This is a genomic window from Amycolatopsis sp. NPDC031561 (genome assembly GCF_055580625.1).
The window spans coordinates 57,138-114,808 of the sequence record NZ_JBVILA010000012.1; the positions used below are offsets into that span (position 1 = coordinate 57,138).

Consider the following 57,671-nt stretch of genomic DNA (forward strand, 5'->3'; position numbering starts at 1 on the left):
CGGCGGCAACTTCGGGACCGTGGTGCGCTTCGGTCTCCGGCTCCACGAGGTGGACCCGACCGTCCTGGCCGGGATGCTCATCCATCCGCTGGACGACGCGCCGGCGGTGCTCGCCCGCTACCGCGACCTGATCGCAGAGGCCCCGGACGCGCTCGGGACGATCCTCAACCTCCGGCTCTGCCCGGCCGTCTCGGCCATTCCCGAGCGGCTGCACGGGACCCCGGTCGTGGCCATCATCGTGTGCTGGTCCGGCGACATCGACCAGGGACAGGCGTTCCTGCGCCCGCTGCGCGAGTTCGGGCGCCCGGTGCTGGACACGGTCGCCCCCATGCCATATGTGGTCCTGCAGCGCATGCTCGACGACACGTCACGCGCCGGCGACCGCTACTACTGGCGTTCGGTGGACTTCGGGCCGCTCACCGACGAGATCATCTCGATCATCGTCGAGCACGTTTCCCTGATCACCTCGCCGCTGTCGGCGGTGCCGGTCTACCACCTTGGCGGAGCGGTCGGCCGGGTGCCGTCCGAGGACACCGCCTTCGGCCCGCGCCACGCCTTTCACGACATCAACATGTTCGGCCACTGGTCGCCCGACCGGGACGATCGGGACCGCCACGTCGCCTGGGTCCGCGACTTCAGCGAGGCAATGGCGCCGCACGCCGTCGGGCAGTACGTCAACTTCCTCAACGACGAGGGAACCGACGGCGTGCGGGCCGCGTACGGCCGGCGCTGGCAGCGCCTGGTCGCGCTCAAACGGCGCCTCGATCCGGAGAACCTTTTCCGATACAACTTCAACATCGATCCGAGCTGGCCGGATGAGCAGGACGCATGAGATTCGGCATCCAGATCGTCCCGGAGGACCGCTGGCAGACGGCGCGCGTGAAGTGGCGCCGGGCCGAGGAGCTGGGATTCGACCATGCCTGGACCTACGACCACCTGAACTGGCGGGCGTTCCGCGCGAAGGACTGGGCCACTGCGATCCCGACTCTGACCGCCGCCGCGGTGGAGACCACCCGCATCGGCATCGGCGTCCTGGTCGCCTCGCCCAACCTGCGCCACCCGGCCTACCTGGCCAAGGAAGTCACCACCATCGACGACATCGCCGACGGCCGCCTCATCCTCGGCCTCGGCTCCGGCGCCGTGGGCTTCGACTCCACGATGACCCGCCGAACGCCGTGGAGCCGTCGCGAGCGCACCGAGCGGTTCGCCGAGTACGTGCGGCTCTCCGATCTCCTTCTGCGGCAGCCGGTCACCACCTTCGACGGCCGCTACTACGTGGCCGACGAGGTTCATTCGCACCCGCTGTGCCGTCAGCGGCCCCGCGTCCCGTTCGCCGTCGCCGCCGCCGGGGCCCGCGGCATGCGCTTGGCGGCCGAGTACGGCTCCTACTGGGTGACCACCGGCGAGCCCAACCGGGTCGAGAGCGCGCCGTACGAACAGGCGCTGCCCATCGTCCGCCGTCAGGTGGAGGCGTTCGAGAAAGCCTGTGTGGAGGCCGGACGCGACCCGGCCGACGTGGCCCGATTGCTGATCTGCGGCCCGAGCGTGGGCGGCGTCCTCGACTCGCCTGCGGCGTTCTTCGACGCGGCGGGCCGGTTCGCCGAAGTCGGCATCACCGATTTCGTCGTGCAATGGCCGCGGCCGTGCGAGCCGTTTTCCGGAAAGACCGAGGTGCTGGAGAAAGTGGCCGAGGACCTGAATCGTCCCCGAAACACATGACGCGGCGACGGAATGACAGTCGCCTAGCATCTCAGAGGGAGTTTACAATTCGACTGAAGAGAATGGCGTGATCCGATGCGAACCCATTATGTAGCGGACACCCCACTTGATGACGCGCTGCTCGCCAAAGACCTCGAGCGGAGCGAGACGCTTCCGTGGTCCGAGGCGCACAGCGACTACGTTTCCGACGGCGCCTACAAAAGCTGCATGATCTGGACCCGGGGCGGGCACGCCGGCGACGGAGTGGTCACCAACTACGATCACCGCCGTCCCTCCGCCTTCACCGAGCACGGCAACCAGCTTCCCTATCTGCGCGAGCTGATCAGCTCGGTGGTCGACCTGGACCGGCTGAACTTCGTGCGGCTGGCGAAGGTGCAGAACAGCGTGATCATTCCGCACCGGGACCTGCTGGAGCTCAGCGAAATCCCGGACGACGCGCGCAGCGTCCACCGGGTGCACATCCCCCTCATCACCAATGAGAACTGTTTCTTCAACGAGGGCAACACCGTGTTCCAGATGCGCCGGGGCGAGATCTGGTTCCTCGACGCCTCTCAGATCCACTCGGCGGCGGCGCTCTCCACCGAGGCGCGGGTCCACCTGATGCTCGACTTCGTGGGCACGCCGTCCACGAAACCATTGGTCAAGATCGAGGGCCGGAGTGCCGACGCCGGCATCCCGGAGAACCGGACGGTCAAACGCCCACCGCTCACAGACGCCGACCGTGACGGCCTGCTGCACCTGGCAGGCGTCATCACGATGGAAACGGTCGACGAAGTATTCAGCATCGTCATAAAGAAACACTACCGGTACGACGGCGGCGACGATTTCGTGTGGACCACGATGACCGAGATCGCGCGCGCTTCCGAGGACCCTGCGGTAGTCCGGCACATCGAGGAGCTGCGCCGTTACTTCATCTTGGAACGGTCCGCCGAATAACGACGCGAGTCGTTTCCCGGCGGCGGCTCAGTCAGGAGAGAATCTTGGCCCCAACCACATCTGACGTGGTCTGCCCGGCGCCACTGGTCGGGGCGATCGACCACGTGGGCATCCAGACGATGGACCTGGAGAACGCCGTCAGCTGGTACCAGGAGTTTCTGGGCGGCACGGTCTCCTGGGAGATGACCGACGGCTTCTCCGAGCTGAGCCTGCGGCGGCTGCCCGGGCTGGCCCGCGTAGTCGAGGTGGCCGTTGGCGACATCCGCCTGCACCTGTTCACCCGCGACACCGGGATCCACGCGCCGCCGACCGGCGAGGCGAACCAGTTCCAGCACCTGTGCCTCCGGGTCGGCACGCCGGAACAGCTGCGGCTGTGGCGGCGCCGATGGCTGGAGCTGTTCGAGTCGGGCCGCTACACCTTCGTCCGCGCCGAGCCTGCCTCCGAGATCGACATCGACGCTCAGGGCATGCAGAGCTTCTACGTGTACGACGTCAACGGTCTGGAGGTCGAGTTCACCTACCAGCCGGACACCGCCGAGGGACGGGACATCGCCGATGGATCCGCTTGAGACACCGGCCGTCGTCACGGCCGTCCCGCTCGGGGCGGAGTGGGAGTTCGGCGGTCACCCTTACGGGCTCGAGCCGCTGGCCCTGCCCACTCGGTGGGTACCGCGAACCGCGGCCGCCGACCCGGTGCGCATCGAGGAGTTGCGGCGCCTGCTGGCGCAGGTGTCCCCCGCCTCGGTCCGCCACCTGCGCCCGGACAGTGCCGAAGAGATCGACCGGCTGTTCTGGTTCCGGTGGATCACCGCCCACCAGACCACGTTCCTGCTCTGGCAGCTGCTCGCGGCCGTCCTGGAGGAGAGCGAGACCGCGCCGGGTGAACACCGGGAGCTCGCCGCGCAGGCGCGGCTGCTGGTGTGCGGCTACTCGCTGATGCTGATCTACGCGAGCTCCGCTCCCCGCGAGATCTACGGGCGGGTCATCCGGATGCCGATGGCACGCCAGCACGTCAATCTCAGCGGCGCGTGGGCGCGCGACTACGCACCGGTGCGGTCGCTGATCGGGGGCAAGGCGGCGTTCGCTCCCGGCGTCGCGGCGGACGCCCTGCGCCGCGAGTGCGAACTCAACGAGCAGGTCCACGAAGGAATCCCGGACAAGGTCCTGCCGACGGGCGTGTCTTCGCTGCTCCGGAGCCCCAAGCCGAAGGGCGGCAGGCAGATGCACCGCGACACGTTGCGGTGGCTGTACGACGGCATCTTCCTGACCAGCCGATCGGCGGTGTCTCACCACCAGCTCGCCCACCAGCTGGTTCGCCGGCTGCACGCCATTTTTCTCGACGTCACCGCGAACGGCCTGTACCCCTCCTTCGCGTCGAGCGCGCAGGACGAACCGCCCTGCCTGCGAACGCCGGAGCTGATGCAGCGCAAGGCGGCGCTGGCCGACTACGTCCTGGAGATCCTGTGCTTCGCGGACGCGCCGGCAAGCCAGGCCCACCCACCGACGACCGTCCGGACTAGCTCCTGATGCGAGAGTTGAGGTTTACATGACCGCCGCGCCGAACCAGTCGCTCAACGAATCGCGATACTGTGCGGACACGTTCAACGGTGCCGTGGCCGCAGCCGCCCTCAGCGCGGCCTGGGACATCGGCTTGCTGGACGAGCTCGCCGACCAGGACGCCGTCGAGGTATCCGAGTTCACCGCCCGCACCGGCGCCCACCTGGAGGCGGTCCGCAAGATCCTGGCCGCGTTGTCCAGCCGCAGGATCGTGGTCTTCGACGCCGGACCGGACCTGGCCCGGCGCGGACCGGGATTCGAAGAGGCGTTCCGGACAAGGGGATTCTTCTACTGGCTAACCCGGGGCTGCGGCGAGCTCTTCACCGACCTCACCACCCTGGTCCGCGCCGAGGAGCGCGCCGACCGCCAGATGCGCCGGGACGCGCGGGCGATCAGCGTTGCCTGCCGGAGCATCGCCCGCAACTTCTTCGACCCGCCGCTGCGGGAAGTCCTCGACGGCATCGACTTCACCACCGTCGCCGACCTCGGCTGCGGCAGCGGCGACCGGATCATCATGCTAGCCGAGCAGCGGCCCGACATCCGGGCGATCGGCGTCGACATCGCCCGGGGGGCGTTGGCGGTCGCCGGCGAGGCCGTCCGGGAGACGAAGCTGGAAGACCGGATCACGCTGACTCAGGACGATGTGCTGGACATGTTGCCGCGGCCGGAATACGCCGACGTCGACCTGGTCACCTGCTTCCTCATGGGGCACGACTTCTGGCCGCGGGACAGCTGCGTGAAGACCCTGCAGCGGCTCCGCGAGAACTTCCCCAACCTGCGCCACCTCATCCTCGGCGACACGTGCCGGTCCGTCGGGGTCGAAGGCCCGGACCTGCCCATGTTCACGATCGGGTTCGAGACGGTGCACGCGATCATGGACCAGTACCTGCCCACGCTCGACGAGTGGTACTCGGTCATCGAAGAGAGCGGCTGGCGCCTCGCCGATCAGCGGCTCATCGACCTTCCCGCGTTCAGCTTCATCTTCCACCTGACCCAGGCCTGATCCGGCCATACCTGGAGGAACGCCCATGGACACCAGTTCCGCAAGCGCCGGCGTCGCCGCACCGGCCGCCCGGACCGATCTCCCGCTGTTCCGCGAGATTGCCGGGCATCACGCGCCGACGCCGTTCTACCTGACCGACGACATGTTCGGCGGGCTGTCGTTCGAGCTGGCAGGCGGCGAGCTCAGCGACAAGGTGGACAAGCCGGTGGCCGCTCCGCACACCCACGAAGTTCCCGAGATCTACCTGCTGCTGTCGCCGAACCCGGGCGGCGGCGTGATCGAGGTGGTCGCCGACGGACGCCATCACCTGCTGAGCTCGCCGGCTACCTTCTTCATCCCGGCCGGGACGGTGCACCACTTCGTCACCCGCAAGGCCGAACCCGGCACATACTGCCTCGGCCTGCTGCTGACCGGGTCGGCCCAGCGATGACAGCGGCCGGGAAGGCGAGCCGATGACCGTCATGCGCCCCCAACTGACCGGGACCTTCGGCGCCGTAGCCGCGACGCACTGGCTCGCCTCCGCCGTCAGCATGGACATCCTCGACCGCGGCGGTAACGCCTTCGACGCGGCGGCCGCGGCAGGCTTCGCCCTCCAGGTGGTCGAGCCGCACTCGAACGGACCCGGCGGCGACGTTGTGATCTCCGCCTACGCGCGCTCGACCGGCAAGGTACACGTCATCTGCGGCCAGGGCCCCATGCCGCAAGCGGCGACCATCGACCGGTTCGCCAGCCTCGGCGTCAAGCAAATGCCGGCGGCCGGCCTGCTCCCCGCGACCGTGCCGGGTGCGTTCGGGGCATGGACGCGCCTGCTCGCCGAGTTCGGCACGATGCCGCTGGCCACCGTCCTCGAACCGGCGATCGGCTACGCCGCCCACGGCTACCCGCTGCTGCCCGCCGCCGCGTCGACGATCGCGGCGATGGCTCCGCTTTTCCGCACGGAGTGGACCGCGTCGGGCCGCACCTACCTTCCCGGCGGCGAGGCTCCGGTGGCCGGCTCCCGGATGCGCAACACGACGCTGGCCGACACCTACGAGCGGCTGGTTCGCGAGGCACAGGCCGCGTCGACCGACCGGGTGGCCCAGCTCGAAGCGGCCCACCGCACCTTCTACGAGGGCTTCGTCGCCGACGCGATCGACCGTTTCTCGCGGAACACCGAGGTGGTCGACTCGACCGGCAGCCGGCACCGCGGCCTGCTGACCGGCGACGACCTGGCGGCCTGGCAGCCTGGCGTCGAGGAACCGTGCGAGCTGGCGTACGGCGATTTCACCGTCCACAAGCCGGGGCCGTGGTCGCAGGGCCCGGTCTTCCTTCAGCAGCTGGCCATCCTATCCGGCTGCGACCTGCGCGGCATGGGGCTGGGCAGCGTCGAATACGTCCACACCCTCGCGGAGGCGGCCAAGCTCGCGTTCGCCGATCGCGAGGCCTGGTACGGGGACCCGGCGCATACACCGGTGCCGTTGGCCGAACTCCTGGCGCCCGCGTACACCGCGCGGCGGCGCGCGCTGATCGGCGACCGCGCGAACCTCGATCCCGAGCCCGGCCGGGTCGGCGACGGCGAGCCATGGATCCCGCAGGCCGAACCGGAGGAGCCGGGCCCCGACGAGCCGGACTGGCTGACCCAGCTGCGCAGCGGCCTGCCAACCGTGACCGCGGCCGTGCCTCGCGCCGGCGCCGGGAACACCTGCACGGTCGCGGTCGTGGACCGGTGGGGCAACCTGGCGGTCGCCGTGCCGAGCGGCGGCTGGCTCAAGAGTTCGCCGGTGATCCCGGACCTTGGTTTCGCGCTGGGCACCCGCGGCCAGACGGCCTGGCTCGCCGAGGGGCACCCGAACTCTCTGGCGCCCGGACGGCGTCCCCGCACCACGCTGAGCCCCACGCTCGTGCTGCGCGGCGGCGAGCCGTTCCTGGCCTTCGGCACGCCGGGTGGCGACCAGCAGGACCAGTGGACCCTCCACGCGTTCCTCGCGATCGCGGAGTTCGGACTCGAACCGCAGGAAGCGACCGAGCGCCCGGCCTTCAACATCGACCACTTCGCGCAGTCGTTCGCGCCGCGCCTCTCGCGGCCGGGCTCGGTGGTCGTGGAGCGCTCGTTCGGTCCCGAGGTGCTCGCCGGGCTGGCTCAGCGGGGCCATCGGGTCGACGAGGTGCCGGCGGGCACCCTCAGCAAGGTCTGTGCCGCCGGGGTCGATCCCGGCACCGGCTTCGTCCGGGCCGCGGCCGGCCCGCGTGGTCGTCAGGCGTACGCAGTGTGTCGCTAGTGAGGCGGTAAGCCATGTTCGTGCCCAGCCACTACCGGATCGAAGACGAGGCATGGCACCGCTGGATCATCGACGGACACCCCCTGGCGACGCTCGCCACCAACGGCGCGGACGCGCCCTTCGCCACCCGCCTGCCCGCCCTTGTCGCACCGGGCGAGCCCGAGTCCGGCCCGCTGGCAGGCACCGAACTCGTCGGCCATCTCAACCGCGCCAACCCGCATTGGAAGGCGCTGGCGGACGGCACGTACGCCCGGCTGATGTTCGACGGACCGGGGGGCTTCGTCACGCCCGCGGCCTACCCCGGCGACCCGGCCGCCCCGACGTGGAACTTCGCGGCCGTGCACGTCTGCGGCCGCCTCAGGCTGATCCGCAGGCTGGAGGAGACGCTGGAGGTCGTCCGGTGGACGGCCGCCCGCCTGGAAGGCCGCTTCGGGGCGGGCTGGGACCAGACCGCGTCGGTCGACTACTTCCGCCGGATCGCGCCCGCCGTCGGCGCGTTCCGGCTGTCGATCGAATCGGTGGAGGCGCTGTTCAAGCTCAGCCAGGAGCAGCCCGCGGACGTCCGGGAGTCGGTGATCTGCCGCTACGAGGCCGACGCCAGCGGTGCGGGCCGTCCGATCGCCCGGCTGATGCGCGAGACCGGGATGGGCCGGACCGAACAGTCCCCGGCCTGCCCCTTCTGAGCCTGCCCGGCCAAGCGCTGGAGGCAGCGCCCGGCCGGGCGCTGCCTAGATTTCCTCGTAGCCCATCCGCCGGGCGATCGCGGCGCTGATCGCCGCGGCCAGCTGGTCGGCGTGCTCCTGGTCGAAGAGGCTCAGGTGGTTTCCCTTGATCTCGGTGGTCGTCACCTCGGCGGCGACGGCGGACCAGCCGCGGTCGCCGTCCATGTAGCCGTCCGGGAACGGCGGCGCGTCGGCAGGCAGCGGGTCGCTCGCGCACAGCAGATCCACCTCGGCCGGGTAGCGCTCCGGCCGGTAGTCGAGGAACGCCGCGCGGTTGCGCTCGACCGTCGTGGTCAGCTGGTCCAGCGTCGCGGCGGCGGCATCGGCCCCTTCCAGGCGCAGCACGTCGAGCTGCAGGACCGAACTCCGGACCTGGGCGGCGTCCTGGGCCGTGGACATGAACGAGGGCGGCGCCCAGGCGTCCAGCAACAGGGTCGCGGCGACCCGCTCGTCGCGATGCAGCCAGAGGCGGGCCATCTCCAGCGCCACGCCGCCGCCCATCGACCAGCCGGCGACCACGACCGGAGCGACGCCGCGCACCGCGTCGACCTCATCCACGTAGCGGGCCGCTATCTCCTCGATCGACGCCGGCGAAACGTCCGGCGGCGACTGGAGCGCGTACACCGCGAACTCCCGCCCGAGCCGCTTGGCCACCTGGTAGAACGGCAGCACCGAACCGCTCGCGGCGTGCACGAAGACCACCAGCGGCGCGCCCGGGTGCTCGACCAGGCTCACCAGCGGGTCCACACCCGCCGCAGGCCGCATCGCGCCCAGCGTCGCCGCGAGCGCGCGGACTGTCGGGCCGGTGAACACGTCTTGGACGCCCGGCTCCAGCCCGAACTCGCTTGCGCATTCCTCGATCAGTTTGAAGACCAGCAGCGAGTGGCCGCCCATGTCGAAGAAGCTCTCGGTGACCGCGACCGAGTCCCGGCGCAGGAGCCGGCAGAAAATCTCGGCCAGCCGCGCCTCCATCTCGGTCTCGGGCGCGTCGGTGTGGTCGGCCCCTGCGGCGTCCCTGTCGCGGTCCCGGAGGTCGAGCAGTGCGGCCATGTCGATCTCGCCGCCGCCCCTCCGGGGGATCTCGTCCACCACCGTGACGGTTGCTGGCATCAGGTACTCCGGCAGCCGCACAGCGGCGCCGTCGACGAGTTTTCTCCCGGACAGCTCACGTTCCCCGTCCGGCACCACGAAGGCGGCGAGGCCGCCGTCCGGCACCGCTGTCACGAGGGCGCGCCACACGCCGTCCTGGTCAGCGAAGGCCGATTCGATCTCGGCCGGCTGGACGCGCAGGCCGTGGATCCGAACCTGCCCGGCGATCGGGCCGAGGTGCTCCAGCACGCGGTCCTCCCGGCGACGGCAGAGCTCGCCGGTGCGGAACATACGGGAGCCGGGGGCGGCGAACGGGTCGGCTACGAAGCGGTCCGCGGTCAGTGCCGGCCGCCGATGGTATCCGCGGGCAAGGCCGGTCTCGCCGCCGACGTACAGCTCGCCGGCCACGCCGATCGGCACCGGCGCCAGCGCCTCGTCCAGTACGTAGAGGGCGCGGTGGCCGAACGGCCTGCCCTGCTCGGTGACCCGTCCGGTCTCGGCAGGCCCGTAGCCGGCGACGAGGTCGCCCGGGAACCCCGCGACGTCCGGCGCCATCGACGGCACAACCGACAGCGTCGTGACGCCGTACTCCTCCACGTAGTCCGGCAGCCGTCGCGGATCCCGGAGCACCGCCGTCGGTGCCGGCGCGACCGTCGCGCCCTGTGACAGCGGCCAGAAGCAGTCCTCGGGCTTCGCCAGGAGCGCCACGTCGCCGGCACCGAGGGGATGGTCGTGCCGCAGCTGCACCAGCTCGGTGAGCGCCCCCTCTACCGGGTAGGCGATCGCGGGCGGCCGGTCGGTGGTGTCCGCCGCCGCGTAGCGCAGGCACAGCAGGTCGTACCCGGTTGTCTCGGCTGGCAGGTCGTCGGCGGACGCGCCGTCCCACTGGCCGGATTCCGCGAACGAGCGCACCTGCCACGGTCCGGACGGCACGCGGCCCGCCGTCGCCCCGTCGACGAACACCACGGCCGGAGCGACATCGTCCAGCATCGCTGCGAGCCGCGTCTCCTCCGGATCGAGCATCAGGTACGGGGCACCGGCCTTGGCCGCCGCGACCAGCGCAACCGTCTGGTCGACCCCGGGAGTGAGGCACAGCGCCACGACGTTTCCCGGACCGGCCCCGGTGTCGCGCAGGAACCACGCCAGCCGGTTGGCCCGGGCGTTCAACTCCGCATAGCTGAGCCGGCCCTCGGCGCCGTGCACCGCGATCGCGTGCGGGGCGCGCCGGACCTGCTCCTCGAACGGCTGCGCCAGCGTGCGGTACGGGACGTCCGGCCGGACGTCCCGGTCGAGCCCGTGCGGAACGTGCTCCCGCTCCGCCTGCGCCAGCAACGGCAGCTCGAACGCTCGCGCGTCCGGCCGCTCGGCGGCCTCGGCCAGCAGACGCTCGAGGACACCCGCGAACCGGAGCGCGGTCTCCCGGTCGAACAGGTCGGCCGAGTACACCAGGAGGCCGCCGAGCGCGTCGCCGTCCGGGTACAGGCTCAGTGCCAGGTCCCACATCACGGAGTTCGTGTTCAGCCCCACGCTCCTCTCGGCCGCCCGGCCCGAGCCGCCGACTGGGTGCTGCAGGGTGATCATGGTCTGGAACACCTGGTGCACCCCGGACAGCCGGGGCAGCCCCAATTCCGCCACCACCCGGTCGTACGGCACCGCCTGATGGTCGTGGGCCTCCAGGAGCGCCTCGTGCACCCGGCGGACGACCTCGCGGAACGTCGGGTCGCCGGTCAGGTCGGTGCGCAGCGGCACCGACCTCACGAAGCAGCCCACGATCGACTCGGCGACCTCCTGGTCCCTGCCTGCCAGCGGGACTCCGACGTGGATGTCCCGCTGCCCCGCCATCCGGGCAAGGAACAGCTTGTACGCGGCCAGGACGACAACGAACAGGGTGACCCCGTCGTCCGCAGCCAGCCGCTGCAGCCGCGTCAGCAGCGAACCGGGAATCGTGACCGGCACGGTGTATCCGGTCCGGGTGGCCCTGGCCGGCCGGGGACGGTCCCTCGGCAGGTCCAGCACCGGCAGGTCGCCGGCCAGCTTGCCGGCCCAGTAGGCCAGGTCGCGCTGGACCCTCGCCTCGTCGGTGTTCTCGCGTTCCCAGGCCGCGTAGTCGAGGAAGCCGACCGCCGGGGGCGGGTCGAGTGTCCGGCCGGCCAGCAACGCGTCCAGCTCCCGGACGACGTGCTGCCGGGACAGCCCGTCGGCGACCAGGTGGTGGAAGTTGGCCGCCAGCATGGTGCGCTCGCCGGGCAGCGCGAATCCGATGATCGTGAAGAAACACGGCTCGTCGAGCGGGATCGGGCGCTGGACGGCCCGGTTGCTGGTCTCGGCGGCCAGTGCCACCGCCTCGTCCGACGGCAGGTGCCGCAGGTCGTGCCACATCACCGGCGGTTCGATCGGGCCGCAGTCCTGCTGCATCGGCACCCCGTCGCGCTCGAACATCCGCACCCGCAGGATGTCGTGCCGGGCCATCAGCTCCGCCGTGGCGGCGCGCAGTGTCGCGAAGTCCAGCGCCCGCTCCAGTATCCGCATGTCCGGGATGCTGTACTCGCTGCTGTCCGGGTACTGCCGGCAGGAGAACCAGATCCGCGCCTGCGACGGGTTGAGCGGAACCGCGGTGCCCCGCGGCACCGGAGCGATGCGCGGGACTTCGACGGCGTTGCCTCGCTCGCGCAGCATCTTCAAGAGCAGTCGCTGCTTGTTCGTGTCCAAAGTGGTCATCAGGCCGCTCCGTCCGGGTCGCCGAGCTGGTCGGCGACGTCGTCGTCCGACAGCGTGGCCACCTCGGCGGCCAGCGCCGTCTCCAGGCAGGCGGCCACGCCGGCAATCGTCGGTGCGTCGAAGAACTGCCGGACGGTGATCGCCACCCCGAACCGGGTCTTAAGCCGTTGCAGCAGCTGCAAGGCCGACAGCGAGGTGCCGCCAACCGAGAAGAAACTCTGGTTGCGGCCGAGCTGACTGACCTGCAGCAGGTCGCACAACACCTCGGCGACGTCCGCCTCAATCAGCGAGGTGACCTCCGACGCGCTGGTGCGGGCCTCCCGGTCCCGGATCGTCGGCACGGGCAGTGCCCGCCGGTCCGCTTTGCCGGACGGGGTCAGCGGCAGGGCATCCACCTTCACGTACACCGCCGGCATCAAGTACTGGGACAGGTACCCGGCCAGGTACTCCGCCACGTCGGGGACGAACGTGTCCGGGCCGACCAGGTAGGCCACGATCTCCTTGACGCCGGGCTCGTCCTCCCGGATCGCCACGACCGCCCGCTCGACTCCCGGGTGGCGCTCCAGCACCGCCTCGATCTCGCCGGGCTCCACCCGCACTCCCCTGACCTTGGCCTGGCCGTCCGCCCGGCCGGCGTAGTGCAGCAGGCCGTCGCCGTCCTGGCTGGCGAGGTCGCCGGTACGGTACAGCCGCTCTCCCGGCTCCACCGGCCAAGGATGCGGCAGGAACCGCTGCGCCGTCAGCTCCGGCTGGCCAAGGTAGCCGCGAGCCAGGCCGTTCACACCGGCGACGTACAGCTCGCCGACCACACCCGGCGGCACCGGCGCCAGCGCCTCGTCCAGCACGTACAGCCGGTAGCCGTTGACTGCGTGGCCCAATGGGACGCCGCCGCCGCCCGGCCAGGCGCGCCCGGTCCAGAGAGCGACCTCCGAGGTCTCCGTCTGGCCGTACGCGTTGTGCAGGTCGACGTCGAAGTGGGCGGCGAACCGCTCCAGAAGCGCCGCCGGCACCGCTTCGCCGGAAGTCTGCACGCAGCCGAGGTCCGGGTACTTGGTGGCCGGAACGGCGGCCAAGTACATTTCCAGCATCGACGGCACGAAGTGGGCCAGCACCGTGTCCGGCTCGGCGAGCAGCTCGGCCAAGTACGGCACGTCCGTCTCCGAGCCCGCCTCGGCCAGCTTGACGGTGGCGCCGGCGGCGAACGTGGCGAAAAGCTCCCAGATCGCGACGTCGAAGATCAACGGCGTCTTGTACACCACCTGCAGGCCTGGCTCGAGTTCGTACCGCCGGGCGATCCACGTCACCCGGGACGCCGCGCAGCCGTGGTCGATGACGACACCCTTGGGCCGGCCGGTGGACCCCGACGTGTAGTAGACGAAGGCCGTGTTCCGCGGGTGGATCCGGACGGCGCGGCGGCCTTCCCCGGCGTTCGGCACGGCCGGGTCGACGATCGGCAGGCCTTCCAGCCCGGCCGGCGGCGGCCCCGCGGCGATCACCGCCGCCATCTCGCAGTCGGCGGCTATCCAGCGGAGGCGCTCGGCCGGGTAGCCGGCGTCCAGCGGTACGAAGCCGGCACCCGCGCGGAGCACCCCGAGAACCGCCGAGATCGACTCCACCGAGCGCGGGACGCACACCCCGACCACGGACTCCGGCCCGACGCCCTCGGCCGCCAGCGCGGTCGCCACCGCCTCGGCGCGGGCGTCCAGTTCGGCGTAGGTGACCGAACTCGTCCACGCCTGCACGGCCACCGCGTCCGGGTCGCTGGCCAGCGCGGCGTCGAAACCGTCGTGCAGGAGAGTCCCGGCGGCGGCGCGGTCCTCGTGGCCGGCGTTGATCGCGGCCAGCTGGACGTCGACCGACGCGGCCGAAAGCAGCGGCAGCTCGGCCAGCCTGGCCGACGGGTCCGCCAGCGCCGATCCGAGAAGCGTCACCATGGCGTCCTGCCAGTGGACGGCGGACGGGCGGTCGAACCGGCGGGTGGCGTACTCCACCTCGCCGACGAGCTTCCCGCCATCCAGCCGCAGCGTGCAGGTCAGCGCGACCTTGGCGGTACCAGAGTGGACCTGCTGCTCGGCGATCTCCAGGCCGCCGATCTCGCCGCCGCCGTCCATCGGGGTGGACTCGAAGACGAACATGGTCTGGAAGACGGGGTTGTCGGCGGCATCCCCGTCGGAGGCAAGGCCGCCTGCCATCTCCGCGAACGGCAGGTCCTGCCGGGACAGCGCCTCGGCCAGCGCCGCGTCGGTGCGCTCCACCAGCTCCTGGAAACGCATGCCGGGGGTGAAGCGCATCCGCAGCGGCACGGTGTTGACCAGGTAGCCGATCAGGTCCTCGGTCCCGGGTCGGACCCGGCCCGCCATCGGGACCCCGACCACCACGTCGTCGGCGCTGCCGGTCATCCGGTGCAGCGTGCCGAGGAAGCCGGCCAGCAGCACGCCGAACCGAGTGGACCCGCACGCGCGGGCCACCCGCTCCACCGCGGCCAGGCCGACGCCTGCCAGCTCGAGCGGCATCGAGAACCCGGCCTGTCCCTCCGTCCCGGTCGGCCTGCCGAGTTCCAGCACCGGCACCTCGCCGCCGAGCTGCTCCGCCCAGTACCGGCGCTGCGCGGCCGCCTCCTCCGAGCCCAGCCACTGCTCCTGCCAGGCCACGTAGTCGGCGAACCGCACGGACGGCGCCGGCAGCGGGCGATCTTGGTACAGCGCGGCGAACTCTCGCCAGAACACCCCCAGCGACCAGGCGTCGAAGGCGCTGTGGTGCACGTCGAGCAACCATAGGTGCTGCTCGTCGCCGACCCGGTAGCAGGAGGACCGCAGCAGCGGTCCGGCGGACAGGTCGAACGGCCGGGCCGCCTCTGCCTCGGCCAGGCGCACCGCCACCGCGCGGTCCCCGACGGAGGTCACGTCGGTGCGGACCGGCTCCGGCGGCCGGAGCCGGGACCAGACATGGCCGTCCCGTTCCACGAGGGTGGTCCGCAACGCCTCGTGCCGCTCCACCAGCGCACTGAGCGCGGCGTCCATCCGCTCGAGGTCGAGCGGTCCGGAAATCCAGTAACCGAGGGGTACGGCGTAGGTCGCGGCAGCCTCCTGCAGCCGGTCCAGGTACCACAGCGCGGCCTGGCCGCGCGAGGCCGGCCTCCACTCGTCGTGCTCGCCTGTCGCCGCGGCGACCCCGCCGCCGGTGTCTCGCCGACGGGTCCCCTTGACCACCTCGGCGAGGGCGGTCACGGACGGCGCGGAGTGCAGCTGGTTGAACGTCAGAGCGGCGCCGGTGGCCAGTGCGATGCCGCTGAGCAGTTGCAGCCCGCGCAGGGAATCGCCGCCGGCCGCGAAGAAGTTCTCGTCGGCGCCGGCCGACCGGCCGAGCACGTCGGCGACGAGTCGCGCGACGACGCCTTCCACACCGGACGACGTGACCGCCACGGGCTCGTCGGCGCGGTCCGGGGCGGGTGGCGGCGGCAGCTCGAGCGGCAGCACCTTCCCGTTCAGCGGGGACCGCGGGATCCGGTCCAGCCAGACGATGGTCTGCGGGACCATGACGGCGGACAGCCGTCCGGCCAGCTCGACGCGGAGCGCGGCGTCCGCGGCCGGCGTGTGCTCCCCCTCCGCGTACGCGATCAGCCGGGCGCCGGACACCGGGTCGTCGGCCGCGACCACGACGGCGTCGCGTACGCCGGCGCAGGCCCGCACCGCGTTCTCCACCTGGCCGGGCTCGACCCGGAAGCCGCGGATCTTGACCTGGCGGTCCGACCGGCCGAGGAACTGGATGTTCCCGTCCGGGAGCACGCTGGCCCGGTCGCCGGTCTGGTACATCCGCGCGCCGGGCGGCCCGAAGGGGTCCGGCCAGAACCGGTCGGCGGTGGTGGACGGCGCGCCCAGATAGCCGCGGGCCAGCCCGAAGCCGGCGATCCACACGTCCCCGGGTTCGCCGTCGGCCACCGGCGCGAGATCGTCGTCGAGCAGGTACACGGTCACCCCGGGCAGCGGCCGCCCGATCGGCACGAGTCCGATTTCGGGCAGGTTCGCCGGGTCCGGCCGGTAGGTGGTGCAGCTGATCGTGGTCTCGGTTGGCCCGTAGTCGGCGACGAAATCCACCGGGCGCGAGCCGACGACCTCCGTCCAGGCGGCGAGCCGGTCCATCCGCATCTTGTCGCCGCCGGCGAACACCGTGCGCAGGCTGCCGGGCAGCGACACGATCCCAGCGACGAGGTCGTCTGTCCACTGGTGCCAGTAGTTGCTCGGGAGGCTCACCATGGTCGCCCCGTGGACCGAGATCAGTTCGGTCAGCTCGACGCTGGTCGGGCGGGCGGTGTCCGGCAGCACGACCGCGGCGCCTGCCAGCCACGCCGGCAGCACTTCCTCCAGCGACGCGTCGATGTGCATCGAGGTGAACTGCAGGAACCGGTCGGCGGGCCGCAGGCCCAGCTCCGCCCGGATCGCGGTGGCGTGCCCGACCAGGCTGGCATGCGAGACCCCGACGGCCTTCGGCCTGCCGGTCGAGCCGGAGGTGAAGAAGCAGTACGCGAGATTCGCCTGCCAGATCGACGGCGCCGCGGGGGCGGCCGGGCCGGTCAGATCGGCCAGATCGACCACCGCGAACCCGGAACCGTCGAACTCCCGCTCCGGTCCGTCACGGAGCACGAGCACGACTCCCGCGTCCGCCAGCATCCCGGCCACGAGCTTGGCGGGCAGCGCGGCGTCCAGCGGAACGTAGACGCCGCCGGCCTTCCACACCGCCAGCAGCGTCACCAGCCAGCGGGCAGACCGTTGTTCGACGGCGACTCCGACCCGGACCTCCGGCCGCACGCCACGCGCGGCGAGCCTGCCGGCGAGCTCGCCTGCCAGCTCGTCGAGCCGGCGGAAGCTCAGGACACCGTCAGCGGAAATGATCGCCGGCGCGTCCGGCGTGCGCGCCGCTTGAGCCTCGATCAACTGATGTACGCAGATTTCGGACATTGATCGCCTACCTCCATCCGTGCCGTAGAGACGAAATGCGTTCGGGTCAGGCGACCGCGCCGCCGGCCGTGGCTCGCCGCCAGCTGTCGTACAAGCCGGCGTAGACGCCGCCGGCCGCGAACAGCTCGTCGTGCCTGCCGCGTTCCACCACCCGGCCGCCGTCGAGCACGATCACCTCGTCGGCCCGTTCGGCGGTGGCCAGCCGGTGCGCGACCGTCAACGACGTGCGGCCCGCCGTGAGCCGGCGCAACGCCTCGATGAGCGTCAGCTCGATCTGTGGGTCCACGGCCGAGGTCGCCTCGTCGAGGATCAGGCAGGCCGGGTCGGCCAGATGCGCGCGAGCCAGCGCGACCAGCTGCCGCTCCCCCGCGGACAAGCTTTCGCCGCGCTGCCCGACCGGAGTGTCCAGGCCGCGCGGCAGGGTTTCGAGGAACGCTGTCGCGCCCAGCTCGTGGAAGACGTGCTCGATGTCGGTACGGGTGGCGGACGGCCGCCCGTACCGGACGTTCTCCTCGACCGTGGTGTCGAAAAGGAACGGATCCTGCGGCACGACCACCACGCGCGAGCGCAGCGACTCGGTCGCGATCTCCCGTACGTCCACGCCGTCGATCAGGATGCGGCCGCGGTCGGGGTCCGCCAGCCGGGCGATCAGCTTCGTCAGCGTCGTCTTTCCCGATCCGGTGGCGCCGACCAGCACGACCTGGCGACCGGCCGGCACCTCGAACGACACGTCGCTCAGGGTCGTGCCAGCGTCCGGGTAGCCGAAGGTGACGTTCTGCACGGCCACCGCCGGCGGGCCGTCCGGCAGCCGCTTGCCGTCGACCGGCTCGGCGACATCCTCGACGATGTCCAGCAGCGCCAGCACCCGCCGCCAGCCGGCGGCGGCATTCTGCGTGAAGTCGATGACCTGGGTGAACTGCGCGACCGGCCCCAGGAACACGGTCACCAGCAGGAGGAACGCGACTAGCTCGCCGGCGGTGTGCCCGCTCGACGGGCCGATCGCCAGGCCCACCGCGACGACGCCGACCACCACGATCGCGGCGAACAGTTCGGCGAGGGAGAACAGCACGCTGCCCAGATAGCCGGTGCGGACCTTCGTGTCCCGCCACCGGCGGATGGTCCCCGTGGTCCGCCGCAGGCTCGGTGTCGTGATGCCGTAGGCGCGGATGACGGCCGCGCCCTGGATCGTCTCCGAGATCACCGTGAGCAGATCGGCGACGCGACGCCGGACCGCCGAATGCGAGGCGCCAAGGCGCCTGGCCAGCACGGTTATGAGGACGACCAGTGGCACGATCAGCGCGACCGTGACCAACGTCAGCCAGGCGTCGTAGTACGCCATGCCGGCGAGGGCGGCCAGCATGGCGGCGCCGTTCACCACCCAGGCGACACCGCCCCACTGCAGGAACTGGCTGAGGGTCTCGACGTCGGAGGTCACCCGGGAAACCAGCTTCCCGCGCGTCTCGGCCGAGTGGTACGCCACGCTGAGCCGGTGTACGTGGGCGAAGGCGCGGACCCGCAGCCCACACAGCCCGCGCTCGCTGGCGATCGCGAGGCGCAGCAGGCTCACCCAGTTGACCAGGACGGTGCCCACCACCACCACCGCCACCAGCGCGCCAAGGCGAACCAGCTGGCCGGTGTCGATATGCCCGGCGCTGAGTCCCCGGTCGAAGAGCAGCTGGATGAGGACCGGTATCGCCAGCCGGCCGAAGCCGCCGACCAGTGCGAGGACGAGTGTGAGGGCCAGGCCGTCGCGGATCTCCGGGAGGGCGGCGAAGCCCCGGCGAAGCACCGCCCACGTCGACCCGGTGACGCCGTCGGGGTCGACCTGAACCGCGCTCACGTCGCCACCCGCTCTCGCTCGTAGGCCCGGGTCAGCTGGTCGTAGGCGTCGATCCGCAGCAGGGACGTGTGGGTGCCGATGCCCGCGACTCGGCCGCCGTCGAGGTAGACGACCGAGTCGGCGAGGGCCAGCGTCGCCGCGCTGCTGGTGACGACGATCGTGGTGGTGGACGGCAGGCCCGTCGCGAGCGCGCTCATGATCTCCTGGCGGGTGGTGGCATCGACGGCAGACGTCGCCTCGTCCAGCAGGAGCACTCGCGGCAGGCGGATCAGGGCACGGGCCAGGGCGACGCGTTGCTGTTCGCCGCCGGAGAGGGTCATCCCGCGCTCGCCGACCCGAGTCGCCAGCCCGTCCGGCTGGCCGTCCACCAGGGCAGTGGCCCTGGCGAGGCGGAGCGCCTCGTCCAGCCGCTCCCGGTCGGCGTCCGCCGGGGCGGCGTCGAAGTCGAGCAGGACGTTCTGGGCGAGCGTGCCGACGAATAGGAACGGCTGCTGGAAGACCGCCGCGCAGGCCTCCGCCCGGTCAGCCGCAGCGACCCGGTACAGGTCGACCCCGTTCAGCAGCACCGTGCCGTCGGTCGGGGGCAGCAGGCCGGCCAGTGCCAGCAGCAGCGTGCTCTTACCCGACCCGGTGCTCCCGGTGATCGCGACGGTCGCGCCGGCCGGGACGTCGAAGCTCACGTCGGAAAGGACCGCCGGGCCGTCCGGGTAGGCGAAGCCGAGACCGTGGACCCGCAGGTCGAGCGGACCGTCCGGCAGAGGCTGCGGATCCGCGATCGCCGGCGGCGGCGTCTCGGCGAGCACCGCCTGGACCCGGCCGTACCCGGCGAGGACGCTCGGCACGTGGGCGAGCACGTTGCCGATCAGGCTCAGCGGCACCCCCAGCACCGCGAACAGGGTGACGAAGCTGACCAGGGGGCCGACCGTGATCGCGCCGCTGTTCACCCGCCACGCCCCGACCACCAGGATGACCAGCGACGTGGCGGTCGGGATCAGATCGACCAGCGTGTCCATCAGCCATTCCCGAACGGCCAGCTTGATCTTCGCGTCGCGGAGCCGGCCCGATTCGGCGGCGAACCGGTCCCGCTCGGCGCCGTCCCGGCCGAGCGTCTTCACCAGGAACGCCCCGTCGAAGCTCTCGTGGGCGACCGCGGCCACCCGCCCCAGCCGCTGCTGGGCCACCGCGGCGGGCTCCGCGCACCGCTTCTGGTACGCGGAGTTGACCAGCATCAGCGCCGGGACCATGGCGAAGCCGATCACCGCCAGGATCGGGTCCACCGTCAGCATCCAGCCGGCGGTGACCAGGAACACCAGGGACATGCCGAGCACCTGGGGCATCCGGGCAGGCAGGTCCGAGGCCGCCTCCGAGTCGGTGGTGGCGTGCGCCAGCTTCTCGCCGGTCGGGTGCGCCCGGTGGTAGGACATCGGCAGCGCGTCGTACCGCTTGACGACGGCCTCGCGCAGGGTGGCGTCGAACCGGGCCCTGGTCGCGACGGCGGTGCATCGCACGACCATCCCCGCCGTGCCCCTGACCACGCCGATGGTGAGCACGACCAGGAGCACGGCGAAGGTGGTGCCGGCGGCCACCTGGCCGCCGTCGAACCTCGGTATCACTACGCGGCTGACCAACTCGCCGAGCGCGAAAGACCAGACGGCCAGTCCCGTTCCGTGCAGGATCGAGGCGGTCAGTCCCAAGCTCATCGGACCCGGATGGGTGCGGAAGGCGAAGAGCAGCAACGCGCACGACCGGCGCAGGAGGCCGCGCCGCGCGGCCGGCTTCTGATCCGCCATCGCGCCTCCCTCGTCATTCGCTGTCGTCATCGCTGCTCAGAGGTACGAGCGGAGACCGCCCCGGCGGCCCACGTCCGTGCGGTGCGGCGGAACGAGCCGCCAAAGCCGGTGAAGTTCCGGAGGGGAGACGGGATACGGGAGCCGACCGCAGACCCGGTTGCGTCCGACGGCTCAGCCACTGTGCGTCCTTTGCTCCTCGGCGGAGGCACTCATGGCGGCCCGCAGGCTGGCCGGGCGCATGTCCGTCCACAGCTCGCCGATGCGCGCCAGACAGTCCTCCCGGGACGCCAGCTCGCCGACTGGCTCCCACCCGGCCGGTACCGGCCTGCCCGACCGCCAGATCGAGTACTGCTCCTCGTCGTTGCGAACAATCACGTACATATCGCCGCTGTCGGTCATGGCTGCCTCTCACTCTCGCTCTCAGCCCAGGCCGCACGTGGCTCCGGTGACCGGAGGAACCGGCCGGAAAGGGTCTCGATGTCGATCTCGATCCCGACCGAACCGCCGGCGCGTGCGGCCGCCCCGGAATCCGCCGGGCCGACGCGAGCCAGGTGCGCCACAAGCCGGTCCCGGTCGGTCACCAGCCGGGCGCATCCGCGAACGTCGATCGACAGCGAGTCCCCGGCTCGCGGCTCGCCGGGAGGCGCTCCGTCCGGCTGGAATACCGCCAGCACCTTGCCGCCGTGCAGCAGCGGTAGCTGCGGGTCGGTTCGGTCGAGCACGCCGAACAGGACGCCGTTGCGACCGCGGTCGCGATCCAGCACCAGCGGCAGCCGGGTCGCGACCGGGAAATCCTCCGGACCGGCGCTCACCAGCGTGCCGGAGCCGCAGCGGTCGATCGCCGCCACCAAGGTCGCGGCGTCCGGCCCGGCGTCTTGCCACGCCGGTGGGAACGCACGGGCCAGCGACCCGCCGTCCTTGGCGATCGCCGTGATGATCTGCTTGGACCGGAACGGCAGCAGCGACAGCAGCGTGTCGCCGAGCCCGTGCGTCGTCTCAGCGAAGCCCTGCACGTACAGGCCGCAGGTCAGCTCCCCGGTCGTGCGTACCCGGTGCTCCCTGGAGACCACCGGCCTGCCGTCGCCGTCGGTCTCCAGATAAGGCAGGACGTCGCGGTACGTCTTCGGGTCCAGTCGGCGCCGGTACCCGGTGGCCAGCACCAGTCCATCGGCACGGAGCACACGGGACTCGCCGCCGAAGCGGCTCTCGACCCCGATCCGGATGCCCGTACCGGCGGATCCGGCCCGGGTCACCCTCGAGCCGCCGTGCACCAGCAGCCGGGTGCGGCCGCGCACCTCGTCGGCATACATCAGCCGGTACAGGTCGTCGAGAACGCCTTCCTCCACGACGCCGTAATTGGTGTTGCGCAGGCTGGCGGCGTAGACGCGCCGGTTCTCCTCACCACGGGAGTAGAAGTCGTCAGCGTTGGCCTCGAAGTACTGCTCGTTGGCGAATGGATTGTTGTCGGTGGCACGCAGCGAGTACCCCGGCAGGATCAAGTGCACGCGGGCGTTGCGATAGCGGTCCAGGAAGTAGTGGGCGATCTCGCCGGCGCTTTGCCCGTCGCCGGCGACCGCGAACTCCCACTCGCGGTCGTGGTCGGTGAACGTCCGGGGAACCGTCGGCAGGAACGTGCTGGAGTGCACCACGGTCGGGCCGAGAGTCACCGCCTCCGGCAAGCGGGGCACGCCGCCGAGCGCGTGCACCACGTTGCGGGCGTGGTATTCGACGACCTCGCCGGTCGTGGTGTCGGTCGCGGTCACCCGGAACAGCGACAGCTCGCCGTCGTCGTCTCGGACCGGAGTCACCGCGCGGACCGCGGAGCGGTAGCGCACCAGGTCGGCGAACTGTGCGGCGACCCACCGCAGGTAGTCCTGGAACTCCAGCCGGGTCGGCCGGAAATCGGCGAGGTTCACGAACTTTTCCAGCCGCCCCTTGGCCTTCTCGTACTGCAGGAAGGTGAAGGGACTGGCCAGGTTCCGCAGGGACACCAGGTCCTTGAGGAAGGAAATCTGCATCCGGGTGCCGTCGATGAGCATGCCCTCGTGCCAGCGCGCGTCCGGGGAGCGCTCCAGGAACAGGCACCGTCGGTCCGGCGCGATCTCCTGGGCAGCGATCGCGAGCGCGACGTTCGACGGCCCGAAGCCCAGTCCGATCACGTCGTACGGCTCATCCGGCTTGCCGAGATTCCTCATGTACCGCTCCCTCCTGGACGTCCGCCCGGCTCATCGGGTCGGTGAGGAGCGCCCGGCAATGCGGCCGATGCGGCCGGTGTCCAGGAAGCCGACCACGGGCGGCACCGGCGACACGACCCGGCCGGCCTCGTCGAGCCGCTCCTGATAATCCGCCGCGACCTCGGGAAGCCGGGTCCAGTGCGTCGAGGGGCGCAGATGGTGCTCCTGGTGGTATCCGTCGTTGAAGGTCATCCGGTTGTACAGCCGGCCGTAGTAGCTGACGGAGTTCGCGTACCGGCTGTCCGGCTCCGCGCCGAAGTGCCGGTAGTAGTTCTGGACGTTGACCAAGGTGAACGCGATCACCACCGACGGCAGGTAGCACATCAGCAGCCACTGCCAGGACAAGACGCCGAGCAGACCGGTGAAAGCCAGCTGTGTCAGGCGGTCGTAGCGAATCTGGGCGAGCTCGGCCGAGCGCCGGGCCGGGTTCCGGGCGGCCAGCTCGCGCAGCGTGGTCTCCCGGGGGCCGACGCCACACAACCGGCGCAGGGACGCCACCGTTCCCGCGAACTCCTGGATCGAGGGGACCAGGCTGTAGGCCAGATACCGCCACAGCGGGGCGTGGTCGTCGTCCCGGCTATAGCGGTAGGTGGAGCTGAGATCGGCGGTGACCCCGTCGTGCTTGCGGTCGTTGTTGTACCGGTGGTGGTTGCGGACGTGGCTCAGGTGGTATCCCTGCGCCGACTGCGCGATGTTCGCCGAGATCATCAGCGACACGATCCTGTTCAGCCGGTCGTCGGTGAACCAGGGCTGGTGCACGAACATGTGATTGACGATGAGTACCGAGTACGTGATCATGACGGTGACCAGGACCGCCGAGCCGAGCCGCGGCCACAGCCCGTCCGGCGTCAGCGCGGCCAGCGCGATCGTCACGGCGAACTGCGCGATGCTGAGCCCGAGCAGCATGGCGTCGGCCGGGCTGTTGCGCCATAGTCGTCGGGGCTCGCGCTCGATCATTTCACCATCACCTTCCTGGGTATTCTTCGACGCGGCGGGCACGCCTGCCGGCTGCCGTCGACGGGCCCGCTCCGCGAGGCGGTTCGACCGGGTAAATGCCATTCGTCGCTGGTGAAGACAAAACGACCGTACGCAGCGCCGGCTGTACCGGCGCAGTCACGTGAACCGGCGACAGGGCCGCCGGCCCCCTTCGCGGAACCGTCGAGCCGACGCAGGCAGCGTTCTCTCGCGGACCGCCCAGCGCCCCTGCCCGTAGATCGGCCGCACCGTCACCTCGTCGAGGAAGCCCCGCGTCGACCGGCGCGGGGCGGGGCCGTTTTACGGGACGCGCCCCCCGATGACGCGGCGCTAGGTTTCTTGACAAGAGGTGTTTCTTGACAAGAGGTCCGGCCGGTTCTCGCCGCACTGCCGCGCACCATTCCCTGCTTGCGATGCCGGCGTCGCGTTGAACGGTGACGAGCGAAGGAGAGACCATCGTGGTACGGCCGAGCGAGACGTTGACGCCCCATATCTCCGACTATCTCGATTTCCTGGACCGCGGGGAAACGAACTACCTGCCCTATCTCATGTACTTCAACCGGCCGAACTTCCGGTCGGACGTGATCAACACCGACGAGTTCGGATTCCGGATCTCCCACGGCACGGACGGCCGGGCGTCGGTGGGCGGGGACCACCCCGGCGGGCCGGTGCGCCTGCTGGTGGGAGGCTCGGGGGTGCTGAGCTACGGCGCCACGAGCGACGCGACAACGCTCTCCTCCCGCCTCTGGACGAAGCACGCGCCGAGCAGGCCCTGGCTCAACTTCGGAGCCCCGTACTTCAACTCCACCCAAGAGCTGATGCTGTTCATGCTCTACCGGCACCTGCTTCCGCCGATCGAGGAAATCGTCCTCTTCAGCGGCTTCAACACTCTCGTCATGGCGCAGCTTGTCGGTTTGCCACTCCTGGGGCAGGGCCCGTTCTTCTTCTGCAACGAGTACTTCGAGAAGATGCAGGAACTGCGGAAGCGGTACGCGAAGCCGATCAAGGGCCTGCGGTGGCGGACCGGTCCGAAACAGCAGCCGCCGGACCCGACCCCTCGGCCGGAGACCATGATCGAGGCCGCCGTCGACCTGACGACGCGGCACCTCGACAGCTGGCTCATGGTGGCAGGCGCGACCGGAGCCCGAGTGAGCTTCGTCCTGCAGCCGCTGGCCACCTGGCTTCGCAAGGAACCGGCCCCACAGGAGAAGCAACTGTTCGACGAGTTCGACCAGTTCTCCGAGTTCGGGGCCTGGGAGGAGCGCTACGGCGAGGTGGGAAGCATCGCGACCGGAGCCTCCTACGCGGCTGCCCTCGGCGCGGCCTGCGCGAGCAAGGGCGTCCCGTTCGTCGATATCAACTCCCGGATGTCCGAGGCGGCGGATCCGGCGGACTGGCTCTTCGTCGATCGCGGGCACTGCACCGACGACGGCTACGACCTCGCGGCGGCGTTGCTCGCCGACAGCTTCGACCTGTCGTGAGGCATGGACGTCGAGGGGAGGTGACTTCGCAGTGGCGCTTCTGCGAGCGATAGCCAGGTTTTTTCGACGCAAGAAGAAGAGGAAGAAGCAAGATGCGTCCATCTACCCGATGTTCTGATCGGGCGGTGCGGCTCCAGCGGCCCGCGACACCGTGACCATGACGCTTGCCTCTCCATGGCAGGAGAGGCAAGCGTCATGGTCGGCTCACGTCATGCCGGATGAAGCCGGCCGACAAGCGGAATGCTGGCGAGCGCCCGGCGATCGATCTTGCCCGAACGGTTGAGAGGCATCTCCTCCAGCCAGACGTAGCAGCGCGGAATCATCGGCGCGGGCAGCCGGCTGCCCAGCTGGCTCGCGAGCGCCTCGTCGGATAACCGCTCGCCGACCAGATAGGCGACGATGGCCGCGGCGCCCGGAGTGTCCTCGCGCAGCAACGCCGCCGCGTCGACCACGCCTCGGCAGGCGCGCAGATTGTGCTCCACCTCTCCGATCTCGACCCGATATCCGTTGATCTTGACCTGGTCGTCGATCCGGCCGACATACACGAAGTTCCCGTCCGGCTGAAGCCGGACATTGTCCCCGGTGGCGTACATGCGTTCGCCAGGCGTCTCGGCGAACGGGTCCGGGACGAACGCGGCCGCTGTGCGCCCGGGACAGCCGAGATAGCCTCGTGCGAGACCGGCTCCGGCGAGATACAGCTGGCCGATTTCACCGGCGGGGACGGCGTTCAGCCCCCAGTCGAGGACATAGGCTCGGACGTTGCGGATCGGGCGTCCGATCGGGACCCACCGCGGAGTCGAGGCGTCGCAGGGATACCACGTCGCGGCCACCGACGCTTCGGTCGGGCCGTAGCCGTTGTGGACGACCAGCGAGTCGTTGCCGCCCAAGTCAGGCCCGTCGAGCTGAGACCCGCCGGTGATGACCAGCCGGACCCCTGCGGCCGCGAGCCGGGGAAGCAGCGACTGTCCATACGGGCCGAGCACAGCCGCCGGGACTTCCAGCGCGGTCACGCCGAGCGCGCGGACGGCGTGCAAAATACGGTTGGCTGGCAGATCGCTACCGTCGTCTATAGCGACACAGGCGCCGAAGCAGAGCGGCATCAAGCAGTCGTGCATCGTGCTGTCCACGGTGAGCGCGGTCGTCCACAGCATCACGTCGTCGGTCCTGACCAGGTCCATGTCCTCGAACGAGGCGATGATCAGGTTCACGAGCCCTTCGTGCGGAACGCCGACGATCTTGGGGCGCCCGGTCGACCCTGACGTGGTGAGCGCGTAGGCCAAGTCCAGCGGCCTTGGCGAAGGAAGCTTCGCGGCGGTGGGACTGTCGTCGCCCGGATCCGGACCGATGTCGTCGACGAGCTGAGCGTCGGACAGCCATTCGACCGGCGCGGCAGCGAGAACACGCTTGCAGCCGACGTCGACGAGCACCCCGCGATTGCGCAACGGCGGATCGTCGGGGCTCATCGGCAAGCACGCCGCACCGCTACGCAGGATGGCGACGATGCCGATCAACGCGGCCGGGCAACGTCGCGCGAGCAGACCGACGACCGGTCCGACATCGTCAGCCGCCAACCGCAACGCGAGTTTCGCCGACAACCGGTCGAGGTCGGCATAGGTCCACGAGCGTGCCGCCGTCCGGATGGCCGTTGCCGACGGCCGATCTCGGAACTGGCGCTCCAAGAGATCGACCACGGTCTGTGCGCCTGCGGTCCAGGCCGACCGTCGAGAATCCTGCACCGCAACTCCCTCGCGTTTCAGATGCTTCGCCAATCCGGCCCCCGCGTCAGCGCACACTCAGCGGTCGCAGGTGCCCGATGGCAGGCTGGAGATGGCGGGGGCGCCGTCGAAACAGGACTGTCCCGTCCGGCGATGCGGTACTTGTCAGGCGACGAGTCCAGTCGGCGCGACTCTGACTCCTGCGGCGAATAACCTATTCTCCCGCGATCTGCGTTGCCTGCTGGCAAGAACTCTCGACCGCCGCGGATATCGAGTCGATGCTGCGGAACGTCGACTGCTGGAGCGCATTCTCCGGCAGCTCGATCTCAAAAGTGTCCTCAAGGGACAACATCAGGCCCAGACAGGTCACGGATGTCATTCCCCAGCGCCGGAGGTCCTCGTCCGGGCGAGGTTCTTGGCCGGAGTCTTCGACGTTGAGCTGCTTCATCACGAGTCTGCGAACGGTGTCCGCGACAGAAGGCTGAGTAACGGTCATGACTACCGCGTCCCCCCAGTGCCAGTGCCGGCGCCAGCCTGCTGGACCGCTCCGCCATCGCCCCCGACGGTACGCAGATAGCGCGCGACACGACGCGCACCGTGCAGATTCCCCTGCGCGTACAAAAGAATATCGGGGCTCAGGGCGTAGTCGGCGCCGAGTTGTTCATAGGCCTGCACAGCCATGTTTCGATAATAGTCGGCAATCTGCGAGGTCGTCATTTGCGGCGCGGCCTGCGCACCCGTCTCGAACCAGGCGGCCAGGCTGTGGTCGACGTATTCATCGATCGACCATTCGACGGTCCTGGTCGTCACGGGCTTGCGCATCGGCTGGAAAATCGGGTCGATGATCCCCGACTTTCCCTGCAACTCATTGGCGACGTGCTCGGCCAGCAGGGGCGCGCAGTGGAAGCCGTCCCGGTAGGTCCCCGTCATCAGATACAGGCCCGAGAGCGGCATCCAGCCGATCACCGGGAATCCGTCGAGCGTGACGGGGCGGTTGCCGCTGCACCAGTTCACGACCTCGTGGCTGGCCACCTGCTCGTCGAGCTGATGCATCGAGTACTGGGCCAAGAAGCGGGCGTCGGCCATCCAGGTGACGCTGGAGATGGTGTGCACCAAGCGGTTGGTCGCGCCGTAGTACTCCAGCCCGTCGCCTTGCGGCACCACGTGCAGTCCGCAGGCGAACCCTCGATTCGGCGTCCGGACCACGCTGGTGAACGGTTCGCCCCCGGTCCGCTTGGCGATCATGGCGAAGCCGAGCCCCGGAAAGATCGGCATCAGCTCGGGCACGTCGAAGACGGTTCGCACCAGCGACTCGCTGTGGACGCCGGCGGCCACGACGACAGTGCCGGCTTCGATGACGTGGCCGTCGTCCAGCTCGACCGCGGTAACCTCCTCGTCGCTTCCGACCAGCTTCCGTACCGTCTGATCGATCAGAACCGCTCCGGCCTGCCGCAGCCGGCTTTCCAGCGCTCCGAGCACTCCGCGAGCGTCCACGGCCCCCTCTCCCGGCAGATGAACCGCGCGCAATGCCCGCGACTCGGTCCGGGGACGGTAACCGGGGATGTCGTTCGGATCGATGTCCTCCCACGGCTTGTCGTACCAGTCGAGGGCGTCGATCATCGCGGCGAAGTTCACCGTATCCAGTTCGGCGCCGACGGAGTTCAGGATGATGTGCGATTCCGTCGTTGTCTGCAGCGGCCTGCTGGACGGCGCGAACTCCTCCAGCCGCCGCAGCGCCTCCGGCCATTTGTCATGGGCGGAGACGCCGAGCTCGAACCGCGTTCGCGCGGCTTCGGTCCGCAGCGATTCGGTGGTGGTCTCGCCGAAACAGCCGAGCATCGCACCGGCCACGTGACTCGCGCCCGTGTCGCGATGGCTTGGACCGACCACCACCACTGAGCCGGCCTGGCGCTCGATCAACTCGTCAGCAAGAAAAAGGCCGAGCGCGCCGTTTCCGACGATCACCACGCTGGCCTTGGTCGGCCTTTCGGCGCCGGCGGCGAATTCGGGTTTAGTGGACTTCTTGGTCGGATCGGACACACCAGACTCCCAGATTTAGACGATGCCGCTCGGCGTGTGATCAGATGTCGAAGATGTAGAGGCCGAAGTTCCGGTCGGCGACTAGGACGTAGTTCTTCTCACCGACCTTGTGGATTTTGACGCCCAGGAAGTCTGTGCCGGGCTCGCGGAAGGCGCCGACCTCCCGCAGGCCGTCGCTGCCGTAGCTCAGTACTCGGAGACCGCCCGCGAAGAAAGTCGCGTACACCAACGGGCGATCGGGGTCGATCGCCACGTGCGACGACGAGAAATCGCCGAAGCCGGTGGCGTACCTCGGGTCCTGTGCCTCGGGGACGGCGTACGTGTCGATTTGAGTCGCCCGGCCGCCACCGGCGCCGGCCGGGATGTCCGTCTTGAACAGCCGGAGGTAACCCCAGCCGGCGAACTCGGACTTGACCTCGGTCGCGCAGACCGCCGGATCGGCAGGCGTCGGGGTGGTGCCGGCGGTCGCCGCGGCCACGCCGGGCACCCCGAGAAGCCGCAGACCCGTCAGGCGGTTGACGAACATCAGCGGGATCGTTCCCTTGGACGCCGTGGGGAACTGCTGCATCGCGTCCGGCCCCTGGTGGTTGAAGATGATGCCCGCGTCGTAGCCTGCCGCGGCGACGGCGTCCAGCTTCTCCTGGAACGCGCAACCTTGGGCCGACCCGCCGGTCAGGATCGAGGCGTCCCGCTCCATAAGCGCGATCCCGTGCCCAGGCGGCACGGTGCCCGGACAGCCGGAGCCGACGAAGGTCGGCGTGCCGGAGACGGGGTGGTCGGCGTCGACCGGCGCCGTGCCCGGGCTCCAGGCCGCGACGTACTCGACGCCCGCGTGCGGACCCGACGTGATCGTGCCGATCAGGCGATAGGATTCGATGTTCTCGTCGGCGCCCACCAGGTACTCGGCGTCAGGCGAGAGGTCGCAGTGTTCGGCGTTGCCCTCCGGCAAGATCTGGTGCCCGTGCTTGGCGCGCTCCTCGTCGAATTCGGCGTACTCGGTCGCGACGATCAGCGAGACGTTGCCCGGCGTCGGATCGGTGACGTCGAGCAGCACGTACCCGCCGTCCCAGTACGTCGCGTTCATGACGTACCGGTCGCCGACCCTGCGCACCTCGACGGCGTGCCCGAAAACCGAGACGAGGCCCAGCGACGGGGCCCCGGCCACCTGGAACGGCGCCACCCTCAGGTCGAGGGCATTGACCATGACCGGGTTGCGGGGATCGGTGATCTCCATGATGACAATGTCGGTGGTGGGCTTGTCGGTGACGAAGCTGACGTACGTGCGGCCGGTGGAGCTGTCCGTCCAGGCGCAGGTGTAGTACGCCGCCAGCGCCTGGTCCGCTGGCTCGTCGTCCGCATCCGTGTAGTCGCCGGCGTGGGCGGCGAGGAGCTGGGCCTTCTCCGGGTCGGAAACGTCCCAGATGTTGATGCCGCCCCGCTGGCGCGGCCCGGTCGGGTCGGGCGCGTCGGCCTTGGCATAGATTTCGTTGGGGTGGATGAAAAGCGCGCCGCTGAAGTACTCGTTGGCGATCTCGATCACGCACGGACCCTCGCCGGCGTAGTTGCCCGCCGTGGTCTCGATGAACGCGCCCTCGACCTCGAAGGGCTCTTTCGGATCGCTGATGTTCATGACGTAGGCGCCGGTCCGCTCGCACGTCGGCTCCCTGTACACCGTGAGGAACGCGTAGTCGCCGTACGCGGCCACGTCCGCGATGTGTCGCGCGAGGCCCGCACCCGACGGGTTGGTGACCTGGGCCTTGCCCATCAGCGTCACGCCATAGGAGACGGACGGAAGCGGTGTCTGGTCAAGCCCGTGCCGGTCGCCCTTGGCCACATCCTTACCGGCCATGCGTACCTCCTCAGCAATGCGTCCCGTCCGAACAGAAGATGCCCGGTCCATCAGCGACTGGCCGGTGCCATGACCCGGGGCACCGGCTCTTCGCCGATGCTACGGCGGCAGCTAGACCGCGAGATGTCACGCAAATCGGGGATGGTGGCAGGCATACCGTCACGGTCGGCAATACCTTGGCGGGGACACGTTGCCGCCGGTTCGTTTCCGCTACGGAATCCGACGTGCGGCATGGCGAACTGAAATGACGCCCGTTCTGCCCCCGGCTGTCAGCGCGCAGCGAGGTGCCCGCGTCGACAAGCCGGGGACGGGAACTGAGCAGCCGGGAGTTGCGGCACTGCGGCTGGAAGTCGCCCGGCCGTCAGCGCTCTTGCTCAGTGGACACTTTCCCCGGTTCAGGCACCGGCCTCGAGCACGGCGAGGTCGCGTACCGCGTAACGGTGATGCTCGACCTCTTCCTTAAGTACCACCTTGATGCAGTGGCGCACGACGTACTCCCGATCTGGATACGAGTCCGCCGGCTTGCGACCACACACCCGATCGAGCTCGGCCTCGGTGAGCCCGTCGACGACACGCCGCATCGTGGCCATGCGAGCGAGCCGCGGCGCGAGTACCTCGTCAAGCGTCGGGGTGGCTTCGAGGGTGACCCCGAGCTTCGCCACTGCCTCTGGCGGCATCCCGCCGTACGGAAGGCCCAACGGGTGGTACGGCGCATCCTCCTCGAGCACGGCGTTGCCAAGCCAGGAATCGCTGCCCATCAGCAGGTGCCGTTGGGTCTCGACGAACGACCATTCGCCGTCGACCTGTTCGTGCAGCTTGGCCTCGGGCAGGAGCCTGGCGCGGTCGAGCGTCGCCTCCCACTGCGCCTCAATGGCGTCCCAAACCGCCCGGTAGTCGCCGGAGGACGCGGCGTCACGCGCCAGCGCCCGCGTCGGATTTCGCCGGTCGAGCTCGGCCTCGACGTAGGCAGTCACGTCGACGTCGTTGACAACGAGACGCTCGAAGGCGCCGCCGAGGTAGACGTCGGCCCCATAGCAATCCACGATCTTCAGGCCGCTGACCTCGCAATCTCGAATCTCAAGGCTGGCAAGGTCGCATAGGTGGATGCGGGCACCACGGAATTGGTCAGTTTCGGCGTACGCAGCAGGCATCGGCACAGCGTTCCGGATCCGTCGCGTGTGCGTCAATGGGTAGCAGTTCTGTCATACGTCAGGGTTACAGCGTCGGGCTGTGAGAGGACGAGTGTGGATGACGGGCGTACGGCGCCGACGTGACTAACCCCCTCTGCCGGAGCGGCCTGAGGTTGGTTCAGCTGGTGTCGATCATGCTGGCGGCACCGCTGCCGGTGCTGGTCGTCGTGGCGGCCGGCACAGCGCACGCCGAAAGTGGGCCTCGTTCCAGACCAGGGTGCGGTCCCGATGTCGCGCACGACCAAGACAGATCGATGTGGCGTATTCGGCCGAGATTTCCAACTCGCTTCTCGTCGGAATTTGGACGCGGCGAAACAAGAAATCAAACCATCTGCACAGCCCTCAATCCTGAGACCGCAATGGCCGAACTTGACTAACCAAAGGGGAAATGAGGAGTGAAATACCGGGCAATGATTCGACCGTGGCGCGACGCGTGGAACAAGTTCACGTCATTCCTCGACTACAACATCGAGGCTAGGCGCATGATCCGCTCCACCAACGCGATTGAATCATTGAATAAATACCCGCTACCGGCGGACAATCCGCACACGAGGACATTGTCCGACCGGACAGGCCGCGATTAAGTGCCTGCACCTTGGGACGCAGCCTTGACCCGGCCAGGCAGGACACGTCAGATGGCCGATGCGCCGGAAGCCCGCGACCAACGCTTCGCCATCACATTCTGTGACCGCTGGTCGAGAGCCGAAACCTATTGATCAACAACGCCGGAAACAGCGATCACCGGATGGACTCACTAGGGGTGCGCGGGTCATGTCCCTCGTTAATGGGACCGACAGCCGACCCGGAGGTGTTAGAGGATGCTTAGGGGTTGCAGTTCGAATAAGCGGCCGTCTGTGATCTAACCCGACAATAGTCGCCAACTCCGGTATAGTCGCCTATGGGGGGTGCCGTGATACGCATTGACGCACTGATCAGCTGCCCTGTCTACCTCGTCGGGTTTGTCCAAATTCTCAACAACGCGGGCATGACCGTCGTCTCAGCCCGGACCACACCTGCCGAGGAACTGTCCTGGCTCGCCGACGCCGCCGTGCTGGACGCCGAATCCCTGCCTCGACCCGAAAGCCTGCGGTACATCGCCGAGACGGCCCGCACGACCACGGTCCTGATTCTGATCGGCGACCTGTCACTGCCCGTCGAGGAGTATCTGCGAGCCGGCACCACCGGCGTCATCGACAGACGCGAGACCGGCGAAAACCTGATCGCGGCGTTGCGCGCCGTGACCGCCGGCACAAAGGTGATCCCCGACGGCCACACGGTTCCGCCCCCGGCGGAAAGCTCCGACTCGCCCGGGCCGAACCTCTCCGAACGCGAAGAGCAGGTGCTCAGACAGATCTCCCACGGGCTGACCCACGGACAGATCGCCACCCGACTCCGCATCAGCCCGCACACCGTCGACACCTACGTCAAACGCATCCGCGCCAAGCTCGGCGTCGGGAACAAGGCCGAACTCACTCGGCTCGCGCTTCTCCGCCAGCTCCCCGGCCCCGCCACCGAACAGGTCAGCCCCGTCACCGTAGAGGTCGCGTAACCGCTGGGAGCCCTCCCTCATGAACCACCACCGCTCGACCAACCGATGAGCGTGTGACCGCCTGGCTGCACGCCGTAGAGCGGCGCCGACAGCGCACTCTGAAGGTAGACCTAGACGCTCGACGAACTCCTCGACGACACGCTCGTGCATACACGCGCACGTGTAGGCACGCACATCAAGGCCCAACTACCGGTACATACCGCCAACCGCCCGAAGTCATTGCGATGCAACATAAAGACGCGGAACCCCAGCATGGACTCAGTCCTTGCACAGATCAACTTCATAGAGGTCACGCGCCTGCCGCACCCGATGGCCGGCCGCTCTGGACCTCCTTCTGGGCTACGAAGGCTAGGCCAGCACGATCACCATTGCGTTCAAGAAACCCCAGAAGGCGAACTCGCCGACTAACAGAAACCACACAACAGGGCCCTCAACGGCGAACGCACTGCAGGAGAACGTGGAAACTCGCTGCTGAAGACCACATTCAAGGCGTTGTGCAACATCAGCCTTTGTCCCTGGAGGATCGACTCGATATGTCAGCCACCAGTCCAGGCGTGCACGAGATCAGCGACACCTTCGTCGCCGACTACGCCGCCCTTGACCCGAACGCCGCCACCTTCTCCGGCATTTCCGGCTTCGAGCACGAGCTGACTGACCTCTCACCCGATGGCTACCAGGAGCGGGCGGACCTGACCGCGCGCGCCGTGCGGGAGGTTGAAGCCAGCACCCCCGCCGACGACTCCGAACACGCCGCGAAGGCGGTGTTCCTGGAGCGCAACCGACTCGCGCTCGAGCTGCACGATGCCGGACTCGACCTGTCCATGCTCAACGGCATCTCCAGTCCGATGCAGGAGCTGCGCGTATTGTTCGATCTGATGCCGACCGAGACCACCGAGCACTGGCAGGCCATCGCCGACCGGCTGGCCAAGGTGCCCGCCTCGCTGGCCGGGTTGAGCGCCTCGCTGGCCACGGCAGCCGCCGACGGCAACATCGCGGCGGTGCGCCAGATTGGCAAGGCGATCGGGCAGTGCGAGAACTGGTCTGGCGGTACCGGCAAGCAGCCCTTCTTCGCCGATCTCGTGGCCGGCGCCAAAGTGGGCGACGGGCTGCGCGCCGAGCTCGTGGCTGGCGCGGAGGCCGCTGGCGAGGGCTACGCCGACCTCGCCGCCTTCCTGAGCGCCGAACTCGCCCCCAAGGCCCCGGTCAAGGACGCCGTCGGAGAGGAGGAGTACCGGCTCAAGTCGCGTTACTTCACCGGTGCCGCGCTCGACCTCGCCGAGTGCTACGAGTGGGGCTGGGCCGAGTTCCTTCGCATTGAGGCCGAGATGAAGCAGGTGGCTGCCCGGATCAAGCCCGGCGCCACTCTCGCCGAGGCTGCCGCTCTGCTCGACGCCGACCCGCGCTACCAGTTGAACGGCCAGGACGCACTGCGCAACTGGATGCAGACCCTGTCGGACAAGGCGCTGTCGGACATGCGCGGGGTGCACTTCGACATCCCGGACGCGCTGATGGCGCTGGACTGCAAGATCGCCCCGCCCGGCGGCAGCGTCAGCGCCTACTACATCGGTCCAAGCGACGACTTCTCCCGCGCCGGGGCGATGTGGTGGTCGGTGCCCGCCGACCGCGATGCCTTCTCCACCTGGCGAGAGACCACCACCGTCTACCACGAGGGGGTGCCGGGCCACCACCTGCAGATCGCCACCGCCGTGAACAACGCCGCCCGGCTCAACCGGTTCCAGCGGCTGATGTGCTGGGTGTCCGGGCACGGCGAGGGCTGGGCGCTCTACGCCGAGCGACTGGTGCGCGAGCTGGGCTACCTCGACGAGGACGGCGATCTGCTCGGCATGCTCGACGCCCAGCTGTTCCGCGCTGCCCGCGTCGTGCTGGACATCGGCATGCACCTGGAGCTGCCGATCCCGGCCGGTATCGGGTTCCACGACGACGAGCGCTGGACGGCCGAGTTGGGCCTGGAGTTCCTCTTCACCAGGACGATCACCGACCCGGACCACGTCCCGGACGAGATCGACCGCTACCTCGGCTGGCCCGGGCAGGCGCCCTCGTACAAGCTGGGCGAGCGACTGTGGCTCGCGGCCAGGGCCGACGCGCAGGCGCGGCACGGGCAGTCCTTCGACCTCAAGGCGTTTCACCGGCAGGCGCTCGACCTTGGCTCAATGGGGCTGGACACACTACGGGAGTGCCTGGCCGAGCTCTGAGTGTTCGTAGCGGCGGACCGGTCGTTCGGTGCGGCCGGGTCCGCTCCGGGCTCCAGACAGGACGGAACGAGCGATCGACCATCCGGCCGTGCCATCCTTGCGGTGGCGGTCGGCCCAGCGTTTCGCCGTGGACACCCGCGACCTGGAACCGCGCGGCCTGCCGCAACGGCCAGCCTTCGTCCACGACACACTGCGCCAGGCGCAGCCTCCCGGCAGGGTCAACGGTGCCTTAGCGTGAGTCACGAGGGCCTCCGGGTAGCCGGTGCAGATGTCGCGATCAACACCGAACCCGGAGGCCCTCCCCCACACCAAGATCATCGACATCCGTGTCGCTCGCGCTCCAACCTCCCGGGTCAGTACACCTAGGGCAGCAGGCGGACCAACGCGGCGAACACAGCCTGGCTGTCCAAGATGTTCAAGGAAAGTCCAGCCCGGCGGCATTGTCTGTGCCGTCAATTTCGTCGAGTTGCGTCGGACTGAGCCAGCGTCAGCGTTGCGGCCTTGTTCGCGGACAGCTCGAGTGCCTCCCTTTAGACCATGCATGCCCAGTCCCACTCGCCGAGCGCAATGTGAGGATAGCCAAGGGCGTGGAGGGTACTGGCGCGGCGCTGCAGGTGTCCCCAAGCTCGCGGCACAGGATGGGGCAGTTGGTAGTGATGGATGGATTCGCGGTGGCAGCCGGCGTGATGGTCTAGATAGCCGAAGCTGTCCAGGGTGGCTGCCTCACCACTGGGGTTGTTGTGCGGAGCGCGGCTTGGCCAGGTCCTGGCTACCTCGACATCGATCGGCGTATGGCCACGATCGGCAGTCCGTCGCCGCGGCGACGGACAGAAACCTTCTACCCAAGACAGCCAGGCGCGCCGCTCCCCGGCCGTGACACATCACGGGACCAGGGATGACCCGATCGGATGCATTTCGGTAACGATGCGCAGCCGGGATCGTCTAGGTAGGGAGGTCCGAACGGCGCATCCGGGTACATCCTCTGCGGATGCGCCGTTAGGCAACCGAGTTGGTCGCAGGCGAACACCTCGCCCTATTCATCGGACCTTCGACCCGAGTCCGGCTGCGTGCCGCTTGAACCGTGGGCACGACGGTGAACAACGCGCCGAGAGCCAGAGCCGGGATGGCGAGTTTTGGCCTCGTCGACATGTGTAAGTCCTTTACGATGAGGTGGGTATCGCCCCAATCCTCGAAGACTCAAAGGAACAAATCGACTACACAATGTGATGATTCGAGGTGGTCGCGATGACCCGTCCCCGTATTCGGCCCGCTAGCACGCGCCCGGCAGGTGCCCGACAAATCTCAGCTTGCCACGTTCAGCCGTCAGATTTCTATTCAGCGCTGCTGAACAGATGCCGCGCAACGAACCGCGCAGTAACCCGTTCCGCTTCTGCACTGGTGGCGGTCCCACGACTGACGACATGGTGGTCCCCCGGCCTTGACAACCGACAGATCGAAGCCACTCCAGCCGACGGGCGGGCAGCTCTCCACAGGCTACGGCCACGTCTGTCGAGAACCGCGCTACGCAACTGGGCGCGCGGCCAGATAACTCCCCCTGAACTGGCCTCGAGCGGGGAATTCACACTGGCCACCGTGATCGGGACCTTCGAGCGGCGCCTGCCCCAGCACAGCTGACGCGCGTCTCTCCGCGATCGATCACACTCGGGGCCGGCGACCTCGCCCCGTTCCGGGAAACGCCGCGGCGGCACGGCCGCGGGCAGGTCGACCAGCGGGGACGACAGGGCGTGCAGCGGGCCAATACGGCCAGCTCATGGTGCACTGCTACGACATTGCTCATTCCCGGTGACGTTTGATGCGCTTTCCGCGAAGTCCGTCGCCGCGCCCGTCGCAACAATTCTTCTGCCGGATAGAGTTTCGCAGATGCGTGTGGCGTCTTTTTTGGGTGACGATACTCGACCGCGATGTTGTGGTTTCACTAGCATCGGCGTCGAACTGAGGGGAAGTTTCCTGGGGGAAACTGGTCGAGAAGTTTCTGGGGAACTAGACGGCCCCTTCATGTTCGCGCGTTCTGACCTGAACATGAGCTATGGGGAGTGCATGTTGTGAAAAGACGCGTATTTCGTAGTGTTCTGGCTTTGACGGTGACGGGACTGGTGTTCACCTCTCTCGTGACACCGGCCGCGGCGTCCGCCTCCGGACGTGACACCAAGGATTCCGTGGTCGTCGCTGTCGGCGGGTTCACCGGCATCGACGAACCGACACCGCGGCTGCAGCCGCAGCAGGCGGAGCCCGCTCGAACCGGATCGCTGGAGGAAGCCCGACGGATCGCCGAGCAACGGGGCCAGGTCTCGGACAGCTACGGCAACGACCGGGCGAAGATCGACGCCACCCGGACCGAACTGGGCGCCGCGGCGACGCGGGCGGAGCCGCCGATCCCGATCCTCGACGAATGCCTGAAACGCCCCGGCGCCGGATCGCCCGAAGGGCACATCCTCAACCGGAACTTCTGGTGCCAGCAAGGGAAGATCTGGGCCGCGATCTACGTCAACGGTAAGGAGGAGGGCTACTTCGAAGTCATCTACCGCGCCGCCGCCGTAGCGAACCCGTATGAACGGAAACACACATCTTCATCCACGGTGACGACTACAACACCCGGGGAACCATTCTCGGACAACGGCGGGACGCATTCCTCAGCACCTCACTGAGCCCGCTCGACGCCGACGAGCAGTAGCCTTCCCCGTCGCGTCGGCGCGTTCCGCTCTGCCAGGATGCTGATCACCACCCTCCACAAACAGAAAGCAGACCAATGGGCGCATGGGACACAGGGCCGTTCGACAATGACGACGCCGCGGACTTCGCCGGAGACCTGGATAGCTTAGAGGAAGCACACCGCCCAGAGGCCATCCGGCACGCGCTGGCCAAGGCTGCGAACGAAACCGGCTACCTCGACGCTGCGGCCGCGGCCACTGCTGTCGCCGCGGCCGCGCTGGTCGCCGCCCAGCATCCTGCCGGCGGACCGGCCGACCCACACTACGGACCCAAACAACCCGTGCCACCACTGCCAGCCGACCTGCCAGCGCTCGCCGCGCACGCCCTCGACCGCGTGGTCGCCGACGACTCGGAACTCACCGAACTGTGGTGCGAGACCGACACCCGGCAACACTGGCTGAACCAGATCAAACAACTACGCCACACCATCAGCCCCGACACCAAAGACGCCAGCCGACAAGAAAACGCAGCGCCGTAGCGCCGCGCAACAACACCGCGTCGAGGCGGCAACCATCACAGGCGAGCCCCACGACTAGAATAATTGGCACTGCGCCAATCTGAGGTGGCGTGGCATGACCTAGCGGAAGGCACTTTCGATGGCACAACAGGTATCCGTCCAGATCGTCGACGACATCGACGGCGGCGAAGCCACCCAGACAGTGCCCTTCGCACTCGACGGCGTCACCTACGAGATCGACCTCTCCGACGACAACGCCGGCGCCCTGCGCGACGAACTCGAGCGCTACATCGACGCCAGCAGGCGGGTCGGCGGACGCAAGGTGAAGGTCGCAACCGGACAGTCCACCGTGGCCGGTGGTACGGCGAAGCCCACCGACCGGGAACGCAATCAGCAGGTCCGTGCCTGGGCCGCGGCCAACGGGTACGCCATCGCCGACCGCGGCCGCATTCCCAATGACATCTACGACGCGTTCGACAACGCCGAGTCGGCTCCCATCGAACCGGTCGCCGAAGAGGCTCCCGTCAAGCGCAAGCGCGCACCCCGCAAGAAGGCCTGAACCCGCACATGCCGTCCCTTCCCCGAACCAACAGGGAAGGGACGGCATGGGTGAGACACACGAGCCATTCGAAACCAGGCGGCCCCGCGAACATGGCCACCCTCGAACTCCACGTTCCACAGTGGACTGCTGACAGAGACGGCGCCCGCCGTCCACGGCTATGTGCTGGGCCAGTACTTCTGCTGAAAGTTCGCTGATCGGGCCGTCAGTGTCCGGATCTCCGGTAGCCGGCGGCCCCGACCTCCGCCACCCCACCGGGATCCTCGAGCATCCCACCGTCCGCAAACGACTCGACTTCACCCAGCCCATCGGGCTACTGATGATCGCGGTCCTGCAGTTCGTCCCCGACCACGACGACCCCGCCGCCATCCTCACCGCCTACCGCGACGGACTCCCGCCCGGCAGCTACCTCGCCCTCACCCACCTCACCGACGACACCGCCCCACCCGACCTCCGCGCCTAGGTCCGCCGCTGCGTCGACACCTACCAGGCCAGCGCCAGCCCACTCATCACCCGCACCCACGACACCCTCGCCGGCTGGCTCACCGGGCTCCACCTCGTCACGCCAGGCATCACCGTCGCCAACCGCTGGAACCCCGACGACAAACCCGCCGAAGGCCCGGACCACGAACTCGTCATCGGCGCCGTCGCCCGCGTCCCGAAGGATTCGCCGCTGCGATAGCGATACCCCAGCCAGCGCGCCGAACCCCCGTGGCTTCCCCCGTTCGGAACCATCACGATCGGTCACGGTGTCCGTTCTGGCGCCTCTGGCTCTGGTGATGGATTGTCGTGTTTCCGGAACTTTCGCCACCACCACCTGCGTCGTCAACGCCCTACGACGAGCCGTATCACCAACCTCATCGTCACACCCGGATAGCGCGCTCGCACCTGTGGGCAGGTCAGACGTATCGCGAACGTCTCATACCGGCCCGGATTGTGCAGCAGTGCCTGAGAGCCAAGGAAAGCTGACGGGCGATAGCCACCGCACAGCGTGGTCGATCTGCTGAAAGAGGTTCGCTTCGTCGTCGAACATCCGGTGCTGTGCCGCCTGTTCGGAAAGCAGTTGCGCGAAGGCGCCAAGTTCGGGCACGCCAGTGATTTTCGCTGCCGCTCTGACCGCGTGCTCGATCAGGACGATCGTTTTCCGAAGGTCAGTTCGTGCGTACGCCTCGTCGAGCAGTGCCCTCGTATTCAGGCGATCACGCTCGCCAACGACAGTGGCCGCGGCGAGCGCGGACACCGTCTTGGCCATGGCCGGTCGAGAGACCCCGTGCTTGGCCAACGCACCCGCACACAGGACCAGCGCCCCTGCCTCCACGGCGACCGCAGGAACGCTATCGCCGTTTGATCGGACGATGTCAGCAGCGGTGCCCAATGTCGTCGCCTCCACAATGATGTCCGGGCGTCCGTCCTGGCTGATCACCCACGAAAGGTCTTCCGGGATGGATGGGCTGACGTCGAAGATCGCTTTAAATACTCGAAGCAACGACGCGGAATCCAGAGGTGGTACGTCGAGCTTCAACATGGTGCCTATCCTGCGGTATCCCAGCACGCTAACGCCTCGAGCGCCTAGCTCCCGCATTGCGTGGCTGTCCCACGCGGTCGAATCGACTACTCTCGACGGATTGTGATGCGGATTGCTGGCATGATTGAGCGCCACCGCCACCCCTGTCTCAAACCCGGCGCAAATATCCCGGGCGAGTAAGGTTGCCTCGGCGACCTCGTCCGGCGTGACGGTCTGGCCACGCATAAGCATGCGCTGGGATCTCGCGTCCCATTGCACCTGTCCGTGCGCGATGGCGTTCCGCCACTCCGTATTGATGCACGACCGCAGGAGCTCGCACATCGGCTCCGTGGTCTCACTCGCCAGGTCCTGCTCGGTGCGTCCGAGTGTCATGTCGGGCTCGACGTTGCGTCCGAGCAGCCGCAGGACTGTGTCGGCTGTGCGGCTGACGTCGCCTTCGAGTACCGCAAGGTACATGTCGCACGCGGGACCAACCTTGTCCTCCGTGTAGCTCGCTGCGTTGAAATCCTTGTTGGCCGCGACGCGCCTGCGATGTGTGGACCACATCGCCGATTCGTCATTGGCCCCGTCGACGATCGCCGCGAGCGCTACCTCACGCCTGTCCGACAACGCCCGCTCGACCAGGTCACGACCTGCGACAGCCGCCGCGTGCGCGGGTAAGCAATGAGAAAACGCCAGCATTGACGCTGCATGGACCCGTACTTTCGAAGTCAGCTGGACTGCCGGGTCAAGCAGATGCGGGAGCTGGGCGAACAGACGCTTGTCGAGGGCGACATGCCGGGAAACCCATGCGGCCATTATGCGCGATTGGTAGGAATGTCCATCCCCTGCTGTGAGTGCCGCCTCTGAGAGACCGAGCGTTCTTTCGAAGGGATCCTCGGGAGCTGGCGGACAGGGTCTCTCTCTCATCAAGGCTCCGACCAGGTGGTGAATGCGCAGCCTCAGTTCGGATGACATCGACGAGTGCGGAACCCCCGCACCAGCGACCACCCAATCGATGGTGCCCTGTATGAGATCGCGGAGTGCACGCTGGAGTTCGGGAAGTGCCTCGTCTTGCTCAGCAAGTTCGTCGGGAGGCACGAAGCGTTGCACGTCCGTGCAGGCTCGTCGCGCACGCCGATCAGCGGACAACAGCCTGTCCAGCATGCCGAAGAGGCCTCCCCCCACCTCGGTCTTCGTCATATGTGCAACCGCCGCCAGTCGTTCGACGGCGACGTCAACCGCGGCGACGACATTCATGAGGTCGGCGTCAACTAACACCGTTCGCCACTGCGTTGCGGTCACCAGGACCGAACCTGGAACCTCAACCAGCTCGTCTACGACGTTTGGCTCAAACGCGCTCCAGCGGCCAGCACACGCGACAATCGCTCGTCGCACTGCGTCCTGCGAGTCTTCGCTTCCCTCAGGATCTTCCTTTGACACACCGCCGATGATTCCAGAAGCTCCCCTGCGGACGGTCGCCAACTGGCGGACAGGGTTGAGGACACCGCGTGGCGCCGCATGGGATCCGCCACCACACCGTGGCACCACGTCATCTGTTGGTGCAACGCGGCCTGGTAGCACCGGCACGAAAGCACGTTCACCACGGGCCTGACGGAGTCATGATCGACGAGGTCGGCGTCGTCACCGGAGACCTCACCGTCACCACCACTCCCGCCGACGACCGCGTGGCGCTGCTTTTTGCTTTTGCACTGACATTCACGGTCAGCCCTGCGGCAATGGCTTTCGATCCCCCGCGCCGTCCGGACTGTGGTGACACGGTTTACCTGGTCGACGTCAACTCGGGGTTGAATACCGCCAGGTTTCGCATAGTGGGCGTCGGCCTCTCCAAATGGCTCGGAGGCGGCGGCTACGGAACTCTTCATTTCTCGGCGACCGCCGGCGGAAAGTCGACGTTCTTCCAGTCCAGCGCGTCGGCGCAGAGCGGGGCGCGATCTGGGCTGATCGTGATCGACGGCGCCAGTCACGTGGCCGTCCACGCGTGGCTGAACAACACCGCGGGGACCACCAAGTGCGAGAAATACATGTCTTTCTGACCATGCGCGGTGACGTACAGGAAACGTTGCTTCGTCTTGCGGCACAGAAGCTCGACGCTACACTGAGACGGTGAGCAAGTCGTCGATCCTCAATGCGGTGCGCGTTGTCAGCGCGCTGCGTACCCCTGTGACCGTCAGTTTCAGTCATTGTCCGATGGTTTTCGAATTGCAGCCCGAAGGCTCGTTCGAAGTCGCGGAAAGAACTCCACCGGAGGGATACATCGAGATTGTCTTCGATTCCCATGAAGGACGCCCGATCCTGTGGGTACATGGCTGGGAATTCGGAGAAACCGAGATATCGGTAAACGGCGTTTCGCAAGTCGTTCCGCCCTGCACTCGGAACAACCAGCCGGACTTTCGCCTGAAAGGCTGGCCGGATGGCCGACCCGCAGTTACCCCGGTGACCGGCCTCTTCGTCTCCGACGAGCGCACTGAAGGTGACAACCGGATCAACGTCGAGGACTCCGGAACGGTAACCTCGCACGCGAATCCACCGAAACAGCCGATCTGGTACTCGGGCACAGGCGCCAACGGTGGCTCGCCCACGCTGGTCCTGCGCGACGACGATCTTCGCATCATCGGTGCTCACGGCCAGGTGGTCACCGAAGCCGGCTCGGCCGACAACCGAAAGTAGGTCCGCAACCAGGCAACGAGCCCGGCGCTGTCCGGCTGATGCACGCGCGGCCACCGGGCACCCGGTGAGAACGCCGGCTAATCCTGTCGCCTGCCAACAGCGCCAGCGCGATCCCGGTCCCGACGGCGGGCGCGGCCTTAGATACGGTTTCGACATATGAGATTCCCGACCAGACTCCAACAAACACGCCCGGCGGCGGCAAGGGCGAAGGACCCGGCGGCGGGCGCCTTGTTTCCCAATGGGCGCCTCGCGCGCCGATTCTTCGGCGCGCGAGGCAGTCGATCCGATTGAGAAGGTGCGATAGCGGGTGCCGGCCAGCGATTCTGCGGCACCCGACCGCCCCGTCGTGCAGCCGACAGGGCCCTTAATTTACACCATGTTGCTGCGTCAAGGCAAAGACGCCGTGGCCTCGATCAGAAGCGACATCAAGCCGGTCTACAAGGCAGTCCCCGTGATGGCCGATATACCTCCCATAGACAGTACGACCTCGACGTCCGTGGTGCTGGAAAGGGTGTCGGCCGATGCGGTACTCGTTCCGGCGACGCTCAGCGCGACGGCCCACGGGAAAGGCTGCCAGGGCCATGGGCACGCGACGGCGCTTTGATAGGCGATGGTTTTTCACGATGCCTCCATACCTGGGTACCGCTCGGAGCGATCCGCCCGGCGCGAACCTCGCGGCGGTAAAACGGAACTAAGAGCACTACTTTCGGTAACCAGAATGAAGTGATGCGCATCATTTTTGGAGGAGTCGTACGCCTTGCGGAGGGAGTTACTAGTCCAGTCCGCCCACGCTCACGCTCAAATCCAGTCCGCCCACGCTCACGCTCAAATGTCGGCAGCGTAGGCCGCTCGATACCAACGGCGTGACTATCGGACCGAGGACTACCTTGCTGGTCGCGATATTCGATAGAGCAAGCGGCCTACTTTAGACAGCACATATGGCAATCTTGGGAGGCTCGCCATAAGGAGGCAGCGCGGCAGTGGACTTCCTATGGCGTCGACATGGTCACGGGTTAACGCCGAACTGTGGCTACTTCCTCGAACTTTTGTCACAATAGCGACACGCCCTTCCCGTGGTCAACAATGCCCATATTTAACCACTGCCACCACCACATTATTATCGAGACATTGCACGAAGCGCTCGAGGAGACAGGGATTGCCGAATTCGAGCACCACCGAAATCCCGGCGATTTCAAGCTTTGCGCAGACTGGCTCATAAAGCTGACTGCACACCCTTGGTACACACTCGTCCGGCCCGTCCTGCGCGATCAGGATAGGGCGTGGTGTACTTTCCGTGGCGTTGGCCACTGCACCCGTCAGCGGAAGCAGAGCCAACGCCATGGCGGCCACTGTGATGGCGGATCTCTTCTTAAGTGAAATGCTCATGATCCTTGGTCCTTGGGAGTACCATTAACTGGATTGCTTCAAACTCCGAACTTCGGCAACCGCTCCAACGTTCCACTTCTGTTGTGATTCGTATCACTCACACTGTAGACGCCTTTGCGGCAATTGGCCTAACGGCTTGATTACAGTGAGCCAAGCGAGGCGGATACTACTCTCCGTCATCGCCGAGTAGTGGTGCAGCCATCAACATCTATGCGTCGTCGCGCGGACCCGCACGGCACGCTCGGCGGCATGCGTTCACGCGACTTTGGCTGACCTGCTCGACCGACTCGGCGATCGCGGGTTGCCGAGCACATGCTCCAGGTCGCGGCCGCGCACGGACTGGGGGACGCCGTGGTCCACCTCGCCGCGCTGCACCGCCGTCGCAGCTGCGATACCCGTTCACCGCCCGGTGGTCCATGGCCACCCAAAGGCTGCGACAAGGACATCCACAACGAGAATCGAACGGCTCGTGGGCTCCGGCGGCGAATGCCCGCCGCCATCAGAACAGCGTGTCGCGGGCACGTCGTCGACCAGAACGACATCGTCATCGGCGGCGGCCTCATCGGCTTGCCCAGTACAGTCGCCAAGACCAGGACCGCGGCACCGGACGGAATGGCATGGCAAGCCGTCGCACCAGCCAATGCGACGATCGGCGGGGTAGTCGCGGTCAAAAACGGTTCGACTTACCGACTGCAAGCACAGAACTGAGCGCAAGCGGTCGACCGCTGCAGCTGTGATCGACCTCGCCGAAGTCTCTGACTACCGGGCCTTAAGCGCATGAACGGGATGCCAGTCCAGCGCGACACGACCACTGGTCGACCACGATGGTCGGGTCGGCGAAGTCCTCGCCTCGGTCACCGATGGAACGGTCTTGCGCCAACGTCGACCCTGGCGGGCGAGGTCGAACAGTGCACATACGAATATGTGCACTGCACCAGTAGGACCCTGCTCGATTCACTGGGCCGTATCGCGAACGTCTCCTTATGCCGGCCCGGCTTGTGGAGCAGTGCGTGAGAGCCAAGGAAAGCTGGCGAGCGATATCGACTACCGAGCGTGGTCGATCTGCTGAAAGAGGGTCCCTTCGGCATCGAACATCCGGTGCTGCGCCGCCTGCTCGGCGAGCAGTTGCGCGAAGGCGTCGAGATCGGGCGCTCTAGCGATTTTCGCTGCCACTCTGACCGCGTGCTCGATCAGCACGATAGCTTGTGTCAGGTCCGTTCGTGCGGACATCTCGTCGAGCAGTGCAGGCCGGACGTTCCGGGCGGATCTCACCGACGGGACGGCCGAAAACGGCGTCCCTCGCCGCTCGGGCAAGGACGGCTTGGGTTGTCGCGGGCAGTCCTATCCGGTTCCAGTGGAAGATGACGTGAAGTGCGGTGATGGCGCGTAGTCCTCGGGTGAGTGCGCCTTCCGCGCGGAGTGTCCGTAGCGCCCGTCCGGTGTCTTCGAACGCGGTGAGCCACTTACGATCGAGCACGTCGGTTCCGGCTCGGCCCCGGAGGATGTGGCTGATGTCGTCGGTGAACGAGTTCCACACGTCCGCGTCAACGGGTGTGACAGGCACGCTGGCGCGGTGTTCGGCGACTTGGGCCCACACGTCGCCTTGCTCGTTGATGTCGAGTCCGGCGGCTCGCATGAGCGCGGTGCACAGGATGAGGGAGCGTTCCCTGCGGTCCGCGGCGTCTGAGCGGAGGAAGGACAGCAGGTGGCTGCTGTCCTGGTGGAACAGTGTGTGTGCCAGGTCCATGCTGGCGGGGCCACCGAACGCATGGGTTTCCGGCTCGTAGATATCGCGGGTCCAGGCCATTCCTGCGGTGAGGCGCGGGTGGATCGGGTCACCGTCTGGGCTGCTGGGCGGGCTGGCAAGCAGGTAGCGCGCGCGCCATGGGCCTTTCCGGATGAACCACCATAAGGTGACGAGTCCGCTGGCTTCAGCGGCCGGGAGGATGCCGGTCAGGTGCGTGGTGGCGTGACGTTCCCGTTCGGCGGTGTCGTCGCCGGGATAGGCGATGTTCAGTTGCTTCCAGGCGGTCGTGTCCACAATGGCCTTTCGATTCAGCGGAGCAGAAGGCAGGCGTCCCACGATGTCGTCACGGTTGCGATGGTCGCGAGCGTGGCGCCGGCCGAGCCGGTGAGGAATCCCGGAGGCTCGTCGGGCGGGGCCGTGGCGTCCCGGTGGCGCTGCAGCGCCGAGGTGAGGGTGATCGGCTCGGCGGCGTCGGTGGCGATGCAGCGGGCGGTCGCGAGCAGACCGCCGGTTCCGTGGCAGAGGCTCCGGTCGGTGAGCGAGTCAAGCTGGGCTGGGTCGTTGAGGCACGTGGTGAAGGCGGTTTCGGCGCGTTGCTGGCGGGAGCGGTCGTGCAGCGCGCGGCCGGCGAGTTGGAGGGCTCGGGCGATGCCGGGCGTGCCGTAGCACCAGGATGGCCGACGGGGGGCCTGGTTGGCTGCTCGTGTGGCGCTGGAGGTCTTCGAGTGTGACGACCTGTGGCCACCAGGAGCCGCCGCTGATGTGGTGGTGTTCCCAGCTGTCGAGCCACCGGCAGATGCGGGTGATGGCGTCGATCTGCCCGTCAACGGTGATGCTGTCGCCGTGGGTGAGGGCGAGCAGCGCGAGAGGACCGGTGATGCCGTGGGCGATTCCGTGGTTGGAATGGCCTCCTGCGGGGCCGGGCCGGGTGCGTTCGGGGCCTGCTGGACACCACCAGCCTGGGAGTCCGTCGATGGGTTCGGTCAGGCGCACCAGGTAGGTCAGGACGGAGCGCAGGAGATCGTGGTCGCCGCTGCGGCGTAGCGCGACGCCGAGGCCGGTCAGACCGCCGATGAGGTCGTACTCGTTGAGCGTCGGTCGGCCGCGCTGGTCGATGCGCGCATGGGCGGTGTCCAGGCGCTGGCGGGTGATCAGGGCCGTGCCCGCGTCCACGGTCCCCTGGGCCTGCGCGAGGCCGGGCCGGCCCGGGGCTCCGTGCAGGACGAACGACAGGGCCGGGGCGCCGTGGTAGAGGCTGGCGGAGCGGGCGTTGCTGACTCCGTCGGCGACGGCGCGGCTGAGCGTTGCGTTGGCCAGGTCCCATGTTCCTGCGCCCGTGCTGGCTTGCTCGATGTAGAGGAGGGCGATACCTGCTGTGCCGCCGCTAAGGGATTGCCCTGGCTTCACGATGCACCTCGCGCGAGCAGAGTGAGGGCGGTGGCGCGGGCCAGCCGCAGGCAGCGCGCTCGGACGCCAGGTCCACGCCGATCATCCGGACGTGGTGCAGGTGCAGGAGGTCCGCCAGGATCCGATCCGGGTCAAGGCCGTCGTGTTCGGCGCGGGACCGGTAGTTCCCCAGGGCCTGTCGGAGCCGGTCGTCGCTGCTGGCGCCGAGAGCCTGCATCACCAGCTCGCGACGGTCGCTGATCGACCGGTTCCTGCTCGTGGCTCGGCGCGGTGATCGACGTTCTCGATGAGCCAGCCGGGGCCGTGTCCGGTGAAGCCGTCCACGATGCTGATCAGCCCGGCCGCGGTGGCGATCGTCCGGTCACCGGACAAGCGCTGGATGACCGTGTGTGAGTCGGCGGCCAACACCTCCTCGGCCGCGGCGAGCGTCGCTCCGATGCCGAACCGGATCTCGGGCCGGTAGGTGTTGATCGTGTAGTCGTGCAGCAGCCCGTCGGCGCGGAGCAGGTCCGCCCAGGTGCCGAACTGCCGGGCGGCGGCCCCGAACTGGCTAGCATCGCGTAGCGGAATCCGCACCCGGAGGTGGGGCTCGGGTTCGTGGTAGCGAAGGAACCACCAGCCGCTCCCGGCGGCGTCGTCGAGCTCAGGCATCCGGGCGAGGATGTCATCACTTCGACCGAAAACCCTGATATACAGCCAAGACGAGAGGCCCGGCCGGTGATCAATGGCACTGATCGTCCTCGCTGACCGCGGATGTCTAGGTGCACTGGGCAGTGAGGTCCGAGCGAGCGTGAGGGCGATCTCGTGAGGTCTGCCGTCGATCCAGCCAGCCGGGCCGTAAGTTTCGGTGAGGATCGCGTCCTGCTGTCGGCGAAGGTGGCTGCGCAGGAGTGCCAGGTGGGCGGGTTCATCCATGGTGAGGCGGATCTTCGCGTCGGTGGCGCCGAGAAGCACCTCTGACGGGATCCGGTAGGTCTCCCGTCGCCGTTCCCATGCCGTCCGCCAGATGTCGAAAGGCTCAGTGTGGGCCGGTAGGCCGGAGGCGGTGATGGTCCAGCGGGCGGGGTGCAGGATTGATCGGCCGTGCCGGATGCGCGGGAGGAACGGGAGTTCGCGGGCGACCGGTCCCCAGCTGAACGGGCGGCAGGGTGCTGAGAAGGCGGTCCAGATCTCGGTGAGGAACCGCGCGAGCGGCTGCTGTCCCTCGGAGAGGTCGACGGCGTTGAGCAGCATCGGTTCGATGGGCCGGCCTTGGGATAGGGAGATGAGCCACAGGCGCCGCGCGTCGCCGGTGACGGCGAGGTCGTCCAGCGTGATGCCGGGGGTCTGCTGGTACTCCCCGAGCGGCAGGATGGGCAGGATTTCGGGAACCCTGGCCACCGCGGTCATCGTGCGGGCAAGCGGCGGCCCGGACACCTGCACCGCCAGGGCGCCGGGCGACGCGGTCGGCAGTGCCGCGTACGCGCGCCCGAACCGCTCCCGCTCGGTGTCGCCGAGCAGGTGCAGGAAGCGGCCAACGGTGACTCCGGCGTGCCGGGCCCCGCTGATGACCGAGAGCGTGAAGTCACCGCGTTCGAGGTCGGCGGGAGTCGTCGCCGCGAGGCTGAACCGGAGCTCGGTGTGCGGGACCGGGTTTCGCTGCCCGATGGTCAGTCGGGTGATGAGGTCGTCGTCGAGGACGACCTCGCGGCAGCGGTCGAGGGCGGCCTGCTGGGCGACGATCGCCAGGGCCGTGTCGCGGGGAGTCAGCGCCCGCGGTTCGCGCCGATGCGATCCCGGAAGCCGGCGGGGTACCCCAATCCGGATCGGCTGACCAGCTCCCGCACGGGCACCATGGCCCCGGGCCCGTACCGTTCGAGGAAAGCCTGGTGGTAGGACTGCCACCAGGGCATCTGCGGCGCGATGAGCGTGAGCACCGACGCCGCTTGTTCTGCTTCGCGCAGGACCGCGGCGGGCAGGGTCACCGAGCAGCCGACCCGCACATCGGCCGTGGCCCGCCCGGTCCGGCCTGGAAGGTTCCCACAGCGGGCAAGGTGGGCCGCTGGATCGGTCACGGTCATCGGCGGGCGGACGGCGGAGAGCAGCACACGGCGGGCTACCAGCTGGGCCAGCAGTTCCTCGGTCACCGCGAGGTCGACGGCGGGGGCCTCGGCGGCGAGCTTGGCGGCCAGGTCGCTGAAGGGGATCGGCTGCCGCGCGAGCTCGACAGCCAGGCACACGGGCCTGGTGAGCTCGACCTCGAGATCCCACAGGTCCTCTCCGGTGCCGGAGCGGTCTTGCGCACCGGTACCCGGGACAGTCCACGAGCGGCCGCGGGCGAATCCGAGGTTGTTCGTCACGACGTCGACGGTCCGCAGCGTGTCCAGCTGCTCGATCCGCTCGACCTCCTCGTCCACGAACTCTCCATCCGGCCGGAACACCGTTTGATGCTCGCCGCTCCACCGCACGGTCGCGGGGCCCCCGATGCGTACGGGCGCCACACCGGCGAACAGGCCGAACGGTGTCGCTCGGCTGGTCCAGCGCAGCAGGTACCGTGCCACCGTCTCGACCAGCCGCCGCACGCGGCGCACGGTCTCGCGACCGAGCGGCGGCTCGGCGATCTGCCGCTCCACCTGAGTCGCCAGCTCGGCCGACGCGATCCTCACCGCGTCGGCGAACCCTTCCACACGCCACACGTGCCGGAGCCAGTCGTGCCAGCCGGCCACGTCGTTCCCAGCCAGGTCCGGCCACGGCGGCAACGCCGCGTCTGCGGGGAACGTCGTGATCCTGATCAGTGCCGCGTCCACTGCCTCGTACGTGCGCACCCGCACCTCCGTCTTTCCCGCCACGAGGGTGTGGCCCGGCCCTTGCAGGGCAAGACCGGGCCACACCAGCACTCGGCTGTCAGCCGTTGGTCGTGCAGGCGTCGCTGCCGGTGTTCCCGTCACCACAGTTGTCCGAGGTGCAGTCCTCTGACCCGGTCGCGGGTGCGGCGCTACCTTCGACGAGCCGCACATTGAGGCGAAACTCCGAGGCGTCCATCAGAACTTCCTTTCTCCAGAGCGGTTCCTTGCTCCCCTTCCGTGACTGTCGTTGGCAGGAAGGAGGTGTTCCCGGAAGGGGTGGCTACTGTGCGGGCCACGTGAACACCACGCGGCTGTGGCGCTTGTCCAGCACCAGTCCTTCCGGGAGATCGGTGTCGGGCGTGCCGATCGCGGTGACGTGCAGGACCGGTACCGGGCGGCCGGCGCGATCCCACGCCCGGATCTGCTCTGCCATCTCGTCGGCGGCCCGCGCGCCGTCGGGGCCGTGTGCGTACGCGACGTATTCGAACTCGGCGTCGGCGACCTGGCGGAGCCGGCCCCGGTAGGCCACCGTCGCGTTGTGAACTGACGCGGGAGTCCCGTACTGCCACGACGGATCGACCAGACCGCTGTCGATGGCGCTGGTCTGAGCGATCATCACGGCGAATCCGGGCACGTGGCTCGCCAGCCACAGGTCAAGATCGGAGGAGCGCCGGCCGGACGGGACGATCACACCCGAGGGCACTTCGTGACGCTCGCTGGAGAAGACGCCCTGAAGTGGGGCGCCGTCGATGTCCTGGTGGGCCTCGGTGAGCCACAGGTTGACGCCGTCTCCGAGGGGAACCTCCCGGCCTTTACTGGCGCCCGCGCCCTGCATTGGCACGAATCCGCAGGTGAGGTTGCTGCGGCTGATCAGCTGGTTCCCGGCGCGCTGCAGCGCCCAGGAGCGGGTCATCCCCAGGGTGCGGAGCGGGACCACGAGCGTGCCGCCGTCGGAAAGCTGGCTGATCCAGGCAGGGGGGACGTCCCACGCCCCGACCGTCACGATGATCAAGTCGTAGCGGCGGCCCGGCTCGATCTCGAATTCGGCGTCGGCGCACACGACCTCGACATCGGCGTAACCCGCCGCATCCAGGCAGGCACGTGCCCGGTCCGTGACGTCCGAGTCGATGTCAACCGTCGTCACCGACCCGCTCGGACCGGCGATCTCACGCAGCAGCGCCGCGTTGTAACCACCGCTGCCGATCTCGAGGATGTGGCGGCCAGTGGCCTGCCCGAGCATGTCCGCGATCAGGTGAGGCGCGGACACCGAGCTGATGTTCACACCGTCCTCGCGCCGCTTGGTGACCACCGCGGTGTTCGCGTACGCCTCCTCCAGGGAGACACCGGGGATGAACAGTTCACGCGGCACGGTCCGCAGCGCGCGATGGAGGAGCAAGCTTCCCCCGAGCTCGCGCACCCCAACCTGGTATAATGAAGCGCCTCTTTGCGACTGGGAGTCTGTCTCACGTGGCGAGTTTCTGGCATCACATCAGCTTGATCTCACGCTGACCGCGCTCGGCTCTTATCAGATCGAGAACGCCGCACGCTGGTGCCACTGCCCTCGCCCTCGATAACGTCGGCCATCTACCCGTACACCCCGGGACACCTCCAGGTCGTCGCGCACGACCCGCTGACCTTCTTCAGCGTCATGACCGGTGCCGTCGACCACGTCACCACTACGATGCAGGCAATCCACTCCGTCGTCTCCGCCAAGGAAATCGTCGTCGTCGCCTCCTTTATGGCCCGCATCACCGACGCACACCAGATCGCGGGAAAGATCGTCGACATTGCGAGGATCGCAGCTTTCCTGTAGATCCAGGCACCAGAGCACGCCGCCAGCGCCGATCTGCCCGCCGAGGTGGTGGCGGACCGGGTGTCGGCACGACGCCCCGGCCTTCCGGTGATCGCACACCCGATGTACAGGCGTGTCTGGAGCGGGCCCGCAGCCGAGCCCGGGACATCGATGGTGTCGTCCTCCTCATCGGCCCGGGTATCGGCGAGCTACTGGGACTGGCGCTCCACCTCCGCCGAACCGGTGGCCGCCCTGCAGAGGAGCGCGCAGACACCTGACTGGCACTGCTTCCGTGCCTTTTCTTACGCCTGTTCTACAACCTGTCCGCGGGTGTTGCTCGAGACTCGTCGAAGTCTCGACCTCGGATGCCGTTCTTGCGGCGGCCACGCCCCGCTGACCGACCACCCCGTGCGCTGCCCAGAAACAGGTTGCTGGCCGGAGTCGTGAACGAAACGTCATTTGATCAACGAATTTCATGGCACGAGAAGGCTCGAAGACGCTTTTCCGAAGTCACCTTGAGGTGTGACGTTTGCGGGCGTAGCGTCACTACCCGTTCTTCCCCTGGTCAAGCTATGGCGGGGAAATTAATCACTGCATGGGGGTTGGTTTGCGTATCCGAAATAGTTCCTGGTGTCGATCGGCAAGCGCTGGACTGGCCGCGCTGACGCTGTTTTCCGGGGGTGTCATCACGATTACACCGGCTCAGGCCGCGACTGCCGCGGCGGTGACACCCACACTGACTGGACCCCGCCCTTCGGCGACCAGGATCCCGTTCTCGATCTCTGACAAGGTGTCCGCGTCGGTCGACGTCGGCACGGGCAACCTCCTGGTCACCACATCGGATCTGGCGTTGCCGGGGATCCAGGGAGATCTTCAGCTCGGCTTGACCTACAACAGCTTGCGCCTCGGTGCGGGATCCGCTCTGCCGTCAGGATCAGCCGGCGCCGGCTGGGCGATGCGGGTCGGCCAGGACACCAAGGTGGTCTTGAATTCGGACAACTCTGTGCTCTACCTCGCTCCCGAAGGCCGTGAGGGGCTGTTCCAGCCTGCCGGCGGCGCGGCGTACACGGCACCTGCCGGTTTCAAGGTCGCGATGGTGAAAACCGCCTCGGGCTGGGCGATCACCGACCACGACTCCAACTCGGTGTCGACGTTCGATTCGGCAGGGCAACTGGTGTCGATCAAAGACCGCAACGCCCAGATCGCCACGTTCACCTACACCTCCGGAAAGCTGACCCAAGTCACCTCGACCCGCGGTGGTGCCGGTGCACGCACGGCGAACCTCGCCTGGTCGGGCAACCTCGCCGCCATCGCTCAGACGGGTATCGATGGCACTCCGCGCAACGTCGTCTACACCTACACCTCGGGCAAACTGACCAAGATCACCGACCCGACATCGAAAGACACGCAATTCGGCTATGACCCGACCACCGGTGACCTGACCACCATCACCAACGGCGCCGGCAAACAGACCGCCATCCAGTACGACGCTTCGCACCGGGTCAAGAAAGTGACCCAGGAGAATCCATCCGGTAGTGCGGCGACCCGGTTCACCTACTACTCCGCCGGGGAGACACTGGTCGCGAGCCCGAACAACACCGAAACCGTTCCCTCCAACGGCCCGCAGACCGACTACTTCCTCAACACCCAAGAATTGGTGACCTCCGCGGCCGACCCACTCGGCCACGGGCGGTCCAAGACCTACACCCCGTTCAACGACATCGCGACCTCGACCAACGGCACCGGCGGCGTCACCACCTTCGGGCACGACCCGGCCGTGAACGCCGGTGAGTCGCTGACCAGCGTCACCTCACCGACCGGAGCGAAAACCAGCGCGACCTACACGAACACCGGAGCAGCGAAGTACCTGCCGTCCGGCGGTACCGACGCGCAGGGCAACAACAAGCTGTTCACCTACGACGGAGCCGGGAATCCGCTCAGCTCGGCCAACACGGCCGCGACCGCGAGCGCGAAGGTCGACTACAACGCCGACGGCACCCTGAACACCTCCACCGACCCGCGCAACAACCTCACCGACTACACCGCCGACACCGATCACCAGATCACCGGCATCACCCCGCCGACCGGTTCGAGCCTGGCGCCGACCGTGATCTCCTACGACGGGTTCGGGCGGCTGCACGCCATCCGCGACGGCCGCGGGCTGCGCACCATCTACGCCTACGACCGCGCCGACCGGGTCAAGACCATCCAGTACTCCGACTCCACACCGGACGTCACGTTCACCTACGACGGCACCGGGAACGTCCTCACCCGCACCGACTCCTCGGGAACGACCACCTTCACCTACGACGCGCAGAACCGGCTCACCTCACGGACCGCGGCCTCCGGGGGCGGAACGTTGTCCTACGGCTACGACAAGACCGGGAACCTGACCTCGAAGACGGACGCCCGCGGCACCACGACCTATGTGTACGACGCCGCGAACCAGGTCACCGACATGACCACACCGAACGGACAGAAGACCGGCTTCGCTTACGACGACAACGGCAAACGCACCGACACCTGGTTCAACACCAACGACACCCGCACCACCTTCGCAGCCCATACGAAAACCGTCTTCGACAAGGCCGGTCGCATCTCGCGGACCTGGACCTCCCACGCTTCCAGCGACGCGACCAGGACCTTCGACACGGGCTTCTGCTACTCCCCTTACGTCGCCGGGCAAACATGCCCGTCAACATCCGCACCCGCTGACACCGGTCTGATCAAGTGGTCGACCGACAACCTCACCTCCGCACTCTCGCAATACAGCTACGACACCTCCAACCGGCTCACCGCGGTATCGAACTACGGCGGCCATGACTACGCCTACACCTACGACAAGACCGGCAACAGGCTCACCGCGAAGGTCGACGGCACCACCACGCAAACCCTGACCTACAACACGGGCAACCAAATCTCGAACACCGGCTACAGCCACGACGCCGCCGGGAACCGGACAAGCGACCCGGCCCAGGGCACCTTCACCCACAACGCCGCCGGGCAAACCGCAACCCGCACCCAAGGCTCGTCCGCCACCACCTACACCTGGGGCGGCGGCGACCAGAACGAACTCGTCTCCACCACCACCGGAGCGAACACGACCAGCTACGTCTACGGCCGCAACGACCCCAACGGTGTCCCGCTCATCCAGTCCTTCACCAAGAACGGCCAAACCACTTACCTCGACACCGACCCCACCGGCTCCCCCATCGCCCTCCACACCCCCGGCGGAGTCCACTACTACGCCCTCGACAACCAAGGCAGCCCGGTCAACCTCGTCACCAACACCGGAACCGTGTCCGCCAGCTACACCTACGACCCCTCGGGCAAACAGCTCACGGCCACCGGAACCTCCGCATCGGTCAACCCCATCCGTTACACCCAAGGCTTACTCGACGAAGCCACCGGATGGCTCAAACGCGGCGTTCGCTGGCACGACACCACCACCGCCAACTGGACCGCGATCGATCCGATCAACCTCCTCCTCGAACCCGATGTAGCGAGCCGGTACTCCTACGTCGGAGGAAACCCGGTCAACCGTCTCGACCCCACCGGCCGAGAGATCGACGACCACGAAGCTTGCGTCCTCGGCGCCATCGAAGGCGCCATCGTGGGAGGCGTAGGAGGCGGGCTCATCGGGAGCCTGCCCGGGGCGGTTACGGGAGTCGTGGTCGGCGCGGCGGCAGGATGCGTCGGCAAGATAGGCGTCAACTCGCTGGAGAAGAAATTCGACGAAGATTGACCCACAACTGGGACTGGCCCTGACCGTAGTGCGTCGGTCAGGGCCCGTCCCGATCACAGTGTCGTCAGGATCATCCGGTCTCCGTGAGCTGGTCGCCGACATCTTGTGCCGTGACGCGGGCAAGGTCTCGGTAGAGGTCGAAGTCGTGCTGGCCATCCCGAGGTGTGGTGTAGTCGGTGAGTGCTTGTGCGCCGAGGGCGCGGATGGTGCGCAGTGCGGCGTCGAGCGGCAGAGCACCGGCGGGGGTACTGGTCAGGGCTGTGACGGTCGATGCGTTGAGTGCGATGGTGGCCCAGTTCACGGTGGTGAACGCCTGGAGTGGGATGTGGTCATCGAGAACATCGGTGAGTGCCAGGCGAATTCCGGTGTGTCCGAAGGGAAGTTCGCGTAGCCGACGGAGAACAGCGGGCTGTCCGGTGAGAACGTGGGCGGGAACGGCGAACTGGAGCCATCCCGGCTGTATGCCGGAATCGGCGGCGATGGCGGTGAGGCTGTCCAGCAGCGGTTCGTCATGGACCGTGTTGCCGGGCAGGCTGACCATCACCGTCGGCATCGCGCCGCCGATGTCTGTCCACGTGGTGACGTCGTGTGCGGCATGGGCGAGTATGTGCGGGAGTGCCGCGGACAGCAGTCCGGTGTGGTCGGCCAGGTCGGCGATGCCACACAGGTCACGGCGGGTCCCATCAGGACTTCGCCAGTAGGGCCAGGGGCGGACGGCGGCGAGCCGACCGGTGGCGGTGTGGACGGTCTGGTAGTCCACGCGCAGAGTGCTGGTGTCGAGGGCGGTGGCCAGTTCCGCCAGGAGCTCGAGCCGGTGGTGGTCGTCGTGGCCGGGCTGGTGTGTGGGTGGGTCGGCGTGGATCCAGGGTGCGCGGGCGTCGTCGGTGTCGTGCAGGGCGCGGCGGGTGCGGCGCAGCAGGTCGTCGAGGGTGTCGGCGGGCCGGGCTTCGGCGATGCCGATCCGGGGCCGCAGGCGGATCTGGTGCGCGTCGATG

43 protein-coding genes and 5 pseudogenes (2 of these 48 cut by a window edge) are annotated in these 57,671 nt (G+C 68.1%); 24 read left to right on the plus strand and 24 right to left on the minus strand.

Features of this window, described 5'->3' with window-relative positions:
- From ACZ5IK_RS23540 to ACZ5IK_RS23580, 9 genes are all read left to right on the plus strand, one after another.
- On the plus strand, positions 1-832 hold the 3' portion of the coding sequence (locus ACZ5IK_RS23540) for an FAD-binding oxidoreductase (RefSeq protein ID WP_465489614.1). 575 nt of this gene lie to the left of the window's left edge; the window shows 832 of its 1,407 coding nt (coding positions 576-1,407); its start codon lies beyond the left edge, outside the window; its stop codon occupies positions 830-832.
- A complete protein-coding gene (locus ACZ5IK_RS23545) occupies positions 829-1,719 on the plus strand; it encodes an LLM class flavin-dependent oxidoreductase (RefSeq protein WP_465489615.1) in 891 nt (296 codons plus the stop codon). The genes ACZ5IK_RS23540 and ACZ5IK_RS23545 overlap by 4 nt, the downstream gene beginning before the upstream one ends.
- A 75-nt stretch (positions 1,720-1,794) precedes the next feature.
- Positions 1,795-2,655 carry an aspartyl/asparaginyl beta-hydroxylase domain-containing protein gene (locus tag ACZ5IK_RS23550; RefSeq protein WP_465489616.1) on the plus strand — a complete coding sequence of 287 codons (861 nt, stop codon included), beginning with the start codon at positions 1,795-1,797 and terminating at the stop codon, positions 2,653-2,655.
- 44 nt (positions 2,656-2,699) lie between these two features.
- Positions 2,700-3,224, plus strand: coding sequence for a VOC family protein (locus ACZ5IK_RS23555; protein WP_465489617.1), 525 nt, complete (start codon positions 2,700-2,702; stop codon positions 3,222-3,224).
- Complete coding sequence (locus ACZ5IK_RS23560; protein ID WP_465489618.1) at positions 3,211-4,182, plus strand: hypothetical protein; 972 nt, start codon at positions 3,211-3,213, stop codon at positions 4,180-4,182. The genes ACZ5IK_RS23555 and ACZ5IK_RS23560 overlap by 14 nt, the downstream gene beginning before the upstream one ends.
- Before the next feature lie 19 nt (positions 4,183-4,201).
- The gene (locus tag ACZ5IK_RS23565; protein ID WP_465489619.1) at positions 4,202-5,215 is read left to right on the plus strand and encodes a class I SAM-dependent methyltransferase; all 1,014 of its coding nucleotides are present in this window, start codon (positions 4,202-4,204) and stop codon (positions 5,213-5,215) included.
- Positions 5,216-5,240: 25 nt separating this feature from the next.
- Positions 5,241-5,645 carry a cupin domain-containing protein gene (locus ACZ5IK_RS23570; RefSeq protein ID WP_465489620.1) on the plus strand — a complete coding sequence of 135 codons (405 nt, stop codon included), beginning with the start codon at positions 5,241-5,243 and terminating at the stop codon, positions 5,643-5,645.
- A 22-nt stretch (positions 5,646-5,667) separates the two neighbouring features.
- Complete coding sequence (locus ACZ5IK_RS23575; protein WP_465489621.1) at positions 5,668-7,473, plus strand: gamma-glutamyltransferase family protein; 1,806 nt, start codon at positions 5,668-5,670, stop codon at positions 7,471-7,473.
- A 14-nt stretch (positions 7,474-7,487) separates the two neighbouring features.
- Positions 7,488-8,156: an FMN-binding negative transcriptional regulator gene (locus tag ACZ5IK_RS23580; RefSeq protein ID WP_465489622.1), complete on the plus strand. Its 669-nt coding sequence runs from the start codon at positions 7,488-7,490 to the stop codon at positions 8,154-8,156.
- A gap of 45 nt (positions 8,157-8,201) precedes the next feature.
- Here ACZ5IK_RS23580 and ACZ5IK_RS23585 read toward each other — a convergent pair whose 3' ends face one another.
- From ACZ5IK_RS23585 to ACZ5IK_RS23615, 7 genes are all read right to left on the minus strand, one after another.
- Positions 8,202-12,002 carry a non-ribosomal peptide synthetase gene (locus ACZ5IK_RS23585; protein WP_465489623.1) on the minus strand — a complete coding sequence of 1,267 codons (3,801 nt, stop codon included), beginning with the start codon at positions 12,000-12,002 and terminating at the stop codon, positions 8,202-8,204.
- Entirely contained in the window at positions 12,002-16,957 is a 4,956-nt protein-coding gene (locus ACZ5IK_RS23590) for an amino acid adenylation domain-containing protein (RefSeq protein WP_465489624.1), read from the minus strand. The genes ACZ5IK_RS23585 and ACZ5IK_RS23590 overlap by 1 nt, the downstream gene beginning before the upstream one ends.
- 46 nt (positions 16,958-17,003) lie before the next feature.
- A complete protein-coding gene (locus tag ACZ5IK_RS23595; RefSeq protein WP_465489625.1) occupies positions 17,004-18,797 on the minus strand; it encodes an ABC transporter ATP-binding protein in 1,794 nt (597 codons plus the stop codon).
- Positions 18,794-20,587 carry an ABC transporter ATP-binding protein gene (locus tag ACZ5IK_RS23600; protein ID WP_465489626.1) on the minus strand — a complete coding sequence of 598 codons (1,794 nt, stop codon included), beginning with the start codon at positions 20,585-20,587 and terminating at the stop codon, positions 18,794-18,796. The genes ACZ5IK_RS23595 and ACZ5IK_RS23600 overlap by 4 nt, the downstream gene beginning before the upstream one ends.
- A 171-nt stretch (positions 20,588-20,758) precedes the next feature.
- Positions 20,759-20,986, minus strand: coding sequence for an MbtH family protein (locus tag ACZ5IK_RS23605; RefSeq protein WP_465489627.1), 228 nt, complete (start codon positions 20,984-20,986; stop codon positions 20,759-20,761).
- On the minus strand, positions 20,983-22,782 hold the full coding sequence (locus ACZ5IK_RS23610) for a SidA/IucD/PvdA family monooxygenase (RefSeq protein ID WP_465489628.1): 1,800 nt from the start codon (positions 22,780-22,782) through the stop codon (positions 20,983-20,985). The genes ACZ5IK_RS23605 and ACZ5IK_RS23610 overlap by 4 nt, the downstream gene beginning before the upstream one ends.
- Positions 22,783-22,812: 30 nt before the next feature.
- Positions 22,813-23,778, minus strand: a complete 966-nt coding sequence (locus ACZ5IK_RS23615; RefSeq protein WP_465489629.1) for a fatty acid desaturase family protein — start codon at positions 23,776-23,778, stop codon at positions 22,813-22,815.
- Positions 23,779-24,230: 452 nt separating this feature from the next.
- Between ACZ5IK_RS23615 and ACZ5IK_RS23620 the strand changes: the two genes are divergently transcribed.
- Positions 24,231-25,277 carry a hypothetical protein gene (locus tag ACZ5IK_RS23620; RefSeq protein ID WP_465489630.1) on the plus strand — a complete coding sequence of 349 codons (1,047 nt, stop codon included), beginning with the start codon at positions 24,231-24,233 and terminating at the stop codon, positions 25,275-25,277.
- Positions 25,278-25,486: 209 nt separating this feature from the next.
- On the opposite strand, the gene ACZ5IK_RS23625 is transcribed toward ACZ5IK_RS23620, so the two are convergent.
- The 5 genes from ACZ5IK_RS23625 to ACZ5IK_RS23645 form a co-directional block, all read right to left on the minus strand.
- On the minus strand, positions 25,487-27,013 hold the full coding sequence (locus ACZ5IK_RS23625) for an amino acid adenylation domain-containing protein (protein WP_465489631.1): 1,527 nt from the start codon (positions 27,011-27,013) through the stop codon (positions 25,487-25,489).
- Between the two features lie 193 nt (positions 27,014-27,206).
- Positions 27,207-27,488: a phosphopantetheine-binding protein gene (locus tag ACZ5IK_RS23630; RefSeq protein ID WP_465489632.1), complete on the minus strand. Its 282-nt coding sequence runs from the start codon at positions 27,486-27,488 to the stop codon at positions 27,207-27,209.
- Positions 27,489-27,490: 2 nt separating this feature from the next.
- Positions 27,491-29,032 carry an NAD(P)/FAD-dependent oxidoreductase gene (locus ACZ5IK_RS23635; RefSeq protein ID WP_465489633.1) on the minus strand — a complete coding sequence of 514 codons (1,542 nt, stop codon included), beginning with the start codon at positions 29,030-29,032 and terminating at the stop codon, positions 27,491-27,493.
- Positions 29,033-29,072: 40 nt separating this feature from the next.
- Entirely contained in the window at positions 29,073-30,881 is a 1,809-nt protein-coding gene (locus ACZ5IK_RS23640) for a PA domain-containing protein (protein ID WP_465489634.1), read from the minus strand.
- 395 nt (positions 30,882-31,276) lie between these two features.
- On the minus strand, positions 31,277-32,032 hold the full coding sequence (locus ACZ5IK_RS23645; RefSeq protein ID WP_465489635.1) for a DinB family protein: 756 nt from the start codon (positions 32,030-32,032) through the stop codon (positions 31,277-31,279).
- A 431-nt stretch (positions 32,033-32,463) separates the two neighbouring features.
- Here ACZ5IK_RS23645 and ACZ5IK_RS23650 point away from each other — a divergent pair.
- The 4 genes and pseudogenes from ACZ5IK_RS23650 to ACZ5IK_RS23665 form a co-directional block, all read left to right on the plus strand.
- Positions 32,464-32,787 (plus strand): annotated as a pseudogene (locus tag ACZ5IK_RS23650) (transposase); the annotation flags it as partial.
- Between the two features lie 269 nt (positions 32,788-33,056).
- Complete coding sequence (locus ACZ5IK_RS23655) at positions 33,057-33,620, plus strand: helix-turn-helix transcriptional regulator (RefSeq protein ID WP_465489636.1); 564 nt, start codon at positions 33,057-33,059, stop codon at positions 33,618-33,620.
- Between the two features lie 441 nt (positions 33,621-34,061).
- Positions 34,062-34,145, plus strand: a pseudogene (locus ACZ5IK_RS23660) (IS5/IS1182 family transposase); the annotation flags it as partial.
- An 8-nt stretch (positions 34,146-34,153) separates the two neighbouring features.
- Positions 34,154-35,833, plus strand: coding sequence for a DUF885 domain-containing protein (locus ACZ5IK_RS23665; RefSeq protein ID WP_465489637.1), 1,680 nt, complete (start codon positions 34,154-34,156; stop codon positions 35,831-35,833).
- Positions 35,834-35,855: 22 nt separating this feature from the next.
- On the opposite strand, the pseudogene ACZ5IK_RS23670 reads toward ACZ5IK_RS23665, so the two are convergent.
- A pseudogene (locus ACZ5IK_RS23670) lies at positions 35,856-36,076 on the minus strand (leucine zipper domain-containing protein); the annotation flags it as partial.
- 1,853 nt (positions 36,077-37,929) lie between these two features.
- Between ACZ5IK_RS23670 and ACZ5IK_RS23675 the strand changes: the two are divergent.
- The 4 genes and pseudogenes from ACZ5IK_RS23675 to ACZ5IK_RS23690 all read left to right on the plus strand — a co-directional run bounded on the left by ACZ5IK_RS23675 (position 37,930) and on the right by ACZ5IK_RS23690 (position 40,261).
- Positions 37,930-38,499, plus strand: a complete 570-nt coding sequence (locus ACZ5IK_RS23675) for a hypothetical protein (protein WP_465489638.1) — start codon at positions 37,930-37,932, stop codon at positions 38,497-38,499.
- Between the two features lie 101 nt (positions 38,500-38,600).
- A complete protein-coding gene (locus ACZ5IK_RS23680; RefSeq protein ID WP_465489639.1) occupies positions 38,601-39,041 on the plus strand; it encodes a DUF4259 domain-containing protein in 441 nt (146 codons plus the stop codon).
- A 118-nt stretch (positions 39,042-39,159) separates the two neighbouring features.
- A complete protein-coding gene (locus ACZ5IK_RS23685; protein WP_465489640.1) occupies positions 39,160-39,579 on the plus strand; it encodes a histone-like nucleoid-structuring protein Lsr2 in 420 nt (139 codons plus the stop codon).
- Between the two features lie 208 nt (positions 39,580-39,787).
- Positions 39,788-40,261: pseudogene (locus ACZ5IK_RS23690) on the plus strand (SAM-dependent methyltransferase).
- Positions 40,262-40,498: 237 nt separating this feature from the next.
- Here the strand turns inward: ACZ5IK_RS23690 and ACZ5IK_RS23695 are convergent.
- Positions 40,499-42,388, minus strand: a complete 1,890-nt coding sequence (locus ACZ5IK_RS23695) for a hypothetical protein (protein WP_465489641.1) — start codon at positions 42,386-42,388, stop codon at positions 40,499-40,501.
- Between the two features lie 317 nt (positions 42,389-42,705).
- Between ACZ5IK_RS23695 and ACZ5IK_RS23700 the strand changes: the two genes are divergently transcribed.
- The 3 genes from ACZ5IK_RS23700 to ACZ5IK_RS23710 all read left to right on the plus strand — a co-directional run bounded on the left by ACZ5IK_RS23700 (position 42,706) and on the right by ACZ5IK_RS23710 (position 44,378).
- Positions 42,706-43,140, plus strand: a complete 435-nt coding sequence (locus ACZ5IK_RS23700) for a hypothetical protein (protein ID WP_465489642.1) — start codon at positions 42,706-42,708, stop codon at positions 43,138-43,140.
- Positions 43,141-43,210: 70 nt separating this feature from the next.
- Positions 43,211-43,774: a hypothetical protein gene (locus tag ACZ5IK_RS23705; protein ID WP_465489643.1), complete on the plus strand. Its 564-nt coding sequence runs from the start codon at positions 43,211-43,213 to the stop codon at positions 43,772-43,774.
- A 307-nt stretch (positions 43,775-44,081) separates the two neighbouring features.
- Positions 44,082-44,378 carry a hypothetical protein gene (locus ACZ5IK_RS23710; RefSeq protein WP_465489644.1) on the plus strand — a complete coding sequence of 99 codons (297 nt, stop codon included), beginning with the start codon at positions 44,082-44,084 and terminating at the stop codon, positions 44,376-44,378.
- A gap of 473 nt (positions 44,379-44,851) precedes the next feature.
- Here the strand turns inward: ACZ5IK_RS23710 and ACZ5IK_RS23715 are convergent, their stop codons facing one another.
- A complete protein-coding gene (locus ACZ5IK_RS23715; RefSeq protein WP_465489645.1) occupies positions 44,852-45,160 on the minus strand; it encodes a hypothetical protein in 309 nt (102 codons plus the stop codon).
- A gap of 312 nt (positions 45,161-45,472) precedes the next feature.
- On the opposite strand from ACZ5IK_RS23715, the gene ACZ5IK_RS23720 reads away from it, so the two are divergent.
- Entirely contained in the window at positions 45,473-45,868 is a 396-nt protein-coding gene (locus tag ACZ5IK_RS23720; protein ID WP_465489646.1) for a hypothetical protein, read from the plus strand.
- A 336-nt stretch (positions 45,869-46,204) separates the two neighbouring features.
- Here the strand turns inward: ACZ5IK_RS23720 and ACZ5IK_RS23725 are convergent, their stop codons facing one another.
- From ACZ5IK_RS23725 to fxlM, 8 genes and pseudogenes are all read right to left on the minus strand, one after another.
- Positions 46,205-46,333, minus strand: a complete 129-nt coding sequence (locus tag ACZ5IK_RS23725) for a hypothetical protein (protein ID WP_465489647.1) — start codon at positions 46,331-46,333, stop codon at positions 46,205-46,207.
- Positions 46,314-47,201, minus strand: coding sequence for a thiopeptide-type bacteriocin biosynthesis protein (locus ACZ5IK_RS23730; protein ID WP_465489648.1), 888 nt, complete (start codon positions 47,199-47,201; stop codon positions 46,314-46,316). The genes ACZ5IK_RS23725 and ACZ5IK_RS23730 overlap by 20 nt, the downstream gene beginning before the upstream one ends.
- Before the next feature lie 14 nt (positions 47,202-47,215).
- Positions 47,216-47,557 carry a hypothetical protein gene (locus ACZ5IK_RS23735; protein WP_465489768.1) on the minus strand — a complete coding sequence of 114 codons (342 nt, stop codon included), beginning with the start codon at positions 47,555-47,557 and terminating at the stop codon, positions 47,216-47,218.
- Positions 47,451-48,314 (minus strand): lanthionine synthetase LanC family protein, encoded by an 864-nt coding sequence (locus tag ACZ5IK_RS23740; RefSeq protein ID WP_465489649.1) that lies wholly within the window; start codon positions 48,312-48,314, stop codon positions 47,451-47,453. Before ACZ5IK_RS23740 ends, ACZ5IK_RS23735 begins: the two co-directional genes overlap by 107 nt.
- Positions 48,315-48,530: 216 nt before the next feature.
- Positions 48,531-49,229 (minus strand): thiopeptide-type bacteriocin biosynthesis protein, encoded by a 699-nt coding sequence (locus tag ACZ5IK_RS23745; RefSeq protein ID WP_465489769.1) that lies wholly within the window; start codon positions 49,227-49,229, stop codon positions 48,531-48,533.
- A gap of 30 nt (positions 49,230-49,259) precedes the next feature.
- Positions 49,260-51,244: pseudogene (locus ACZ5IK_RS23750) on the minus strand (lantibiotic dehydratase family protein); the annotation flags it as partial.
- Entirely contained in the window at positions 51,198-51,335 is a 138-nt protein-coding gene (locus ACZ5IK_RS23755) for a hypothetical protein (RefSeq protein WP_465489770.1), read from the minus strand. The gene ACZ5IK_RS23755 and the pseudogene ACZ5IK_RS23750, both read right to left, overlap by 47 nt.
- Before the next feature lie 84 nt (positions 51,336-51,419).
- Positions 51,420-52,535, minus strand: a complete 1,116-nt coding sequence (gene fxlM, locus ACZ5IK_RS23760) for a methyltransferase, FxLD system (RefSeq protein WP_465489650.1) — start codon at positions 52,533-52,535, stop codon at positions 51,420-51,422.
- Between the two features lie 153 nt (positions 52,536-52,688).
- On the opposite strand from fxlM, the gene ACZ5IK_RS23765 reads away from it, so the two are divergent.
- Positions 52,689-52,952: a hypothetical protein gene (locus ACZ5IK_RS23765; RefSeq protein WP_465489651.1), complete on the plus strand. Its 264-nt coding sequence runs from the start codon at positions 52,689-52,691 to the stop codon at positions 52,950-52,952.
- A gap of 769 nt (positions 52,953-53,721) precedes the next feature.
- Complete coding sequence (locus ACZ5IK_RS23770) at positions 53,722-56,676, plus strand: RHS repeat domain-containing protein (RefSeq protein ID WP_465489652.1); 2,955 nt, start codon at positions 53,722-53,724, stop codon at positions 56,674-56,676.
- Between the two features lie 70 nt (positions 56,677-56,746).
- On the opposite strand, the gene ACZ5IK_RS23775 is transcribed toward ACZ5IK_RS23770, so the two are convergent.
- Positions 56,747-57,671: the 3' portion of an EAL domain-containing protein gene (locus ACZ5IK_RS23775; protein WP_465489653.1), read on the minus strand. 1,394 nt of this gene lie beyond the right edge of the window; the window shows 925 of its 2,319 coding nt (coding positions 1,395-2,319); the start codon falls outside the window, past its right edge; the stop codon is at positions 56,747-56,749.

Coding starts and splice junctions, on each gene's coding strand:
- ACZ5IK_RS23545 (WP_465489615.1), top strand. CDS start 829: ATGAGATTCGGCATCCAGATCGTCCCGGAGGACCGCTGGCAGACGGCG.
- ACZ5IK_RS23550 (WP_465489616.1), top strand. CDS start 1,795: ATGCGAACCCATTATGTAGCGGACACCCCACTTGATGACGCGCTGCTC.
- ACZ5IK_RS23560 (WP_465489618.1), top strand. CDS start 3,211: ATGGATCCGCTTGAGACACCGGCCGTCGTCACGGCCGTCCCGCTCGGG.
- ACZ5IK_RS23565 (WP_465489619.1), top strand. CDS start 4,202: ATGACCGCCGCGCCGAACCAGTCGCTCAACGAATCGCGATACTGTGCG.
- ACZ5IK_RS23570 (WP_465489620.1), top strand. CDS start 5,241: ATGGACACCAGTTCCGCAAGCGCCGGCGTCGCCGCACCGGCCGCCCGG.
- ACZ5IK_RS23575 (WP_465489621.1), top strand. CDS start 5,668: ATGACCGTCATGCGCCCCCAACTGACCGGGACCTTCGGCGCCGTAGCC.
- ACZ5IK_RS23580 (WP_465489622.1), top strand. CDS start 7,488: ATGTTCGTGCCCAGCCACTACCGGATCGAAGACGAGGCATGGCACCGC.
- ACZ5IK_RS23585 (WP_465489623.1), bottom strand. CDS start 12,002: ATGACCACTTTGGACACGAACAAGCAGCGACTGCTCTTGAAGATGCTG.
- ACZ5IK_RS23590 (WP_465489624.1), bottom strand. CDS start 16,957: ATGTCCGAAATCTGCGTACATCAGTTGATCGAGGCTCAAGCGGCGCGC.
- ACZ5IK_RS23600 (WP_465489626.1), bottom strand. CDS start 20,587: ATGGCGGATCAGAAGCCGGCCGCGCGGCGCGGCCTCCTGCGCCGGTCG.
- ACZ5IK_RS23605 (WP_465489627.1), bottom strand. CDS start 20,986: ATGACCGACAGCGGCGATATGTACGTGATTGTTCGCAACGACGAGGAG.
- ACZ5IK_RS23610 (WP_465489628.1), bottom strand. CDS start 22,782: ATGAGGAATCTCGGCAAGCCGGATGAGCCGTACGACGTGATCGGACTG.
- ACZ5IK_RS23615 (WP_465489629.1), bottom strand. CDS start 23,778: ATGATCGAGCGCGAGCCCCGACGACTATGGCGCAACAGCCCGGCCGAC.
- ACZ5IK_RS23630 (WP_465489632.1), bottom strand. CDS start 27,488: ATGACCGTTACTCAGCCTTCTGTCGCGGACACCGTTCGCAGACTCGTG.
- ACZ5IK_RS23640 (WP_465489634.1), bottom strand. CDS start 30,881: ATGGCCGGTAAGGATGTGGCCAAGGGCGACCGGCACGGGCTTGACCAG.
- ACZ5IK_RS23645 (WP_465489635.1), bottom strand. CDS start 32,032: ATGCCTGCTGCGTACGCCGAAACTGACCAATTCCGTGGTGCCCGCATC.
- ACZ5IK_RS23655 (WP_465489636.1), top strand. CDS start 33,057: ATGACCGTCGTCTCAGCCCGGACCACACCTGCCGAGGAACTGTCCTGG.
- ACZ5IK_RS23665 (WP_465489637.1), top strand. CDS start 34,154: ATGTCAGCCACCAGTCCAGGCGTGCACGAGATCAGCGACACCTTCGTC.
- ACZ5IK_RS23680 (WP_465489639.1), top strand. CDS start 38,601: ATGGGCGCATGGGACACAGGGCCGTTCGACAATGACGACGCCGCGGAC.
- ACZ5IK_RS23685 (WP_465489640.1), top strand. CDS start 39,160: ATGGCACAACAGGTATCCGTCCAGATCGTCGACGACATCGACGGCGGC.
- ACZ5IK_RS23700 (WP_465489642.1), top strand. CDS start 42,706: ATGATCGACGAGGTCGGCGTCGTCACCGGAGACCTCACCGTCACCACC.
- ACZ5IK_RS23715 (WP_465489645.1), bottom strand. CDS start 45,160: ATGAGCATTTCACTTAAGAAGAGATCCGCCATCACAGTGGCCGCCATG.
- ACZ5IK_RS23720 (WP_465489646.1), top strand. CDS start 45,473: ATGCTCCAGGTCGCGGCCGCGCACGGACTGGGGGACGCCGTGGTCCAC.
- ACZ5IK_RS23745 (WP_465489769.1), bottom strand. CDS start 49,229: ATGGATGAACCCGCCCACCTGGCACTCCTGCGCAGCCACCTTCGCCGA.
- ACZ5IK_RS23755 (WP_465489770.1), bottom strand. CDS start 51,335: ATGGACGCCTCGGAGTTTCGCCTCAATGTGCGGCTCGTCGAAGGTAGC.